This window comes from Tigheibacillus halophilus, from assembly GCF_042683165.1.
Lineage (GTDB): Bacteria > Bacillota > Bacilli > Bacillales > Amphibacillaceae > Tigheibacillus > Tigheibacillus halophilus.
In genome coordinates this window covers 57,672-115,342 of the sequence record NZ_JBHUIZ010000013.1, presented here as the reverse complement: position 1 = coordinate 115,342, position 57,671 = coordinate 57,672, and the positions used below count along the sequence as shown (strand labels likewise).

The following is a 57,671-nucleotide window of genomic DNA, read 5'->3' as shown; positions in this document are numbered from 1 at the left end:
TAAAGCACTTTCTTGCTGCATAAAGTGCCATGATGACAATCGCTTCTCTATAACGATTGTCCTACAGTTACCGAACGTCCAAACGAATTCTTACTGAAAACAACTGAGAGGAAGAGATAGCGTGAAACATCTAAGAGGTTTGACTGTGTTGCTTGTCCTTGCGTTAATCCTTGCAGGGTGCGGCAGCAAGATTGAAACCAATATGTCCAGAGATATTCAATCATTCAATTTTACTACACAAGATAATAAAACATTAAGCAATAAAGATCTTGAAGGAAAATGGTGGATCGCAGATATGGTCTTCACTAACTGCACGACCGTCTGCCTCCCGATGACCGCTAATATGATGCAATTGCAAAAGGAAGCCAAAAAAGAAAACCTTGATGTGCAGTTTGTTTCATTCACTGTCGATCCAAAGCATGATACGCCAAAAGTGCTCAAAGAATTTGCAGATCAATACGGCGTTGACTTCAGTAATTGGCATTTTTTAACTGGTTACGATTTTGATAAGATCAAGAAAATATCCATCAAAAGTTTCCAAGCCCCTGTTGTCGAACCTCCTGAAGGCTCTGATCAGTTCACGCACGGCACAGGTTTTTATCTTGTCAATCCCGATGGAGAGGTCATTAAAAAATACAGCGGTGCTCAGAAAGATGATTTGGAACAAATCATCGATGATTTAAAAACATTGCAAAAATGACAGTAATCAACCATTAGCCACCACCCGGCTAGCTATGAGTGGATCCGTACGACTGGGGAGGGATACATGATGAAGAAAAACGGCCTGTTTGTTATGCATACCCTGTTTGTTTTGATGCTGCTTTCTGCCTGCGGTGCCAGTAACAGTGAGAAAGCCAACGGTGAGATAGATCAGCTCGATGTTTTAAAGGCTTCCTTGCATGTGCCTGATCATGCTGATAAAGGTGAAAAAATCAAACTAAAAACGAATGTCACATATGGAGATGAAAAAGTCACCGATGCGGATGAAGTAAAATATGAAGTATGGGTCGACGGTGATAAAGAAAAAACAAGCCACATGATCGAAGCGAAAAACAATAAAGACGGCTCTTACAGTATCGAGACCACCTTTGACAAAGATGCTGTATACAGTGTCCAAGTCCATGTTGATGCTAAAACACAGCATACGATGCCAATGCAGCAGATCACGATTGGAAAGGTGAAGGAGAAAAAGAAACACACAGCTGCGAATAACCACCACCATGAAAAAATGGATAGTGGTCAAGGGAATGGTGTTTCCATACATTTTATGGCGCCTGATAAACCAAAAGCTGGAAAAGATGCGAACCTGATGGTACATATAAACCTCAACAAGCAGCCATTGCAAGATGCGAAGGTACGATTGGAAATCTGGAAAGGTAAGAGCAGCAACCATGAATTCATTGATGCCGAGCAAAAAAAAGACGCTTATACAGCAAAGCATGTTTTTACCAGCAGCGGAACATACCATGTAAAAATTCACATACAACATGGTGAGCTTCATGAACAGGAAGAACATACATTGAAAGTAAACTAGGCATCTGCACAGGCAGATGCCTTATTCTTATGTACATGTGACGTTTGTCTGCTTATTTTGCATAAAACGAACGTGAATTTCCCGGGCAATATCTATCTATTCCATTTCACGCAGCGGCTGTTTCTTTTATCACTTATATTTGTCATTATCTTTCAGCGATACCGATGATCCCGGCATAAACGTTTAATACTTATGCAAAACAGGAATGTGATGGACAAAGTATCTATTGATGATGGAGGGATTTAAAATGACAGAAAACCACTACTCAAAACTGCCAAACGAAAGAAAATCTTTTTGGCGCGAAATGGATGAACAATTGCATTTTCAGCAGCTGAATGAGGATACGGAAGTTGACGTGGCCATTGCAGGCGGCGGGATGGCAGGTATCGTTTCAGCATATATGCTTGCAAAGGATGGCAAAAAAATTGCCTTGCTGGAGGCTAGAGAAATGCTAAGCGGCACCACCGGTTATACAACTGCCAAATTGTCGGCCCAGCATAATTTAATTTACGATGAGCTGATCAACCGCTATGGTCAGGAAGTGGCCAAGCTTTTTTACCAGGCGAATATGCAAGGGCTCGCAATGATAAAAGAGATTGCCCAGGAAGAACAGATTGATTGCGGCTTGACTGAGCAAGACGCTTTCGTATATACACAGCAGCAAAATCTGGTTTCCAAATTTGAAAAAGAAGCAGAAGCATACAAAAAGCTAGGCATCCCAGGTAAGCTTATTCGGAAATTACCAGTGAATCTGGAAATTGCAGCTGCAGTGAAAATGGAAAAGCAAGCACAGTTTCACCCTGCTGCTTTTTTAAATGGTCTCCTGCGTGTGCTGGAAAAATGGGATGTGAAAATATTTGAGCACACGATGGTAACGGAAGCACTTCAAGACAATAAAATCACTTTACAAACAAACTTAGGAAAAACTGTCATGTGCAAGGATGTCATATTTGCCACTCACTTCCCAGCAATAGACCCTGATAATTTTTATACGAATATGCGCCCGGAAATGTCCTACGCACTAGCATTCAAAGCAGACCAGGAATACCCGGATGGCATGTATATCAACGCTGATACCCCAAGCCGCACCTTCCGTAAAATGACCAATGGCTCGGATGATTACCTTCTGGTTGGCGGACAAAGCCACACCATTGGGGACGAACATTCAGAAATGGAACGTTATGAAGACATCCGCCAGTTCGCAGAAAAAACTTTTGGTACCTCGGATGCCATTTTTCGCTGGTCATCTCATGATTTGATCACATCGGACAGGGTTCCATACATCGGCCAGCTGCATCCGCAAAAATCGAATATGTATACAGCTACAGGTTTTAGCAAATGGGGATTAGCAAACGCCGTAACAGGAGCACAATTGCTTAAAGACCTCATTGCTAATCAGGAAAATCCATATAGCGGTCTTTATTATCCCCGTCGTGACATTCCCGATATTAGGGAAAACGTGCCGGAACAGAAGAACATGGAGGAAGAACTTGCGGAAGCCCAAACAGCGGCGACTGTAGAAAATTTAACCCGACAGCAAGCCACGGTCATCGAAAAAGACGATAAAAAAATTGGAATCTATAAAGATGATGATGGTGCATTGCATCATTTGGATTTGGCTTGTACCCACCTGGGATGTGATCTAAATTGGAATGATGGCGATCAAACATGGGATTGCCCTTGCCATGGTTCCCGTTTTACCGCAACAGGTGAGGTATTGGAGGGACCTGCAAAAGAACCGCTCGCTAAAGCTAACCAAAAATAAACAGTAAAAGAGAGGCCCTAATTGGTCTCTTTTACTGTTTTCATATAAACCATGCCATTTACATCTTTCCAGATCGGATGATGGTCAGTACAAGTAATAGAAACATGAGGATCGCAATCACTGAACCGATTTCAATAACCGGCAGTTTCCATAAAACTGTTGTCTGCCCGGCAATTGCCGAACCGATAATCAACCCGACCATTAAAATACTGAAGGAGAGCAGAATAATACTGAAAGATATACGATTGCTGATTTTATCCAGCCGTTTTAAGAATGTCTGTAAATCACTGACATGAATATCGAATCGCAACCTGCCTTTTTTGATTGTCGTGGTCATATCCCGAATATTTTTGGGTAACTCCCCCACAATCTCCGCATTCTCTATCAGCTTATCCCAGGCAGTAGCTGCGATGGTTTTCGGGTTATAGCGCTTCTTAAGTATTTTCTTTCCGTATGGCTCAACAGCTTTCATAATACTGAACTCCGGGTCGACCTGATGCATGATATCTTCCAGTGTCAATATAGCCTTTGCCAGCATCGTAATATCATTAGGTATTTTGACACGATGCTTGTAGGCAATCATGAAAATTTCCAAAATCACTTGTCCGAGGCTGTATTGAATGAGTGAAACATCATAATACTTCGCAATCAGATTTTCCAAGTCCTTGTGCAGTGCGTGCATATCCGTATCATCTTCCAATATATCCATATCAGAAAACGTTTTGATGATTCCCTTAGGGCTGCCCCGCTGCAGATGAATCAGCAAAGCAGCAAAATAATGACGCATATCTTCACTCAAGCGTCCCATCATACCGAAATCAATGAGTGATACAACGTTGCCCGGCATGACGAAAATATTACCTGCATGCGGATCAGCATGAAAAAATCCATCATCCAGCACCTGTTGAAACATCGCATCTGCCAGTCGATTGGCAATAAGTTTCAAATCATAGCCCTTCTCTTTCAATAAATCGATTTTACTGATTTTAATACCGGTGATTCGTTCCATTGTCAGGATTTTTTTGGTCGAAAAGTCCCAATATATATGGGGGATATGGACACTATTTTGACGTTTGAATCGCTTGGCGATCCGCTCCGCATTACGCCCCTCCACCATATAATCCAGCTCGTCATGCAAGGAGTCTATAAACTCTCCGATTCGCTCGCGGATGTGGTACGTCTTGGCCCAGCTAATGCGTGCTTCCATCATTCTCGCAATTCCTTGGAGGATTTCCAGGTCCACTTCAATAGAACGCCGGATACCCGGACGCTGGATTTTTATCGCTACCTCTTCCCCGGTAAGTAAATGCGCCGTATGAACCTGGCCAATTGAGGCAGTTGCCAGTGGTTTCTCGGAAAATTCTACAAAAAGATTATTCAGATTGTCATCCAGCTCTTTTTCAATCAAGGCTTTTATTTCTTCGAAAGGGATGGAAACAGCTTCGTCTTGCAGCTTTTCCAGTTCCCTGGCGATTTCAGGAGGAATACTGTCACGGCGTGTGCTGGCAATCTGGCCCAATTTGATAAAAGTAGGACCAAGCTCTTGGAATGTATGACAAAGTTTTTTACCAATATCCTGCATATTCATATTTATCGCAGCATCTGTATGGCGTCCTGAAGACGCACTCCTGGTCAACCCAAGCCGGTAAAGAAAATGACTGAATCCATTTTTTAAAAAAACATTGATAATTTCCTGATAGCGCTTTGTATGCCGCAATCTTTTACCAAGCATTCACTCACCTCCACCTCAACGAACTTGCTATTATGCTTATTATTATAGGACAATCAAAGAGCCGATTGCCATTAAAAACCATTTTACGTGCCCTACCCTTCCGCTTGCCGACAGCCATCAGAGTTCCGTTCCTTATCAGACGAATCGTTTTCACTCGCCACACTGCGCTGAATGCAAAGCAATACATTTCCCAAACATTCAATCATCTCCTGGCCATTCTAATATAGGTGTGTCGTCTCCCGCGAATCGCGATGGAGTAGGCAATAATATTTTCTGGTGCAGCAACTCCCGTATATCCTCCATCTCCAATATGGTGGATATCGGCACCTATCATCTTGTTATACAATGCAATTTGACGGATGGTTTGCTCATCTGCACCTTCCTGACTTGTACCAATTGCCGACATGGCCAGGCATCCATTTTCTTTGATACGTTTTACCCAGCTTCCCGCCAGATTGGCATCCACTCCGGGTACTGTGCCGGGAGATGGGAATAAAATAATGTCAGCCCCTGCGATGGCGAATCCATCAATGACATTTTTGGTGAGAATTCCGGCATCCCCTTCCCCCGCAATACCTGATCCATGCATTTTTCCTGCTATAATCAAACAATCATCACCAAGAATACGTTTACCAGTTTTTATCGCCTCGCCAATTTTCTCATTCGTTACACCTGATTGCGGATTGCCGGTTAGGCAAACAAAATCCAATCCAGCCTGCTTCACCGCATGAAAAGTATCATCGGTTGCCAGACGCCCTTTCTCTACTTGAGCCAAGTCCTCCACTGCATCTGCATGATCATCCACCGGCTCCAAATTGACACCGAGTGGCCGACCAAGCATATGCTTGAATTCCTGCAGTCTATGAAATTCGTGTTCAGATTCCCACCCTAAAATGCGGGGGTGGAAAAGATCGATATGATTCAGCAATACTAAATCTGCTCCAAAGGCAACAGTCAATTCCGCATTACTTACTTCACCAAAAAGCGGCGCGGTTGTAGGAATCACTTCGGATAAAACAACTCTGCCTTCCGAAGCAGCAATCGCTTGTTTCAATTGTTTACCGTCCATCTTATCAAAATCGGATGCAGTGCAAGATAAGAGTCTTTTCATCTGTAGATACCTCCAAAAAATAAGTAGTGAACCAGGGTTCGCTTGTAACTGCATGTTTCCATTTCCCGAACCCGATTCCCTTTTTTATTCATCATGTTTGCCTTTCATTGGCAGCAAATTTTAAATGCCTGTTCATTTTCATTCCACCTTCACATTTTCATCATACCATCTGCACAATCAGATTTCAGGATATTTCCGCCATCTTTCCAAGTGTCACTGATCACTATGAGGCATCATGCAATTCTCTTTGAAAATAAGTGAAGTGTAAGTAAAGAATGACAATAACACCCTCCATTATCAAATTATTTTGTTCCTTCCTTGCAAAATCCTTACAAACTGGTAAAATAGCGAAACAAGTATCCATAAGATACTGATGATTACAGAGGAGCTGAGAAGAGAAATGACACAAGAGCAGAGCATAGTTGCTAAAGGGTTTTACGGTGAATTTGGCGGGAGTTTCGTACCCGATGATTTACAAGAAGTCTTGACATCATTAGCCGAAACGTTTGAATTATATAAGAATGATTCGAATTTCCAGGAGGAGTTCCGCTATTACCTCCAAGAATATGTCGGCCGCGAAAATCCGTTGACGTATGCCAAGAACCTTACTAAAAAGGTCGGCGGTGCGAAGATTTACTTAAAAAGAGAAGATTTAAATCACACAGGTGCCCATAAAATCAATAATGCTATCGGTCAAATCCTACTTGCCAGGCGAATGGGAGCCACACGTATCATCGCTGAAACTGGGGCTGGCCAGCATGGCGTTGCGACTGCTACAGCATGTGCCATGTTTAACATTCCTTGCACAGTTTATATGGGAAAAGTCGATACAGAAAGACAAGCTTTGAATGTATTTCGCATGGAATTGCTTGGAGCGGAAGTCATCCCGGTCGAGACCGGACAAGGCAGACTGAAGGACGCTGTCGATGCTGCTTTAGCTGATTTGATGGAAAACCATAGAAACACATTTTATTTGCTTGGGTCGGCGGTGGGGCCCTACCCGTATCCCGAAATAGTGAAATATTTCCAGTCAATTATCAGTGAAGAATCGAAGCACCAGATTTTGAAAAAAGAAGGAAAATTGCCAAACGCTGTCGTTGCATGTGTTGGGGGCGGAAGTAATGCAATTGGTGCGTTTGCTCATTATCTCAATGAGCCTGCTGTAAGGCTGATCGGTGCTGAACCAGCAGAAGCAGCCTCAATGACAGAAGGTACCCCTGCAGTGCTCCACGGGTTCAAATGTCTCACGCTATTGGATGAAAATGGCGACCCGAAGCCGACGTACTCCATTGCGGCAGGCTTGGACTATCCGGGGGCAGGACCGGAACATAGTTACTTGAAAACAACAGAACGCGCAGAATACGTGACAGTGACCGGTGAAGAAGCGCTGGAAGCATTCCAGCTGCTGTCTAAAACGGAAGGCATCATTCCAGCCTTGGAAAGCTCGCATGCAGTTGCTGGGGCTATCAAGCTTGCAAAAACGCTTGCGCCAGACGATGCCATTATCGTCAACCTATCTGGCAGAGGCGACAAGGATGTCAGTCAAGTATTCGAGATGTTGAAAAAGAAGGCTTTTTAGGATCTACGCGATGCTATAGAGAATACATGAGGATGAACCCGGTCATCCATGATAGGTGCCCGGGGTTTTTGGGCAAGATTGTCTAAGTACTTTTCGATAAACTGATTTTCTTTTGCTGCAACCAATGCTACAATGAAGTGATAAAGCGTTTGCAAAACAATAGAACCTACACCTACTTTTTTCTATTCCAATCAAAAGGAGCGGTTGCCTGTGCAAAAGATGACTTCGTCTATTCAAACAATCATTTCTGAAGCCGGAGGTACATGGGGGGTTGTTCTGAAAGACTTACAATCTGGCGATACGTGGGAGAATGAAGCGGAGTTGTCCTTCTACCCGGCCAGTATGATCAAACTTCCGGTGATGGCTGCCATCTTTTCAAGATTTGAAGATGAGGCAATTGACCCCGAGGACACCATTGCACTGCAGCAGGATGATATAGTTGGCGGTTCCGGCGTATTGCAGTATATGTCTCCTGGCACCGAAATCACTATTTCCGATCTGGTCATGCTGATGATCATTCAAAGTGACAACACTGCCACAAATATCCTGATCGACCTTGCCGGGATGGAACTGATAAATGAATTGATCGAGGAAATAGGTATGCACCAATCCAAAATCCATCACAAATTGATGTCTGATGTTATTGGTAGAAAGGCGGAAAACGTAACCACCGCAAAGGATATATCAATCTTTTTAGAGCAACTCTATGAAGGCCGCATCGTTTCTAATGAAGCATCTGCCCACATGATTGAAATAATGAAAAAACAACAAATCAGAGACTCCTTGCCTGGCAAACTGCAATATCGTTACCCGGAAGAAACGATCGACTGGCAGCTTGCCCATAAGACAGGCTGGGTCCCTGGTTACCGGCATGATGCCGGAATATTTTATGTGCAAAACCGCTCCTTTATCGCAGCTGTTTTTTCAAAAGGGAGCGATGATTTCACATCAATGACCGCTTTATCTGCTATTGGCCTGGAGATATTCGAACATTTGAATCATCGTTAATCTAAGAAGAGGGTGGGACAGAACTATCCAAAAACAGCTATAAAGTGCCATTTCACATCTAGTTGATTGGAGCGAAAGGCGGCTGACTCCTTGAAAAAGAAATTCGCTTTTTTGCGTGCGATGTGAATGCTGCCGAAGCGTTCCTTGTCCTGCGGGAACAATGGTTTTCGATGGGAAGCGTAATCGCAGTCCCAGCACGAGTCTGAAGACCCCGCAGGAAGTGAATTTCTTAGAAAGTACATGAGGGAAGGCAAGCTGCATACGGCCTTTGCGCCAACGCCTGCACACCCCTTGTCGGGGCGCCTGGCGTGCAAATCAACGAAATTACTAAGCCAGATAAAAAAAGTTGGGCGGTTCCATGTCAAGATGGTACCGTCCAACTTTTTTACATTTCCCAGGGTTTTGTCTCACCCTCTTTCCAGTTTATACAATGTCATGATTAAAATATGGCATATAAAACGACGGCTAAAAACAGGACTGCTGTCGGTACAGCTACACTTAGCGCGAATATCGGATTATAAGCTCGCTTATGTGATTCTCCGCAAATCGCCCGGACTGTCGTAACAACATAGCCATTATGCGGAAGCGAGTCAATGCCGCCCGATGCGAGAGAAGAGATCCTGTGCATAGCCCCAGGGTCCACGCCCTGGCTTAAATAAATCGGTGCTAAAATTGGCAACGCAATTCCCAACCCTCCTGAGGCTGATCCTGTAATACCACAAACAAGCGTTACCCCTATCGCCAATCCTAACAATGGCGGACCCGGAATGTTTACTAATGCATTCACTATATTATCAAAGGCAGACGCTTGTGCTGCGACACTCCCGAAACCAACTACGGCACAAGTATTGGCGATAGCCACCAGTGAATTTTGTGCGCCCTTGGCAAGCGTCTCCCAAAAAACTTTTAAATACTTGAACAACAGCAAACATATAGCAAGAATACCCAAAGATAAAGCAACTAATAGTGCTGCTGTCGGTTTCATGTAATTGGACAGAACGTTTAAACATACAATTACAATAACCAAAGGTATGACAGACAGAACAATGTTAGGCAAATTGCTCTGTCCGGTTACCCCCGGCTCCCCTTGTTTTTCCGCGGCCACTGCAGAAGCTGTTTCATGCTCAGCTTTTGAAACATATGGCAGCGAAAAGGTTTCCCCCTTTTCTACCGCTTTACGTACCATCCGCCCAAGCCACAGACCGCCAACAACCATAATCAAAAGTGCGCTGAATACACCAATTATCCCTCCTGCTGTCGGTTTGGTCCCAAAAAATTCTGTCGGTATGATATTTTGGATTTCCGGTGATCCCGGAGAAGTCATTGTAAAGGAAATTGAGCCGAACACAAGTGCAGCCGGAATGAAACGGTGTGGCAGATTTGCTGCCCTGAATAATGATACAGCAATCGGATAGACAGCGAAGCCGACAACGAACATGCTGACCCCGCCATATGTCATAATGGCCGAAGCTGCTACTACAGCAAACACCGCCCGCTTAGTACCTAATTTGTGTTTAATCCAATTGGCAATACTCTCTGCAGACTTGGTTTCCTGCATGAAATTCCCAAATATCGCTCCAAGCAGGAAAACAAGAAACCATGAAGCAAAATAACCGGTAAATCCTGTCATATAATTTTCCATCAATGCCGTACCAAGATTCAAGCCGCTTGTAACAGCAATGACTACTGAACTGATCAATGCTGCGATGATAATATTGATCCCTCTCATTGTTAAGAAAATCAGCAGCACCAGTGAGACTAGCAAACCAAGCAGTCCGATGACATTCATGAATCCTTCCCCCTTGTACCCTGCAATTATTTTATTTTACTTTCAGAGGTATAAGCATAGTCATAGCAAACACGATAAAGTTCCTCGATTTCTTCATGGGCCGGGACTCTTGGATTGTTTGCAGGGCTGCCGCTTGCAACCGCATCTTTCGCCATTTTGCCAATGGCATTCTCGAATTCCGTTCTGTCAATTCCCCATTCACGCAAATTTGGAATTTCTAATTTCATACAAAGCTCATTTACTGAGGAAACTGCCAGTCCAGCAGCTTCTTCATTGGCCATTTCCCGTTCATTCCTGGAAAAGATATTTCCCAGATCTGCCAATCTTTCAATTGCAGTTTCCTTGCTGAAATCCAGTACAGCCGGTAAAAGCATGGCATTCGAGTAGCCATGCGGGACGTGAAATAAGGCACCAATCGGGCGGGACATACCATGAACAAGACAGACGGAAGCATTTGAAAAAGCGATTCCTGCCTGTAAAGACCCCAAAGCCATTGCTTCTCTGGCAGCTATGTCCGCTCCATCTGCAAAAGCCGGAATGATATTTTCTGTTATCCTCTTCATCGCAGAAAGTGCCATCATATCCGTTAACGGGTGTGCAAGTTTGGAAATGTAAGCTTCAATTGCATGGCTCAATGCATCTACCCCTGTAGCTGCAGTTACATGCTGCGGCGAAGACATCGAAAGCAATGGATCCACCATTGCTACGGCTGGCATAAAAGCCGGCTGTTTGATCATCATTTTCACGTCATTGACGGTATTCGTGATCACTGTCGCATCCGTGGCCTCTGAGCCAGTCCCCGCAGTAGTTGGAATAGCTATATGTGCAATCGGTTCAGTCTCAGCTAATTTATTTCCTCCCATATAGTCACCGATATAGCCACCATTAGTTGCAAGTACGGAAACTGCCTTAGCGGTGTCAATGCAGCTGCCTCCCCCAATTGAAATAATCACATCACATTTTTCCTGTCTAAACAATGCCAATGCCTCCGCAACATATACATCCGTAGGTTCAGAAACGACGCCAAGGTATACAACATGGGACAGCCTCTCGTTTGTTAAATATTTTTGGAGAACGCTTACATTCCCTAGTTTGTTCATTACTCCGTCACTGATGATAAGTGCTCTTTTCCCTCTGAGCGCTGCCTCCACCCCTACTTCTTCAAAAGCCCTTGAGCCATAATGAATCGTTTTCGGCATACGTAAAACAGCATGTCCTTTCATTATATCCACCCCTTTATATTTACCTATGTATATTGCAAAAAGCATGCCAATATGAAAGAGGGATATGTCCGATTTCCACATACCGTAAAGTGGATAAAACAGATCAGGTTGTACAGAAAATGCAGACACCGATTAGACAGTGTATTTTACACTTGACAGGCAACATTAAAAACGCGGCATACGCCAAGATGATAGCGAATGCCGTTGCAGTAAATAATTTTCCTGCAAAAACTGAGAAACGAAAAAACAAGGTGTTTCACAGCTTTTGCTTACAAAGTAAAAAACTTTACAACCATTAACATTTAGGCAAATATTGTCAATCCGGGAAGTTCTGTCCATTCTCAAACAGCCTGGTAACCTGATGATAAATAGCTAATAATTCATATAGAATGATTAGCTCAGGCGGGAATTGAGTTGGATAGTTTTCATAGCCCCTCGTGATTTCTTCATTATCCTCCCAAAAAAGTTTTGTCAGCCTTTCCAACTGTGTTTGGTGCCTGGCAGCATGATAGCTGTCAGGGTTAGCAATGCTTACTGCCAATCCTTCTGCTGCCTTCAATACAATCCGGCGTTCTTGTTCGTTCCAGGAGAGCTTCCGTATTGGTGTGTTAACTAGATTCTCCAGATGGTAGTGAATAAGACGCAAATGGTGCAATCGTTTCTCCACATCTGTAAACACAGTCTTTTTCGTACCAAGTAAAGGATGAAAGCGCACTTCATCTTTTTCAAATTGGATCAATGTTTCTGTCTGTCTCAGTTTTTGATTCAGATTTTCTATATCCTGTATGTCTACTTGCACATTCTCACCTTGTCGTAATATGTATTGAAAAACATGTGAGATGGTATTAGCAGTGCTTTTACAATTTTTATCCGCTTGCTGGGAGATTTCTTTCATATAATCAGGTGGCAGGATAAACATATTCACCATAGTTGATACAAGCAAACCAGTTGTTGTCGTTCCAAGACGGATCAAAAAAGCAAGGAAATAATTGCTATGAATGACTTCCACCATAGCAACAGCCGTCAATGTGGCAACGAGCAGTCCAGCATGCAGCTTCAGTTTGAAGCAGGTTGCAATAGTAAGCACAGCAGCCAGCATGTATGTTAGCGGTGTACTGCCGAACAAAGAGATAAAAATGACCGCATAAGCTGACCCGATAGCAGATGCCGGAAAACGGATGATTCCCTTTTTGATCGAATCCGCAGCAGTTGGCTCAATTGTAACAATCGCCGTAATAACTGCAAATACAGGCGGCCAATGCAATAATTCGCAAATCCAAGCGGTCAGAAAAACCGCGATTCCCGTTTTGATTACCCGACTGCCAACGATATGTACCCGTTGCACTTTAAACGCCTCCATCACATCAACTATTCTTTATTTTTCCACTCTTAACATCTATTTGCAACCGAAATCTGTTCCTTCGTCCTCATGAAAAAAGGCGTCGTATATGCGACGCACTTTCGGATAACTGACTTTTTTTGGATACCTTACTTGCTTTCTCCTTCTGTTTGTTTTGCATCAAACGTCCACTTCAGCTGTAAAGTAGCATCTTGAAAGGCATTTTGGTCTTCTTCATTATCGACAAACTCAAATTGTACGTAGAGATTATTGATTTCTCCGGCTGCTAATCCATCTTCTGTCTTAAAAATTTTACTCGAATAACCCTGAACCGTATCCGGACTAGCATTTTTCAAGTTATACAATGTCTCATGATAGATCACATTATCATTAAAACCTGTTTCTTTATCAAAATTTTTCAGGAAATTGACTTGTATGTGTTTGCCAATATCTTCATCGCCTTTGACCCCTGACTGCGTATAATCAGTCAATAACAGTACTTTAGACATATCCAGTGATCCAATATTTTCCAGTTTAAATGTACGGTCCATCCAATCGCCTGGTTTCAAATTATCTATTTCAATAATTACCGGTTTATCCAATACTACATCCAACGTCCCTGCAGCTAACGTATTATTGGATGTTTCTGCAGAACTAAAATATGCAAAAGTCCCTCCCCCAATTAATGAAACTCCCAATACTGCAGCAGCAATGCTTGTCCCTAACTTTTTCTTCAACCCCATCTCATATCCCCCAATGTTTATGTTCACTTTTTTATTCCTCACCACACTTCTTCTATATCCCCCTTTCAATTGCTGACCTTTCTGGCCTGCTGTTCTATTCATTCTTATCTAAAGTTCATATTCAAAGTATGTTCTCAATGAAGAACAACATCACCATAACACGGTTCTTGTCCTTCGTCAATCATATTTATTGCAATCGCCAATTTCAGCTGGAGGAAGCTTAGAATTTTATAAAAAAACAGCCGCCAAACAGCTTTATTGCTGCAGCGACTGGCAGTTCATCTTTTTTCAATGATCAATTTAGACTTGAAAACAGTTTTATTTGTGTCGAGGTTGAACCCTTCGATATAGAGTTTGCTCTGCTCTGATGCCGAAGTGTCTGTTTGAAGTACTATGGTTTCATCTGGTAAAGCTTCATTCGTAAAATGTACTTCAATGGATTGGATGCGATAATTTCGATGCTCTGAAACGGAAAAACAGTCCAAAATATAATCTACATATTTTGAATTATTCAGATGGCCATTAAAGTCGATATCACTGTAACCGATCATTTTCCGATAAGATTCATCGAGAGGACCTTCCGCTTTCAATTTCTTCAGTTTTTCATCAATCGCTCTTTCCTTCAAGCTAGCTGGGTATTGTATTGGAACGGTCCCTTTTCTTGAGATTTTTCGTTGCCGAAGATCCATTAACACCCAAGAGGAAATTGCCCTGATCATAACCTCGCCTTGTTGGTTTCTGACGATATAATCTCTTCCATAATCTATTTTCCCCGGTTCAAGCGGCCATGTTTCAATCGAAATAGTGTCGCCGACTTTCGGATTTTTGAGGAGATCCACTCGTATTTTCATCAGTACCCATGCCACGCCATATTCTCTGTCCAGACTTTCGATGCCAAAACCTAATTTTTCCGAGGCTTCACTTGCAACATCCTGAAAGCAGCTGAAAAGCGTACTCAGTTTCAATTCTTTGTTTAAATCAATGTCTCCCCAATCCACATGATATTCTTTTTTGTGCAAGATATCGGATTTCAATTGACTCACTCCTATTCATTACCAAATTCATTTTAACACATATATCCGTCATGCCTTCAACCGATGTTTACAGTCAGAAAAAAGAGGATATGAGAAACGTACTGGAGGAGATAGCAATGACAGAACAAAATTCGAGATCTGCAATTTGGAAAACAGCGCCTGATAAGAAAACAGAAAGAAAACTTAATAAGCAAGAGGACCAGAAGTTCAATGATGATTTTCCTGTGGAAGAGTTGAATATAGCGATGAAACAAGAGAAAAACAAAACGAAGTCGCAAGAAGACTCGTCTACTGATAGGGACCCGAAGCACGAAAAGAATTAAAAACAGACTGACACTGCACCCTGCAGCAGGACGATTATTTCAAGAAAAATGCCGGTAACCAGGATAAGGAAAAAGCTGCCCGGTACCGGCTTGAGTTTTACGCATAAATATAAAATAAATATTCTTGCCCGTTCTTCACTGGATCCTTCGCAAATGTATATCCATGCTTGACGGCTTCTTCAGGCACGTTGCGAAAAGAAGACGGGCAGTCCGTAATTACTTGCAGTAACTCTCCCTCCCGCATCCCTTCCAGTGCTTCTAACGTATACATGACTGGATATGGACAGGATTCACCCCGCAAATCCAACGTGAAATCGGCTTTTTTCATCTCTTTAGCCTGCATGTCGCTTCACTCCTTTTTCCATTGTCATTTTATGGTGATAGTGCTTTTCCCATGCCACAGTCAGCGCGTATAACACAGCAAGCATGATCAATGTGGCAATAATCGCGCCAATTGGTCCGATAGATTCAAGCAGGTTGAATTTCGCACCACTTTTGACTAGTACATGATATATTCCCAAGTGATCCCAAGCGAAAGCCAGGAACGTCGCACCAATTATATTTCCGGCAAAGACAGATATATACAGTACCTGTCCTTCCATGAGACGGTACATCATCCCTGTTTCACAGCTGGAAGCCATGACGATCCCCAGGCCGAATAAAATTCCACCGAGCAATGTACTTGGTGCGGCAATTTGTGTAATCGGCACCATCCCGTAAACGCCTATAACAATCACAGTGATCGCTGAGCTTATTGCCATGCCGGCAATAATCGCCTTCGCCATCACGCTTCGTCCAACCAGCCACAAATCACGAAAAGCAGATGTGAAACAAATTTGACCGCGTTCAATCAATATTCCGAAGAAAGCACCGAACAGTGCCCCTAGTCCCAGCAGCGTTTTTCCTGTAGTAAAGAAATAGATGATCAAAGCAGCATATGCAATGGCAATAGCTCCGCCAACATAAGGCTGGATGACATATTTCTTCATTTTTGACGGGGCACTTGATCCACGACTAAGTGCCGGCTTACCTTTCCACCAGGGCGTTTTTGTCACTTTTGCACCAAGGTATGTGCCAATCCCTGTAGCTACGATGAAAATCCATGAGTGGATGGAAAACTGCGGCACACCTGTGAAAAATGCAGCCAAATTGCAACCCAGCGCAAGTCTTGCCCCAAACCCGGCGATAATACCACCGACAAGCCCCTGTACGTAACGACGCTTCTGGCGTGGAAAACGGATTTTAAAATTATTGCTCAGCAACACCATGACCAGTGCACCAATAAACATCCCCCAAACAATCCAGCCATCCGGTCGTGTCCAGGTAGTACCCTTCATATGCACCATATCAAAGTAAGTCCAGCTTGAAATGTCAACGCCAAACCATTGCAGTACATGTCCGCCAAGTCTGGTAAACTCCCCTGTCACTGCCCAAACCGTAGAGGTGAGTCCAAAATACACTGCACTTAAAATGCCGGCAAGCAGCAATGCGACATAGGGGCTCCAATAACGTTGAAAGACAGATTGCACTATTGCTTTCATATAAAAAGACTCCTCATATAGTTAATTAGTTAACTTATATATTTTACCAGATTGTCATGGTTTTTCAATATTTTTTACGTTCGTCTTGGTCGGGTTGCATGCACATGCCATCATAGAGAAATATGTATTGCATTTACAATTACGCGGTGCTGGCATTTCCGCTATTACACATGGTTGATCAGCCTGAAACCAATTCAATCATCTTCCCCCTCATGGGATTGAAAATCTGCACTTCCTCTGTCCGATGAACTGCTTGCAGTTTTGATTAACGCTTACACGATTTGGTCGAATGATCGCTTTTCACAGTCTTCATCACTTTCGTGTCCCTTCCTTCCCCAATAATTACGATATGGGCCATGTCTAAAAATAAGCCTGTTTCTACGACACCGACAACGCCATGTAATGACCGATTTAAATCATGGGGATTTTCCAGTAATCCAAAATCACAATCATAAATATAATTACCATTATCGGAAATGAATGGTTGGCCATTTCCCTGCCTTCGCAGACTAGTTTTAGCCCCAAGTGCTTGAATATAGCCGGCTGTTATCTCATGTCCAAATGGAAGAATTTCGACAGGAAGCGGAAAGCTTCCAAGCTTATCTACCATTTTTGAACTGCCTGCAATGACAATAAACCTTTTTGCATAAAAACCCACTATTTTTTCACGCACTAAGCAGCCGCCCCCGCCCTTGATCAATCGACATTCGGGGTCAATCTCATCAGCACCATCAATTGCTATATCTATTTCCACACCATCAGTAAGATCTGTCAGTGGAATTCCGAACTCTTTTGCCCACGCTGAAGTTTGTGTAGAAGTCGATACACCTTTGATGTCCAGCCCTTGCCTGACCTGTCTGCCAAGTTTCTGCAACATATAATATACAGTGCTTCCTGAACCTAATCCAACCGTCATTCCGGATTTGATGTAATCCACTGCTTTCTCTCCTGCTGCTTTTTTTGATTGATTCATTTTATGCGCACCTCTTTTTTATAGATATGTTTCATTGAAAGGTATCATTAATTATTTAATCTTATTGTAGCATAGATCAAGACGTGTACCGCGCTGCCGTCAGCTGCTCAATATATTGTTGGCTTTATGCTGCTGCACTCTGTTCCTTTATTAAGAAGGGTGCCCTATGTTATAACAATGAAACAAACGAGTCAAACCACTGCCATGCTATCAATCATACCGAAGTGGCTAGCACTAAAAAGACAGGCCCCTTCTCGCAAATGAACGAGAAAGTCCCTGCCTTGTGTACATAATGTTTCAAGCTGCTTTTTGTGCTGACGTACGATTGTATAACCATAAACCCGATACACCGAGCACTAAACATACTGCCCCGACGGTAAATACACCGAAGGGCGTTTCTGAAAACAATCCGGATACGAACGCTCCTGCGACAACGCCCAGTGAGAAAAAACCATAAAACAGACCATATGCTTTGCCGCGTTCTGAAGCATCTGCATTGCTTGCCACCAAAGCCGTCATCGAAGGGAATATCAGCGCAAAACCAACACCATAAAAACACATGATCACATACAATAACCCTTGCATGGTGGCAAACTCCAGCATGATCAATGCCATACTAAGAATCAGCAATCCTGCCATCATGGTCAAGGCAAATGAAAAACGATCATACAGCCGATTCGTCGGCAAAATAAAGATTAGCGTACTAGTAATCGCAAATGTACTCATCAATATGCCGCTTAAACTGCTGTCGAATCCAAGCCCCTCAACTCGAAGTGGCAAGGCGTAAGCGATAATGCCTTGGGAGAACATTAAAGAAAATGCGCCCACATAACTTAACACCAAGCCCGGACGTCTACATAATTCCCATATTACCCCTTTGGCGGCAGTTGATTGCTTTTTCTCTGCCACAACTTTCTTTTCCGGTAAAATGAAAAAAGCAAAAACCGCCGTGACAATCATTAAAATACCAATGGAAGTAAACACATATCCCGGACCGAATTTAGAGCTGATAATACCACCGTAAGCCGGACCGATAATCGATGCCAACCCGACGCCTGCACCTGATAGTGCCATGACTTTCCCCTTTTTCTCACCTGAGTCATTGTTGGCTAAATATGTGAATGCTGCCGGTACAAGCAGCCCGCCCGTTAAACCGTGGAAAAAGCGGACAATAAGCAATTGCCCCGGTGTCGACACATAGGCATACATAATCAAAACAATGCCAGTCAGAACCAAACCAATGCTTAAAATACCTTTTACACCTTTTCTATCGATATAATAGCCGGAAATCATGTTTCCTGCTATATTTGTAAAGGAATACATACCAATAATAATTCCAATCAATATCGCAGAAGCCCCCAGCCCCTGTGCAAAGGGGCTCATGATCGGCAACTGGGAAAACGTGTCAACAAAAGTGACTATAATTAGAAAATAAATGAAATAAACCATCGTACACCTCTTTCATGTCATCTGGATTACAGCTTCCTGTCACATGAGTGCTGTGTTCTACAAAGCTGTCTGTATTGCTAATCAAGCTGTTTCAGCGGTCTTCCTTTTCACTTGCATTGCCATTTCATAATATAATACTTTATTTCCAATGATGTAATCGTATCCTCCCATTTTGCTATGTGCTTTAGTGAACCAGTCACTTCTTAACCAGCCTTGAAAGTCCTCCTTCGAATCCCAAGTCGTATGCACATGCACTTCATCATGGCCTGGGATACGCTCTGCGATTAATAATTCAAAACGGATAAATCCTGGGTATTCCTCAATTCCTTTTCTTGTTTCAAATAACGCTATCAATTCATTGGCATACCCTTTTTTCACTGAAATAACATTTGTCACAACATACATGCTGCTCTCCCCTTTGTATATATTATTTGTCACGCATTGTTATCTTTTTTTCAATTTAGCATGAACGACGAGACGCCCCTTATCAGGATCAACACCGTAGTCACAAGTCGATAAGGTGATAATACTATCTTCTGCAGTCACTTCCGTGTCTGAATGAAAAAGTGATTTTTTCTCAATCTCATCAATATAATTTTGAAATGACGCTTCATTATCAAAGTCTGTTTCGATGTAATAAAAATCTGTGGACGTTTGATAAACGGAAAATATCTCCGCATCATAGCTATCATATAATGTATCCAAGTAAATTTCATGGTTTCGCTTGAAAAAGTCATCATTCAGCCACTTTTTCAGTTGCCCGAACATCGAGCCATCCTTCATGCGATGACCATATACAATCCAATTGCGGTTTGTTTCGCTTATGTCATTACGATAATCCAGAAAAATGCTGCCGGCAATAGAATCTTGCTTTTTATAATTTCGGTATAAATAGAAGGTATTGTCATCTGCTTGCAAGATGGGATAATTAATCATTGTTCCTTCCATTTCGATCCAGCCGACAATATCCGTGTTCAATTGTTGTAGTGGATCAAATGATGCCCTTTTTTCCTGCTTGGCCGTTTTCGTCTGGGCAATCGATGCTTCTGCAGGGGAAGGATGTTGTTTCTTATTCATTTGCTTGGCTTTGTCATAGACTTCTTGCGCTTCTGCCAATATCTGCCGGTTGTGATAATATTGCCATAAAGTGCTGCCAACATGGTAAGAAGCATATAGAAATACGGCGATACTTATGATGGTCAGTAATCGTTGTATGATACTGTTTTTTTTCTTATACTTTCTCATGCTGCTGCACCTCATGTCTGCCATTTGACAGGGTTCCTGTTGGCAACATGTACAATCCATGTGCAGTATCTTGTTTGATTGTCGCTTGAATATGATAAACTTCCTCCAGCATCGATGATGTGATTACCGATGCCGGTGTACCTTCATAGGCAACAACTCCTTTTTGCATTACCATCAGATAATCACTGTACTGAATGGCTTGATTGATATCATGTAATACCATGACTATCGTTAGACCAAACGTTTTGTTCAATTTCGCCAACAGGTTTAAAATATCGTATTGATAGTACAAATCCAAAAACGTCGTCGGTTCATCCAAAAATAGATATGGTGTATCCTGAGCCAATGCCATCGCGATCCAAGCGCGTTGTTTTTCTCCACCGGATAATGTAGAAATAGGCAAATTGCGTTTTTCTGTCAAATTGGTACATGCCAAAGCCCAGATAATTTTTTTTTCATCTTTTATTTGCTGATTTTTTAACACCGTACGATATGGCAGACGGCCATAAGCAACGAGCTTTTCAACCGTTAAATCTCCCGGTCCCTGATTATACTGGTGCACTACTGCGACATGTTGCGCATAACGCTTATAAGAATACTGCATGATATTTTTGCAGTGTAGTAAAATTTGGCCAGCCCCAACACGCTCATTTTTTGCTAATAAGCTAAGCAAGGTTGATTTTCCGCTTCCATTTGGTCCAATGATGGTCGTAATTTTCCCTGCTTGAATAGTCGTGCTAATATGTTTGATTTGATCATTTTTACGGTCGTAGGAAAAACTGACATCTTTAATTTCCAGCAACTTGCTCACTCCTTCTTAGCATAATGATGAGAAATGGACCGCCAATAAATACCATCAACACCGAGGCAGGAATTTCCATTGGTGCAAGCATTGTTCTTCCCAAGGTGTCCGCAAGCAATAATAACCATGCACCGAACAATGCGGAAAACGGTATAAGCAGTTTATAATCCGAACCAACGAGGGCACGCCCGATATGCGGCACAAGTAAGCCGATAAAGGAAATGACACCTGCAACCGATGTAGATACAGATGCTAGAAAAACTGCGATTACGGACACGATAATCCTGGCCAGCGTTACGTTCATTCCCAAATTCATTGCCGTTCTATCCTCCATTGAAAGTAAATTGCACCAAGAGATAACGAAAAAAGATAACAGCAGTCCGATAGCGCCATAAATCACCATCACTTCCACATTTCCCCAGGTCTGTTGTGTAAAGGTAGAAGTTGTAGCCGCGTTAAATTGTACCCCGGTGATGCCACCTAAAAATGGAAGTGATTCATTCAATGCGGTGAAGATGGCATGAACCGCTACACCAACCAAAATCAGGCGCAACGGTCTGTAACCTGACTGCCAAGCCAACGTAGCCACGATGAGCCATGCAATTCCACCACCAATAAAAGAAAAAAGTGGACCAAAGAAAAACACCATCGGAAACAAGCTGATCACCAATGTTTGTAAGAAGTTTGCTCCAGCTGCGATACCGATAATCCCGGCTTCAGCCAGTGGGTTACGCATAACCGCTTGCAATAAAGCCCCCGATACAGATAAACAAGCACCAGCCATCGTTGCGATCAAAATGCGGGGAAAACGCAAATCCTTTATTGCTGCAACATCTTCATTTCCCCCATTTAGCAATCCGGTTGTCAGATCGAATATTCCAATATGCAAGCTGCCAGAACGTAATGCATACACCATTGAGACAAACAGCAATAGGATTACTGCGATAAAGCTGATCATTTTTTTACCCATATTCATTCATCTTTTCCTTTATATAGAAGCTGAAATAAATGCTCTAATGCTTCATCCGCACGTATCGTACCGGTAGTTGGGAACAATATTTCTTCCAAGTCATATACCTTTCCTTCCTTCACCGCGGTAAAATGCTTCCAAATATCATTGTCTTTAAATTCCTTATTAAACATGGCAACTACCTCATCAGGCATCCCATGTGCCAAACGTAAAATGATATCTGGATCCGATTGGTACAGTGCTTCCGAATTGGAAGCCAGAAACTCTTCCTTGCTATCTGATTTCAGGAAACCATTTGCCACATTTTTTCCACCAACACGTTTAACGAGATCTCCTATGTAAGATTTTTCTGTTGCAACAAGGTAACTGCCAGGTATTCCTAATAAAATCAGCACATAAGGTGAGTCTTTTCCGGCTGTTTTTCCTTGGATTTCCTGCAATTTATCCTTAAAACGCTGATTGACCTTAGCAGCCTGCTCTTTGCGGTCATATTTTTCACCGAAGTGAGTGATTTCCTCCATCATCGCTTCCAGACTAGTTAAATCAACAAAATAACTTTGGAACTTCCCTTTATCCAACAATGGTTTGACATCATATTCGAGCGTAGTAAGCGATAGCACTTCCGTAGGTTTTAAGGATTGCATCAATTCCAAATCCGGGTTTTTAGCGTTGCCCAACTCTTTTGCATCTTTGTATCGATTTGGCAATTGTTTGTAGCTGGTTGGTATTCCAACTAAGTCAAGATCCAGTGCATCGAAAATTTCCGCAACCGCTACAGATAATGCGACAATGCGTTGGGGGGATGAATCAGTTTCTTTTTTGGGATTCTCCTTCGCAGCTGGAGCGGTTTCAGAATTCGAAGCGCATCCTGTCATGAATGCAGCCAGGATCATCACACAAAAAGATATTAATATTCTTCTATACTGTTTCATATCCTGCAACTCCCTTACAAAATAAGGAAGTATTCAGATATGCAAACTATTGCATATCTGAATACAAGCCATTAAAAAGTTCCTGCACGCCATTTACGAATAACGACAATCATGGAAGCTGCCATTAGTAAAATATAGACGCCGATGCCGGACAGATCACCCGTTTGTGGATTTGTCCCTGCACCACGATTCGTTGATCCCAATTGGTTATTATTGGTTTGCTTTGGTTTCAGCTGATCACCATTCCGATCATAGTTCAAATTGTTGTCATCGTCATCGGTTTTATTGATGTCATTGCTATTTCCGTTTTTCCCCTGATGATTGCTGTTTGGATCATTTTTTTGAATAGGAAGCTTGCCATTGTTATTTTGATTGTCCGGCTTCTCACCCAGTTTGCGAATACTGTCCTTATCAAATTGGAACTGTACATTGTACTTATTATGGTAGTTCAATGCGTCTATATCTACTTTGACTTTCCCATCCAATTTTTTAGATAAATCTTCTACAAAGAATGAGACAACACTTGTATCTTGCTTAGCGTTCATTTTCTCAACTTTCACATCTTTGTATTCGCCTTCCTGCATAACTTGCAGCATGGTGATCCATGAACTGTTTTTCAATGTCAAAAGTATTTGGCTATTTCCATCTTTTACATCCAATTCAGCTGGCGATACGATGTAATCCTGCATAACGGAAATCTCATTCGTGCCATCTTTCAACACTTTTACGTCGATATGATACCTGCCATCCTGCAATTCCTTATCGGATACCGGCGGCGTTTCCGGATTCGGTTTTTGCAGTTCCGGGTCATCCGGCTGTTTCACCTCTTCATCTGGGGTTTCTGGCTCAGGATCTGCTGGCTCCTCTTCGTCTGTTATCTTTTGTATAGAATCTGTTTTCGCTACAAGGCGCAAATCATAAGTATTTCCATAACTGCCTACTTGGACACCAACTTTTGCCTGCAGCGGCTTTGATAGTTCAGGGTAGGCAAATTGTACGGTTCTGGTATCTGCTTCCTCATCTGTACCAAGTACTTTTGCATCAATAAACGCCCCATTTTGTTCAACTTGGAAGCTTTTCATTTGGGATTGATTTTTGATTGTTAAAGTAATCAGCCTTCGATTTCCATCAACGTCTAATTGCACTGGTTTTGCGAGATACTTATCCATGGAGGAGAGTTTATCTTCCTCATTATGCCAAGCTTCCAGGTCCATCGAATAGGTGCCGTTTTCAAGGGAAATGGTTTGATCTTCACCTGGGGTTTCCACTTCTTCCTCAGGCGCCCCCTGGTCATCACCTGGGGTCTCCACTTCTTCTTCAGGTGCCCCCTGGTCGTCATCCGGGATGTCTTCTTCGGTTTCTTCTGCTTGCTCGTCAAGACTTATTACTTTCAGGCTGCTTATATCAAACTGCAATTGAATTGTGTAGTGATTATCGTATGTGCCACCCCCAGGAAACTCTTCCGGTGGAATATAAACATGGGTTTTAGCATTTATTTTTCCAGTCAGTGTTTCCACAGGGATTTCTACGACCCTAGTGTTGTTTGTATCATCTGTTGAAACAATGGACGAATCTCCGAAGGTGCCATTGTTTTCAACGGAAAATTCCTTGATCCAGGAACTATGTGTGAATGTGATATGCGCTTTGTAGTTGCCGCCTTTTACAAACAGTTTTACAGGCTTTTGCGTATAACCATCCATTACAGATGGATTACCTTTACCATCCTCCAAAACAGTTAAACCGATTTCATATTCCCCATCTTGCAATTCATTTTCTATTGCCGCACTAACACCTAGAGCAGGTGATACCATATAAAACATCATAAGTGCGATTACACACGATAAAAATACCTTTTTCATCGGTTTGCCCCCTTTAGGAATTCACTTTCTTCATTCTTAGCGCAATGATGGAAACGAGAGATAGTACCATAACGATCCCCATTGGGATAAGCATGCTCTTGTCAGCGGTTGGCGGGTTTGAAACTTTCCCGTTCTCTGTACCAGTATTTTTTGTCGCTGCTCCATCCAGCTTGTCAGCAGAAGTCTGCTGTTCCACCTTTTTCTCACCAGACTTACTTGGTGCTTTTTCTCTATCACCTTCCTGCGTGTTATTGTCACCGCTTGTATTGATTGCTTCTAAACTATTGCTGTCAAAATGCAAGTTGATCGTATAGTTATTATCATATACGCCGCCACCGGGGAATTCTTCAGCAGGTATGTATACATGTATCTTTGCTTCCACCGGCTGTGACAATTGGTCAGGATTGAGATTATACTGCACCATGCGTGTATTTGCTTTTGAATCAGATTGTATACTTTGTGCGTCTACAAAACTGCCATTATATTGCACCTTTAAATCTGTAATCCAACTGCTATGATTTAACGACATTTGTGCTGTGATTTTTCCGTCTTTCACCTGGAGTGTGACGGGCTTATCAAAATAGTCGTTAGCAATTGAAACAGAGCTGTTGTCTGCTGTGTAGACGTTGTAGTTAATCCGATATGTCCCATCCTCCAAACGTTTATCTGCCAATACAGCTTGCGATGCGGCCAAAAAGGCTAGTAAGCAAATAAATATGACAAAAAGTGTTTTTTTCACTTCATGCCCTCCTAAAAATATTTTAAATGATAATAATAATCATTCTCAATTGCGTTTAAAAAAAATAACCTTACTCCCCCTTCCTTATTGCACTTACAGTATTTGACAACTAATTGATAATGATTATCATTCGCATCTAACCACTATCTTAGCAGGTTATTGCTATTTGTCAAATAATTTTTAAAAATATCTTTATAAAAAAAATGACATATACCCAGAGAAAATTCTGGAGATAGATCCTGGAATATTATAAAAAGAGAAGGCTAGGAACACCTTCTCTTCCATACAAGCTTTTTGATCAACGACGCTATATTTTCCAATTCATAAAGTCCAAGCGATTCGGATAGGATGTTTGGGTTCCCCTTTTCGTGACACTCCAAGCTGCATAGGCTGAAGCCTGCTTAATGGATTCTTTGAGGTTTCCTGTTTGCACGTATTCGTGTGCAAAACAACCAATGAAAGCATCACCTGCCCCAGTTGTATCTACTGCGCCAACATCGTGGGCCTCTACATGACCCACTGTGCTTTCACTAGCCCACAAGACACCTTGGCGTCCCATTGTGACAATCACCTGCTTAACGCCCTTTTTCACTAAAAATAATGACGCTTCCCTTACTTCTTCTTTTGTAGTCACCGGCATGCCAGTTAAAATCTCCAATTCCGACTCATTTGGGATGAAAAAATCACATTTGCACACTGATTTGAAGTCAAGATCTTTTGTTGCAGGAGCGGGGTTCAACACCACTGGTATCCCGTGCTGCCTGCCGAAATCAATTGCATGATACACTGTCTCCAATGAAATCTCCAGTTGCAATACCATCAATTTGCATTGTTTGATCTTAGAAGCCGCCCGATCGATATCGGCTGGCAACAGATGCTGATTTGCACCTTTCACAATGAGAATGCGATTGTTCGAATCATGATCGACAAAAATCGGTGCTACACCGCTGGCAATGCCATTTACCTTTTCTACATATGTTGTATCGATTTCGTATTTCTTAAAATTGGCGATCGTATTGTCGCCAAACATATCCGCACCAACCTTGCTCAACATCAACACTTCAGAACCCATTTTTGCTGCGGCTACTGCTTGGTTGGCACCTTTGCCGCCGCACCCCATTTCAAAAGATGAAGCTTCCAATGTTTCACCTTCCTTTGGCATGCTATCCACATATGTAATGAGGTCGACCATATTCGAACCTATCACTGCAATGTCCATGATTACTAAGCCTCCTGAAAAAAGAAATTACCTCTTATACTAGCATCTATGAAAATAAGATATATTTCAAATACGTTTGTTTATTAGCATCGTGAAATCTTCATTATCGGTACGATTTTTGCCATTTCCCATTGATAAAAGGGCCAGAAGACAACTACCGGTTCCCCTGGCCCTACTTTCACTGAAACACTACACAAGGCATCCCCATCATTCCCCTTTTAAGTGCTCATTCATGAACGTTACAATTTTTGTATTCATGAAAATATGATTCTCCAAACGCTCTGTTTGATGCCCTTCATTTTCGAATATGAACAGTTCTGTCTCTTTTCCCTTTTCCTTCAAATCTTTATTTAATTGCTCCGCTTCTGTAACAGGTACCCTTGTGTCGTTTCTTCCGTGAAACATCATTAACGGGGCTGATATATTATCTGTATGGTTTAGCGGAGCGATTTTTTCAAAAAAGGTTGCATCTTTTTCTAAAGAACCATATTCGAATTCACGCAGCTTCCTGCGCCATTCTCCTGTATTTTCCAAGAAGGTCCGGAAATGGGAAATTCCCACAATGTCGACACCTGCCGACCATACATCCGGGTAATGTGTCATTGCTGCCAGAACCATGAACCCTCCATAGCTTCTCCCCATGATTCCAATCTTTCCCGGGTCAATGTGATGTGTTTCAATGAGATCCTTTGCCAACCAATTTAAATCCGCTACCGAATCCATGCGTTTACGCACATCATCCAGCTGCACGTATTCTCTTCCGTACCCCATGCTGCCGCGAACGTTCGGTGCAACTACCGCAAAACCGTTTGCCGCTAAATATTGGATTACCGGATTGTATTCACTGCGAATCTGGGATTCAGGTCCACCGTGTACATAGACCACTGCAGCTTTTGCTTCTCCTTGCTGATAAAGGAAATATGGGACTGTTAAGCCATCAAAAGATTGGTAGGTACAAAGTGCAGGCTCTACCCACTCTTTTTCAAGCATTTTATTTTCTCCAACAAATGTGAGACGCTCACTTTTCGCGTTACTTATATCAACCTTCCAAATATCCCCGGGGACCGCAGCTCCCTTCACAGCAATAATTAATTCCTCGGCATTCAGCCATGCAATTGAACGATATACTCCTTTGGGAACATCCGTTATTTCATTGGTTTGCTGATTTTCCAAATGAAAGCATCCTAACGTGGAAACACCACCCTTATTCACTGTGAAAGCAATTGATTTTTCGTCAGGAGCCAGCTTTATTTCCTCGATGTCGCATGAAGCATCTGTCATAAGCCTCTGGAATGGACCATCTTTTCGAAGGTTCTTTTGAAAAATGCCAAGTGTATCTTGTCCAATATCTGTCAATACGTACATCATGCCCCCATCGGCTGTCACCTGGGCGGATTGGTATCTTGCAGAACGCTCAAATGCTCCAGTTAGACAAGTCAATTTTTTCATCGTTAAGTCATAGACAAATAGATCATTGTCAATATTTGTCTTGGGGATGCTGAGAAGCAGTTGGCGGTCGTCATTTATCCAACAAATTGGCGCGCAATTTTTATCGATATCCAGCAACTTCGTAACCGATTTGGTAGTAACATCGGCTACATACAAATCAAAATATCCCGGATGTCTGCGATTACTGGAAAACACAATTTTTTTCTCATCGGAGGACCAACCGCCAAAACGATGGAAATGCTTTTTGGAGATGACCAATTCTTCTATGTCCCCATCCTGATTAATCAAGTATAATTGTTGCCTTTCATCTCCATGATTATCGACGCCTACCACCATTTTTTTTCCTGATGGGGAGTGGTGTACCGACAGCACACGATCATGAAAATCCTTTAATGCTTCTATTTTGCTGTGAACGCCGTCCCATTTGAATAATTGCGGAACTCCCCCGCGCTGGGCTAAAAATGTAAAGGCATTTTGCTTCGGAAGAATCTTAGGTTCGTATGCACCATGTACTTCTAAATAAGATAATAGTTTTTCACTCTCGTTCTGTTTAACCATTGCAAGACTCCTTTGGGATTATAATATTTTTCTAGTAATATAAGAATATGCCTGATATGGATATCAAAATAGAGGCTGATGCTACACTAGTTAACAATATGAATAATCTTTGCGCCAACAATTCTTTGAAATGCTGAAACTTTTCATCTTGTTTTATTTGCTCGTTTGCTCTATGTAATGCACGCGATCTGTTGATTGGCATAAAGAAACTTCCTAACGATCGAAAACCATCTGTAAACAGATGCAAAAACTTGGACTTCCATATGTAGATGCATACAGCAAAAAGGGTTGCTGCCAACCCGCACAAGAAGGAAAAATTGATCCAATCAATCAGCTGCAGATGTAAAAATATGATGCAGCAAGCCCAAATTCCCATGATCACCGTATGCATGAAGATGAATTTTTTCACGTTGGACACTCCCTCATGAAACGGAATAGACAAAGCCCCTTCAGAAGCTTTATCTATCCCGGACATATTCAAAAGCTTAGTTTGTTTTTTTTGCCCATTTCAAATATGGATAACGGTTGACGTAATACGCGATATCTTTAAAATCTGTGTTGGTCAAATAATTGTTCATATAGAAGTAGACTGGCATGAATGGCATTTCATCCATCAAACGCTCTTCAGCTTGATGCAGCAATTCATATCGCTTATCCTGGTCTTGCTCCACCTTTGATTTTTCCATTAAATCATCAAATTTCTTATCGACCCAGCCTGTCCGGTTGTTCGGACTGTCACCAAGGTAGTAATCAAGATTGACTACCGGATCTACAAAGACACCGATCCAGCCCATTCGAGCCATTTGATAGTTATGCTGCTTGGTCGTATCCAAGTATGTTCCCCACTCCTGGTTGTTCAACTTCACATCAACATCCAGATTTTTCTTCAGCATTTCTTGCACTGCCTCAGCAATTTTCTTATGCTCTTCCGAAGTGTTGTAAGTCAACGTTACCTGTGGGAGCTTGTCCCAACCTTCTTCTTTCATGCCTTCTTTTAATAATTTTTTGGCTTCTTCAGCATCTTCTTTAAAGTATTCTCCGCCTTCTTTACGGAAATCACCCTTCGGCGTTTTCACTCCGGATGGAACCATGCTATATGCTGGTGTCTCGCCGCCCATTGTGACATTTTTTGTTAAAGCATCTCGATCAATTCCCATTGCAAATGCTTGGCGCACTTTTTTGTTTGTGAATGGTTCTTTTTCCACATTGAACATATACATGTATGTGCCATAATATGGAACTTCTTTATATTCCTTGCTGTCTTTCTCCGACTGGATTACATCGGACGGAAGTGTCATGATCAGGTCCAAATCTCCTGTTTTAAACATTTGATAGTATGTCGTCGCCTCATTGACTAGTTTAAAGGTGACTTTTTTCAAGCTGACGGCCTTTTTATCATAGTATTCATCGTTCTTCTCTATAACCACCTTGCTGTCATGCTTCCATTCTGTCATTTTGAAAGGCCCGTTACTAACATAATCGTCCGCTTCGGCTGCCCAATTCTTATTATTCTCGACAAGTGATTTCTGAACCGGATAGAATGTCCACAACGTTAGCAAACTGTCAAAATATCCTATCGGTGCATTTAACTCTACTTGAAAAGTCTGCTTGTCCAATGCTTTAATTCCGACTTTATCGGCAGAGCCCTTCCCTTTATTATAGTCCTCCGCCCCTTTAATATAATACAAATAGAAGGCAAAAGCGCTTCCTGTATCAGGATTTAGCACACGTTTCCATGCATATTCGAAATCTTCCGCAGTAACTGGTGAACCATCAGACCATTTAGCATCCTCACGCAGCTTAAACGTATACGTTTTTCCATCATCAGATACGTCAGCTTTCTCAGCTGCGCCCAATACCGGTTCCCCATCTTTATCCCGTGTGTATAACCCTTCAAAAATATGATCCAGTACCCAGCCTGATGTCGTATCTGTTGCCATTGCAGGGTCAATAGCAGGTGGTTCTGTCATCGCGTTGACTGTGATCTCCTGCTTTACATTTTTGCTGTCCCCATTGCCCTTGTCACTAGCACCGCCTTGGTCAGCGTCACCGCCGCCATAGCAGCCAGCTAGTGCTGCTGATACGATTAGTATGGTTATGAATACGATAAACCACTTCTTCATGAATCCCACTCCCTTGTTGTCTTATCCGTTTCATTCTTTTATTCTTTTATTTTTATGCTTCATATAGATGACAGGCAGTCCAATGATTTGGCTCTACTTCTTTAAACATCGGTTCCACTTTGGCACAAACTTCCATTGCTAACGGACATCTTGTGCGAAAACGGCAGCCGCTAGGAGGATTCGTAGGACTTGGCGGGTCCCCTTGCAGCATAATCCGCTCTCTTTTGGCCATTCTCGGATTGGTTTTAGGAATGGCGGACAGCAAAGCCTGTGTATAGGGATGCAACGGATTTTCAAACATATCATCGCTTTCACTTAGTTCCATCATTTTCCCTAAATACATGACACCGATTCGATCACTGATATGTTTCACCATGCCGAGATCATGTGCAATAAATAAATAGGTGAGTCCCTCTGTTTTTGCCAAATCTTCCATTAAATTAACTACTTGTGCCTGAATGGAAACATCCAGTGCGGATATCGGTTCGTCTGCTACGATAAATTTAGGTTCGACAGCAAGTGCGCGGGCGATACCAATACGCTGTCTCTGTCCTCCGCTGAATTCATGCGGATATCGCTTCGCATGCTCCGGGCGCAACCCGACGCGCTCCAGTAATTCATAAATGCGACGCTCACGCTGTTTGCCTTTCAATAATTTATAAGCATCAATCCCTTCAGCGATAATGTCCCCTACACGCATCCTTGGATTCAAAGAGGCATGCGGATCCTGAAAAATGATTTGCATTTCTTTATTGGCAGCTTTTTGTTCTTCCTTATTAAGTTCTGCCACTTTCCTTCCATTGTAAATAATCTCGCCATCACTGGCATGGTGCAGTCCAACGATTGTTTTTCCAAGCGTGGATTTACCGCTGCCGCTTTCACCGACCAGACCAAACGTTTCTCCATTTCTAATGGTAAAAGAAATATTATCTACAGATTTAACTGTCACATCTTTTCCCTGCTGAAAATATTTTTTAAGTGCTTTGACCTCAACCAAGTTTTCCTGCATTTTCTGTCTCTCCTAACCTTGCGAACTCTTCCAGCTGCGGTGCCCTTTCATCATTCAGCCAGCACTTCGCTGTATGGTCATCGGAAATATCATAGTCACCGGGCATTTCCTCCAGGCAGATATCCATTGCATACTTGCATCGCGGTGCAAAGGGGCATCCTTTTGGCGGTGAAAACAAATCCGGCGGAGACCCTGTAATTGGAACAAGCCGGCTTTTTTCAGATGTATCCGTGTCTGGAATGGATTGGAGCAGCCCCCACGTGTAGGGATGGCGCGGATTATCGAATAAATCCATGACGGGTGCACTCTCTACCACGACACCGCCATACATGACAAGCACCCGCTGAGCCGTTTCCGCAACGACGCCAAGATCATGTGTGATCAGAATGATGGCTGTATTCATTTCCTTCTGTAATTCCTTCATCACTTCCAGAACCTGCGCTTGAATGGTAACATCCAGTGCTGTAGTTGGTTCGTCCGCGATGAGCAGGTCCGGGCTGCATGCAAGCGCAATGGCAATCATCGCCCTTTGACGCATGCCTCCACTGTACTCATGTGGATACTGCTCAGATCTCCCTTCCGGATTTGGGATCCCCACCAGTTTCAGCATCTCTACCGCTTTGTTTTTCGCGTCCGCTTTGGATAGATGCCGATGTGTGATAAGTGCTTCTGCGATTTGTTTACCAACTTTCATCGTTGGATTCAGAGAGGTCATCGGATCTTGAAAAATCATGCCGATTTTACTTCCCTTGATTTTTCGCATTTGGCGTTTCGATAGAGCGAGAAGGTTTTTTCCTTCAAAATGAATGCTCCCTCCCTTTATCATGCCAGGAGGCGTCGGTATAAGCCCCATGATCGACTGGACTGTAACGCTTTTGCCGCTGCCGCTCTCTCCAACAATCGCGACGATTTCTCCTTGATCAACATGAAAAGATACATCCCTTACGGCTTTGACTTCTCCCCCGTATGTTTTAAAATTCACTTTTAACTGATCTACCTTCAATAAATGTTCCACAAATCACACCTCCTATTTTCGACCTTGTGGATCTAGCGCATCCTGTAAGCCGTCTCCAAAGGCATTAAACGCAAACATCGTCAGTGAAATCATTAACCCAGGGAAGAACAGCCGCCACCATTGTCCGCTCAAAATAACACCTAAAGCATCATTGGCCATCGTTCCCCAGCTGGCATTCGGTGCTTGTACACCAAGGCCAAGAAAACTGAGGAATGCTTCGGCGAATATGGCCGTCGGAATGGTAAATGTTAAGTTAACAATGATGATTCCCATTGTATTCGGCAATAAATGGCGATAAATGATTTTCCAGTGTGATGTTCCCAATTTCTGTGCTGCGAGGACATACTCCTGCGACTTTAATTGGAGTATCTGGCCGCGTATAATCCTTGCCATGCCAACCCACCCGGTAATCGATAGTGCAAGTACAATCGTGGCGATACCTGGCTCCATGATGACCATGAGCAAAATGACCACTAATAAGTATGGAATGGCATATAGCACTTCGACAATCCGCATAAGGATATCATCGACCCTGTCGCCAGTCTTTCCTCTTCCGGCCATATATCCTGCAACACCGCCAACAGCAACACCAACAATCAAATCTATCAGTGCGGCTGCAAAGCCAATAATCAATGATACTCTTGCTCCCATCCACGTTCTGCTCCACATGTCACGTCCAAGATCATCCGTACCAAACCAGTGTTTTGCTGAAGGAGCTTTATTCGCATTCAGCAAATTTTGTTCTGAAGCACTGTAAGGAAGCATGTGTGGTCCAACCAAAGCAAGTAACACGATCACTGTCAGCAGAATGAGCCCCAACAACGCCAGCTTGTTTTTTAAAATATGGAGTAATGCTTCTTTCCAAGCGCTTAGGCTCGGTCGTGCTATCATTTCGGTCGGCATTTTTGTCTTATCGACAGGTCTGAATCTATTATCAGTCATTATCTTCTCCAACATTTAATCCCCCTTGCTCGTCAACTTAATTCTCGGATCAATGAAACGGTAAGAGATATCAATCAAGAATAAGGTGACGACTAAAATCACACTGAAAAACACGGTCGTTCCCATAATGACTGGATAATCACGGTTGAAAATACTATCAACAAAGTACTTTCCAATCCCCGGAATAGCGAAGATCTTTTCGATTACGAAGGTACCGGTAATCAATGAAACGAATAACGGTCCCATAAATGAAACAACGGGTAGAATGGCGTTTCTTATCCCGTGGTTAAAAACGATTTTAAAAGATGATAAACCTTTTGCATCGGCCGTCTTCATATAATTCTGATTCATCACTTCAATCATGCTGGAACGCATAAATCGTGCAATGACGGCCAGCGGGGTAGTGGCAAGCGCAAGGGAAGGCAGGACAGAATGCTGAAATGACCCCCACGATGCGACCGGCAACATCCCCCATTTCACTGCAAAGTAATTAATCAACAATGGGGCTAATATAAAGCTGGGTACGGAAATACCGACAATAGCAATCACCATGGATATGTAATCTAGCAGACGATTATGATATAAGGCGGCAATGATGCCCAGCAATAAACCAAATACCAGTGCGATGATGACTGCCTGAATTCCCAGCGTCGCCGAAGCAGGAAATCCGGATGCGATAATACTGTTTACGGAACGTGTTTCCGATTGGATGGATGGCCCTAAATCAAACATAACCAAACTTTTCAAGTACAGGACATACTGGACTGGAATCGGCTCGTCCAGATGATACTTGGCACGCATATTATCCAGTACATGTTCCGGTAATACATCAGCATCAGAAGCAAAAGGATCTCCGGGTATGAATTTCATAATGATAAAAGTCAATGAAGCGATCACCCAAATAGTGAGCAGCATAGTAATAAAACGTTTAACGATATACATATGTACAGGCACCTCTCTTCTCCATGATCGTTACGCGTTGACGCTGCCCATCACGCCGTTTGTTGCGGTGATAGCTATGATGACACAGCCCCACATCTGTTTATAACCAGTAATCATATCCTTACAAGTAAAATGAATTTTTTTAGGTGCGATTTGTTCAACTGTTGGCAGCGTCGTTGTCATTTTTGCTTGCTGGGAGCCTTTGAAGGTAATCTCAAAAGTCACCGGTCCTGGCATTACTGCAGTTTTAAAATCAGCTGCCTTTTCAACAGCTGTTTTGGCTCCTTCACGGATTGCGTGCCGTGCAATTTCCGGATGGATCAGTTCCGCAGCAAAACGGTCCACCCCTTTCTTTGTGATTGCCGACTCAATATCCGGAAATGTTTCCTTTACTTCTTTTACGTACGCCTCATCCCCACTGATAAATAGAGGTGGAACATCAAAGTCCCCGGCCACATATGCATTCATTTCGGTTTCCCCGACAACCTTTCCGTTTACTTTCATCTCCTCTACACAAACACCGGCGAGTGTATGGCTGATTACTGCTGTATCTGAACCTCCCTCACGACCGTGATGGCCGACAAACATGATGCCATCAAATGAATGATCCAGGCCCTCTAGTTGACACATCACCCGGTTATTACCTGATACAAGCCTTGCTCTTTGATCCAAACTCTCTATAAGGATATTCGACATATTTCCATGACCATCAGCAACAACTACCTCTGCAGCTCCCCCATCATAGGCCCCTGCTATAGCTGCATTAACATCTTCTGTCATCAGCCTGCGAAAACGCTCATACTCCTGAACTGTCTTTAATTGCTGGTTTGCAGCCACACCTGAAATACCTTCCATATCTGCGGAAATGAATATTTTCACTTTATTATCTCCTTTCAATTTTTAAATAATTATGAACAAAAATATCCTTTCTGCCCTACGCTTAAATGTATTCAAATGTATTTTTATACACTTCTAACTGAACGATAGAATGATATTCACACACTTCCGGGATTTTCCCAATCTCTTGCAAAACCGCAACGATCTCTTCTTGATCAGGGACAGCTATTTGGACCAGTATTGGATATTCGCCTGAAACCAATGTGATGTACCGAATTTTGTTAATCTCTTTCAGCCTTGTAATTACATTAGCAATTTTTGCAGGTGTTGCTTTTATGAAGATGATTGCCCCAGCCTTTAACCCTACAGCGATCGGGTTGATGACACCAACTACATTCAAAATTCCTCTTTCAATCAAATTACGGTATCTTGAACGGATCGTTTTCTCTGTTACTTGTAGTCTGTTTGCTATATCTGCAAATGTTCTTCTTCCATCCTTTGAAAGGAGATGAATAATCTGCCTGTCCAAATCATCTATCTCATATTCCATACAATTCCTCCTTACAATACCAAATTCGACTAAAAGTACTTAAAAAGGGCAATGCAATTGTAAATGCTTCTGTTTAACAACATTCAAAACCTTTTTTATTATCGAAATCAGATTATTAAAAGACATTATATAGCAGTTCTCGTATGAAATCAATATTTTTTGACAAATTATTAATATTCGACAAAAGCATCCATGCAAAACCTTCTGCTAACACATTTGAAAAAAGGCCGCCCTCCTGCTGTAAACAAGAGGACAGCCTGGTCTATGCTACTCCTTTTCTATTAAATAATCCGTGATCCATCTGATGGTATTTTCTTGTTCATCAGCAAAAATGCGGTGACTGCTGTTTTCTAATACGTGAAATTCGCTATCGGCAATTCGTTTGTGTATTTCTTCACTTTCGCTTACCGGTGTGATCCAATCATGTCTGCCAGCAAGGATCAAAGTACGTACAGAAATTTCCTCAAGTCTATCTCTCAAATCAAACTCCCTCATGAAACCACCGAAACCTTTATTCAACGGCTCGTAGGAGTGTTTTGTTTTCGGCCGCATCATAGCGTTTCCGGAGGCTGCTGCCGTGGAATAAAAGGGAGCCAATGCATGAAAATAGTTTCTAAGTTCTTCTTCTGACTGAAAAGACCCTTTCCATAATTTATCAGCATAATATTTTTGTTCCGAGTTCCCGTGCTTTTCAACATACGCTTTTGCTTTTTCCAAAAACTTGTAGGATGGCGAAGTTGCCAGGAGAAGAAGCCCCTGAAGGTTTTCTTGGTATTTTATCGCATAACTCATGGCAACCATACCTCCATAAGAATGTCCAAGAAGGTAAATCTTCTCCAGGCCAAGATAATGTCTTAGGCTTTCTATGTCTGCCGCATTTCGTTCCAATGTATAATTTTCTGGAAGGTCTTCATCGGAAAATCCGCACCCCCGCTGGTCTACATATACCAGTTGTGCATGCTCCGCCAACCCGTCAAAATATGGTTTAAAACCTAAATGAGATCCCCCGGGGCCGCCATGAATAATGAAAACGACGGGCTTACGTACGATTTCGCCATTCATTATTCTTACAGAAGAACCATCCACATCATAAAAAAGCTTTGTACCATTGATATTTGCATACATCTCCACTCTCTCCTTTTTCGCAATTGAACTGACCAATTGTTTTCTGGTCTTACTTGTTTTTATTGTAAATTCTCACTTGTTACGTTATTTTCTAAAAACATATGCAGCATATTCTACATTATTCTCGTATTATTATCAATAATCCAATAAATATTTTCCCGTATTATCTGTATTTTCCCATCTATTTGATAGAATTTGTAGACAAACCAAAAACATTTTAGTAATATAAGGAAAAATAAAGGAAAAATTCCTTAATTCATTTTTCTTCTTGACTATTATGCCATGGAGGTGAATACAATGCATATAAAAATTGGCGTTATTGGACCTTCGGAATCTGTTGCAAAGATCCTGAAAGTATCAAGGGATTTTGAGGGAGTGACGTTTATTCCATTTGTGTACGATGAGGTGAGCCAGATATCCACCATTATTGCAAACAACAGGCTGTTTGTGGACCAATGGCTGTTTTCGGGCATCATGAATTACTCTTATGCTATCGATCAACAGCTGATTAAAAAGGAAGACGGCAGTTTTCCGCCGCTTCACGGATCTAGTTTTTTTGGAAAGCTGTTGGAAGCACAACTGAATGAGGGACGGATTTTTAAAAGGATAAGTATGGATCATATTACTGACAAGGAAATTGCCAAAGTGCTCTCTTTTTACAATCTGGACTCCCTTGAATACTATACAATGCCCTTCAAGTCGCATGATGACTTGGAAAAACTGGTTGCTTTTCACAAAAAGTTGTATTCGGAAAATAAAACGCAAGTGGCTATTACAGCAATTAAAGCGACCTTTGATCAATTGAAAAGTGATGGAATACCAGTTTATCGTCTGACTCCTTCCTATTTATCTATCAAAATGACCATCCAGCTGCTGATTGAAAGAGCACAGGCAAACCATTATGAAAATCTGCAAATGGCGGTAATCGGCTTTAAGGTACAGAATATTGCAGAAATAATTGATCAGTACCAGCTCTTCAAGTGGAAACATCATGACCTGGACTTAAAAAAATCTCTCTTAGCTCTTACCGAATCGATGAGTGGTTCTTTCGTAGAAGTCGGAGATGGATTATACTTCATTTTTACAACGAAAGGAGAAATTGACAACAAATTTGAAAGCGCTTTATTTCAATTGATCGACGAATACCAAATAAGGAACCACATTTCCATTACAACTGCTATTGGATATGGAGAAACTGTGCTGCACGCTGAACAAAATGTTCGGTATGGGTTGAACCAATCTAAAATAGAGAAGCAGGCCGCTATTCTGGTTGTAGAAGGACAGCATGCTGTTACCGCAAAGTTTGCAAGTCATGCTAAGGATTCATTGAACACGGAAAAGCTGGAACAGGAACTGTTCGATAGATTTGGAAAAGGCTTGATCAGCCCAAGGGATGCGATGCGAATCGTTGTATATTCCCATAAATACAGCCAACAAGAATTCACAGCGGAAGATATTTCACGATGGCTGCAAAGCACCGAAAGAAACGGCAGAAGAATCCTGGCCGAACTGGAACAGGCCAATGTGATTGAAAAATGCGGAAAAGTACAATCCAATCAAAGAGGAAGACCGAAAAATATCTATCACTTTGTGGATAATGCGCTATTTTCTTCATGCGAAGAAAAAGCTTGGAAAAGAGGAGTCGCTAGTACTGGTAAGGGATCGGATCCAGAAAATGACTAAGAAATGGCCGCGTAATCCCGTCTTTGTACCTTGCCAGGATGGGACAGCCATCATCCGGGTGAATACACTGCAACCAAAACTCTGTCGAACGGGGCAAGTTCATAGAAAGATACTTTGCAAACAGAAACGGACACAGTGAGCAGGAAGAACAATCACCAAACCATCACTATTTGGAGGTTTTGTAATGAATGAATTTGTTAAAAATTACCTGAATGAAAATAAGGAATACTTTAAACAAGTTTCCGAGTTTATCTTTGAGCATCCGGAAACGAGATTTGAAGAATATGATTCTGCTTCTTTTCTCGCCTCAGCATGTGAGAAACAAGGATTCACTGTAAAAAAGCATGTTGCTGGCATGGAAACTGCTTTTACTGCCAGCTATGGTTCTGGAAAACCTGTAATTGGATTTTTAGGGGAATTCGATGCTCTATCCGGGCTCAGCCAGAAACCGCTTGAAACATCCTATAAACCTTTAGAAAATGATGTTGGCCACGGTTGTGGACATAATTTGCTTGGTACCGGTGCCTTTGCAGCGGCCTGTGCGACAAAAAGTTATCTGCAGGAGCACAAGCTTCCTGGTACAGTCATTTTCTTTGGATGTCCGGGCGAAGAAGGCGGTTCCGGCAAAACATTCATGGTCAGGGAAGGTGTGTTTGACAATGTTGATGCAGCGCTGACTTGGCATCCATCTCCATCTAACTCCATCATGTCCCGGCCGACACTGGCAAACTATCAAGTTTTTTTCCGGTTTAAGGGCACAGCAGCCCATGCTGCCAACTCACCTCACCTGGGACGAAGTGCCCTGGATGCAGTAGAGCTGATGAATGTCGGAGTCAATTATTTACGTGAGCATGTCGTACAGGATGCAAGAATCCATTATGCAGTAACCAATACCGGCGGGGTTTCTCCGAACGTAGTCCAAGCACGTGCAGAGGTCTTGTACTTGGTTCGCGCACCAAAAGTAGCACAGGCAAATGGTATTTTTCAACGAGTTTGCCAGATAGCAGAAGGAGCAGCCATGATGACTGGAACACAGTTATCTATCGAATTCGATAAAGCCTGTTCCAACTATGTGCCTAATCGCAGCTTGGAAAAAATATTACACAGGCATTTAGTTGCTATCGGAGCGGAGAAAGCTACCGAAGAAGAAAAACATTTTGCCAAGAAAATCTGGGAAACCTTCACGAAAGAAGAACAAGATTATCATGTGGAATTGATGAAAGGTTTTGGCTACGTCGGTGACGGCAAAGAGCTTGCAGGCAAGTATCTGGCAGACACTATTTCAGCATACGAGGAGTCCAAGGAAATATTCTATGGATCAACAGATGTTTCCGATGTCAGCTGGATTGTTCCGACAGCACAATTATCTGCCGCCACGTCAACGCTCGGCACTCCATTGCACACATGGCAGATGACGACACAAGGGCTCAGCAGTTTCGCAAACAAAGGGATGCTCCGGGCCGCCGGCAGCATGGCATTGACAGGCTTGGAACTACTGACCTCATCAGAAGCTCTGCATCAAGTCAAAAATGAATTCAACGCATTTTCCAAAGACAACCCATACACGTGTCCCATTCCTCAGGATGTCAAACCATCCAAAGTGAGCGGACACACAATCTGACAAAGAGGTGATATGATGGAGGAAAAAAAGAGTTTTTTCCAAAGATTCCTTGATATTGTTGAAAAAGTAGGCAACAAACTTCCTGATCCGTTCATGTTGTTTATTTGCCTGGCAGTTCTAATGATGATTGTTTCCTGGATTTTCAGCTTATTCGGTGCATCCGTCGTCCATCCAGGAACTGGTGATACGGTGCCGATTAAAAACCTGGTGTCCGGCGAAGGACTTGAATTTATATTAACGTCAATGATCGACAATTTCACAGGATTCGCTCCACTTGGATTAGTAATCGTCATGATGCTCGGTATCGGATTGGCTGAAAAAGTCGGTCTCCTCGACTACGCGGTTCGAAAAACGATTTTAAAATCGCCGCCATTTTTACTGACCTACACCGTCGTCTTTGTCGGAATCATGGGCAATATTGCATCAGATGCTGCTGTTGTATTGATTCCACCTTTGGCTGCACTTGTGTTTTATAAAGTCGGTCGCCATCCACTCGCAGGTCTGGCAGCAGGCTTTGCCGGTGCCGGTGCTGGTTTTACAGCGAATTTATTCATTGCCGGTACAGATGCGCTGCTAGCTGGCATCTCTACTGAGGCTGCGCATATCTTGGATAAATCCATCACTGTCACACCGCTCGATAACTGGTATTTCAACATTGTTTCAGTATTCGCTTTGACGATCGTGGGCGGGCTTGTCACAACGAAATTCATCGAGCCACGGCTTGGCCATTATGAGGGTGATGCGGTAGAAGAAGAAAAGTCAGATGCCCTCCCCCATGCGAAAAAAGGGTTCATTTTTGCCGTGCTCGCAGGTCTGATTTATATTCTGATCATTGCCATCACTCTGTTCCTGCCGAACAGTCCACTAGCCGGAAAAGATGGCAGTATCATTGAATCACCATTTATTGATGGGATCGTGCCAATCATTCTATTCTTCTTCATCATTATTGGCGTGACTTTCGGAATAACCGTAGGCAGAATCAAATCTGGAAAAGATATCAGCAACTATATGTCTGAATCAGTGAAGGATATGGCGAGTTATATTGTGCTTGTCTTTGCCATCGCACAATTTACAGCATTTTTCAATTGGTCCAACCTGGGTACATGGATTGCAGTCAATGGTGCAGATTTCCTGACAAGCGTCAACTTTACCGGCATGGGACTGATCCTAGGGTATATCATTTTCACATCTCTGTTGAATTTCTTGATTACGTCCGGTTCAGCAAAATGGGCAATTGAAGCACCGATTTTCATTCCGATGTTCATGCAGCTTGGCTATAGCCCTGCATTCACCCAGGCAGCGTATCGTATTGCGGATTCTTCAACTAATATTGTTACACCATTATTTCCGTATATGGTCATCATCCTTGCCTTTATGCAAAAATATGACAAGAAAGCAAGCATCGGTACCTATATCTCTTTGATGCTTCCATATACGATTACATTCCTGCTCACTTGGATCATCTTGATCCTCGTATTTTACTATACAGGCATACCATTTGGGCCAGGGATCCACCCGCATTTATAGATTGAAAGAAAAAACTGGAGGAATTTTTCATGAAAACAGCAGATTTAGAAAAACAGTTGATCACATGGCGCAGAGATTTGCACCAGCATCCGGAAACAGGTTTTTTGGAGATGAGAACAGCATCCATCGTGGCTGCAGTTCTGAATGGACTAGGCTATGAACTGCAATTAGGCAAAGCGGTGATGTCTGCAGAGGACTGCATGGGAAAACCAGATGAAGTTGAAACGAAAAAGCATTTGGATTGGGCATTATCAAACGGTGCAAAAAATCAATTTATCGATTACTTTTCACAAGGATATACAGGAATCGTAGCTACAATGGAAACACACCTGCCTGGCCCGACGATAGCCTATCGGTTTGATATGGATGCACTGCCAATTCACGAAACGGACGATGCAGATCACATTCCTCTCCAGGAAGGTTTCAGATCGCAGGTTCCAGGAAAAATGCACGCCTGTGGGCATGATACACATACCGCCATTGGCCTTGGACTGGCCACGCTAATTGCGGAAAATAAGCAACATCTCCGTGGCAACATTAAGCTCATTTTTCAACCTGCCGAGGAAGGAACCCGCGGTGCGAAATCTATGGCTAAAGCTGGTGTGGTCCAAGGTGTCGATTACTTCATTGCTTCCCATATCGGGACAGGGGTACCGCATCGCCATTTTGTAGCTGCCAATAATGGATTCATGGCTACTTCAAAACTGGATATCACTTTCAAAGGTACCGCTTCCCATGCTGGCAGTCATCCTGAGGAAGGTAAGAATGCTCTGTTGGCAGCGGCGTCAGCAACATTGAATATGTATGCTATCGCCCGACATTCCGGGGGCTCTTCCAGAATAAATATAGGAGAATTTCATGCTGGATCAGGCAGAAATATCATTGCAAACCAAGCAAAATTGATAGCAGAAACCCGCGGTGAGACATCAGCGGTGAACACGTATGTGAAAGACCAGGTAAACGCCATTGTCGCCGGTGCTGCGAAGATGTATCAGATCGATTATACTATCGAAGTTGTTGGAGAAGGATTGCACTGTGGTTGTTCCAAAGAACTAGCCGCTATGATGGAAGTTTGTGCAAAGGCGCACCCAGCGATTTCGGAGACCGTTCTCGAAAGCAATGACAGTGCCGGTTCCGAAGATGCCACCTATTTTATGGAGGAGGTGCAAAGAAACGGTGGTTTGGCGACATATTGTATTTTCGGGACCGAGCTGGCTGCCGGGCATCATAACGAGAACTTCGATGTGAATGAAGAATCGTTACTGCCAGCTGTGGAAATTCTCTATGAATCCGTCAAACGTCTTGGAAAAGAAGGCGGCGTTAAATAAAAGTCTAACAAAACTAAAACCTCGCGGAAACATTTGATTTTCGCGAGGTTTTCCATCGTACATTTTTCTTTTAGCAGTGTGTTTTCATAAACCTGCTTCGCTCAAATAATAAATTTATTCTGTCAGCAAATGTGTATGAAGGCCCTACAAGATATTTCTTGTGACCGTGTGGACCCCCTTTTTTTCGCCTATTTAAAAAGACGCGTTGCTTTCACTGCTTTTTTCCATCCCTGATAAAGTTTTTCAGCCTGCTGTTCTGCCATGTCGTTGTTGAACGTGTGATCGATTTGCCACTGCTTGGCAATCTCCTCTTTATCCTTCCAATAACCCACTGCAAGTCCCGCAAGATATGCTGCCCCCAGTGCGGTCGTTTCCTGTACAATCGGACGTTCCACAGGAACCCTGAGCATGTCGCTTTGGAATTGCATTAAAAAGTCATTTTTCACTGCACCACCGTCAACTCGCAGTGTTTTCAGATCGATACCAGAGTCAGCAATCATTGCATCAAGCACATCCTTTGTTTGATATGCAAGCGACTCCAATGTAGCGCGAATGAAATGTTCTTTCGTTGTACCACGCGTCAGTCCGAACACGGCACCGCGCGCATCACTATCCCAATAAGGAGTCCCTAGCCCAACAAATGCAGGGACCATATAAACACCATCCGTCGCATCAACTTTTGAGGCGAAGTCCTCACTTTCCGGTGCATTATCGATAATTTTCAATCCATCCCGCAACCACTGGATAGCAGAGCCCGCTACGAAAATACTTCCTTCCAAAGCATATTCCACTTTCCCATCGACACCCCACGCCAATGTGGTCAACAATCCGTTTTCAGAGATAACACCTTTTTCGCCGGTATTCATGAGCATGAAGCAGCCTGTTCCATATGTGTTTTTAGCCATCCCTTTTTCAAAACATGCCTGGCCAAAAAGCGCTGCCTGCTGATCACCGGCTATGCCGGCAATTGGCACCTCGTGTCCAAAGAAATGATAATCCACCGTATGCGCGTATACCTCGGAGGACTGACGAACTTCAGGAAGCATGCTTTTCGGGATATCCAATATGTCCAAAAGTTCATCATCCCATTTTAAATCATAAATATTGAACAGCAATGTGCGCGATGCGTTGGAATAATCCGTAATATGGGCCTTCCCGCCAGATAATTTATATACAAGCCATGTATCGATTGTTCCGAACAGCAAATCTCCATTTTCTGCCTGTTCCCGTGTTCCTGCTACATGATCCAATATCCATTTTATCTTTGTGCCAGAAAAGTAAGGATCGATCAATAGACCAGTCTTCTTGCGGAATAAATCGTTATACCCTTTGTCGCGCAATTCATTGCAAATATCTGCGGTCTGACGTGATTGCCAAACAAGCGCTTTATAGACCGGTTTCCCAGTATGTTTATTCCATACAACAGTCGTTTCCCTCTGATTGGTTATGCCAATTCCGGCAACTTGCTCCGGGCTGACATCTGCTTTTCTGAGCACACTGGCTACACAAGCCAATACAGACGTCCAAATTTCCTCTGCATCATGTTCCACCCAACCCGGATGGGCAAAAAATTGTTCAAACTCCTGTTGCGCTGTTTCAACAATTTCTCCATCGTGATTAAAGAGAATTGCTCGTGAACTTGTAGTTCCCTGATCTAGCGCCAAAATAAATTTTCCAGCCATACAATCGCTCCCTTTCAGTGTCGCTCCCTTAACCAGCTTTTTCCTGACCCTGTTCCGAAACTTCCGCACGTGCCTTTTTCAGCTCCATACTTGTTGCACCTACAACAGCCATCAAAACAACAACACTCATCATCCAGAAAAGAGCGGAATAAATTCCTTGAAAAATTGCCTTATAAAATACTGCTCCATAGATGCCGCCAAGAATTGGGCCCACTACCGGAATCCATGCATAACCCCAATCAGAATGTCCCTTTCCAGGAATTGGCAACAAGGCATGGGCAATCCTGGGGCCCAGGTCACGGGCCGGATTAATTGCATACCCTGTCGCTCCACCAAGGGAGACGCCTATTGCAACGATCAGAAGACCAACAATCAATGGGTTCAAACCATCGGTAAATTCGTTCGCACCAATGAACATTAATCCCATTAAAAGAACGAATGTACCAACCATCTCACTAAGCAGGTTAGAAAAGGGGCTCCTGACTGCTGGTGCTGTTGAAAATACTCCAAGTTTATCAGCTTCATTTTTGGTCTTATGCCAATGCGGAAGGTAATTCAGAAACACAATCGCCGCTCCAATGATCGCACCAATCATTTGTGCAGCAATGTACAGTGGCACTTTTTCCCATGGAAACTCGCCGACTACGGCAAAACTAAGTGTGACTGCCGGATTGATATGTGCACCAGATATATTGCCAACTGCATAGACGCCCATGGCAACTCCAAGCCCCCAGCCAACCGTGATTACAATCCACCCTGATCCTTCCGATTTCGTCTGTTTTAATACAACCCCGCCCACAACACCAGCACCAAGAATAATCAATATCATGGTGCCTATCAATTCACCAAGGAATTCAGACATCACTTACACCCCTTCGTTTCAAATTGTTTCGGTTTACAATTTTTCTTGGAGTAAGGTTACAGGACGCACCTATGCATGTCGATATCGCTGCTTTTCTAACAAACATGCCCACACTGTTAAACATACTTTGCTTCAAAGTAGTGTTGGAGTGTGGGCATGTTTTTGGTCTTACAATATTAGCCAGTTTTAGTTGAATACCGTATCAGATGCTTCCATTTTCATTCTTTTTCTGACTATATCATGCGGATCAATAACAAATTTTCTCGATATACCGCCATCAAACGCTTTATAACCGTCTGGCGCATCATCTATAGAAATTAAAGTAGCATTTACAGCTTTGGCAATTTGTGCGCGCCCGCTTAAAATAGCTTTCATTAAATCCCGGTTATATTTCATGACTGGCGTTTGCCCCGTGACAAAATGATGCGCCTTCGCAAAACCTAAACCGAATCGGATTTTTAGTGTTCCTTCTTGGGCATCTTTATCAGCTGCACCTGGATCTCCTGTCACATATAATCCCGGAATACCCAGCCTGCCGCCGGCTCTAGTGATATCCATAATCGAATTTAACACAGTGGCAGGTGCTTCTCCTCCATCTTTCCCATGACCGCTTGCTTCAAATCCAACTGCATCCACTGCACAGTCTACTTCAGGAATACCTAAAATTTGATCAATCTGCTCCCCAAGATTATCATGTTCTCTCAAGTTGACGGTCTCACACCCGAAGCTGCGTGCTTGTTCCAAGCGCTGTTCATTCAAATCACCTACAATAACGGTGGAAGCGCCCAACAGTTGTGCCGAATGTGCTGCAGCTAATCCGACTGGTCCAGCTCCGGCGACATAGACAGTGGAGCCCGTTTTAACTCCGGCGGAAACAGCACCATGATAGCCTGTCGGAAAAATATCCGACAACATTGTCAAATCAAGGATTTTGTCCAAAGCAGCTTCCTTATCAGGAAATTTCAGCAGCTGAAAGTCTGCATAAGGAATCATGACATACTCTGATTGGCCGCCGACCCAGCCTCCCATATCGACATAACCATAGGCAGAACCAGGACGATCCGGATTAACATTCAAGCAGATATGTGTATCCTGTTTACGGCAATTTTCACAACGTCCACATGCAATATTGAATGGGACCGATACGATATCACCTTTTTCGATGAATTCGACATCACTTCCGACTTCAATGACTTCCCCTGTTATTTCATGCCCGAGGATGAGCCCGCTTGGAGCGGTTGTCCTCCCACGGACCATGTGTTGATCACTGCCGCAAATATTTGTTGTAATCACCTTCAAAATAACACCATGGTTACATTTTCTGCCAACGTTTAATGGGTTGACCCCCGGCCCATCCCGTAAAACCAAATCTGGATACCCAATATCCTGAATTTCTACTTCTCCCGGCTTAACGTACGCCACTGCTTTGTTCGACACATGAATCACTCCTTCATATTATTGTGAAGCGGATGCAAATCATGTAAGCGTTGCCATTCTAAGCTTGACTATACCATAAAACACTTATTTTAACAATATTTAAAATAATAAATTATCAGGTGTAGGATTCATCATCCTTCTTCATAACGGCAACGGAAAGCTTAAACTTGCTAATCCATGGATGACCGTATACGCTTAAGGAAGAAAATAAGAAACTGTTCACTTTAAAGGAGCTTTCCATGGCTAAATATCAAACACCTAAAGATAAGCATTCGCTATATTTTAAAGTCAAAGACCCGATCCTGTTGCTCCCGTTTTTACTCGAGGTGATGCCGAATCGCGGACGCAACTCGGTAAAATCAATTCTAAAACGAGGGCAGGTCACAGTGGATGACCATATCGAAACGAAACATGATTACAGATTGCATCCCGGCCAAACCATAGCTATTTTAAAAAATAAAGCTGCGGCAAAAGAAAATATTCTTGTGGGCATGACAATTTTATATGAGGACCAAGATTTGATAGTCATCCATAAGGAGGCTGGATTGTTATCCATCGCAACATTGAAAGAAAAGAAAATGACGGCATATCATCAATTGATCGAGCATGTAAGAAGGGAACACCCTCAAAACAAAATTTTTGTTGTGCATCGCTTGGATAAGGACACATCCGGTGTCATGATGTTCGCTAAAAATGAACGCACGAAGCAAGCTTTGCAGCGTTCCTGGAGAGAAAGTGTCAAAAAACGGACATATGTGGCATTGGTGGAAGGAAAAGTGTCAACTAAGAATGGCTATATTTCTTCTTGGCTGAAGGAAACAAGCACCCATTTGATGTATTCCAGCCCGACAAATAATGGCGGGCAGCATGCCATCACCCATTATAAAGTTCTCCAATCAAATCAACATTTCTCATTATTGGAGGTCCAATTGGAAACCGGCCGAAAAAACCAAATTCGTGTGCACATGCAAGACTTGGGTCATCCGGTTGTCGGCGACAAAAAATACGGTTCCAAGCACAATCCGATCCGACGTCTCGGGTTGCATGCGAAGACACTTTCCTTTATCCATCCGACTAAAGGGAAGCAACTTACTTTCGAAGCAGAAGTACCAAAGACATTTTGGAAGGTGTCCAAAAAATAGAAGATGCCAGTAAGAAAATATTTACCAACCCTATCATGAAACAATTTATAATCCTATTATAGGTTGGAAAAGAAAGGATGGATGAACAGGGATTATACATACTGTCATCTATCTTTTTTTGAACACATATAACCCATTTACTACGGCGACATTTTTATAACAGCGAAATCACCTAAGCAGTTTTCTATAGTTATTTTCATTTTCTTTTTTTCATTTTTTCTAAATTCCCCGGTGTTTATACTACCTGCATTTTTGGGTAAAATACAGTTATAATCTCATGGAGAATACATAGATAATTTTGGGAGAGATTTCATATGAAACATTTTACAAAAGAAGAAAAAATCAAGATTTTATATGACATTATTGCGATTAAATCTATTAATGAAAACGAAATTGAAGTGGCAAATTACCTAAAAAGTTTATTTGCTGAATACGGCATTGCATCTAAAATTGTACCAGTTACAGACACCCGTGTGAACTTAGTGGCTGAAATTGGAAGCGGAAGTCCAGTAATTGGCGTTTCTGGTCATATGGATGTCGTTTCTCCCGGTGACGAAAGTGAGTGGACTTCAGATCCGTTCACACTGACAGAAAGAGACGGGAAATTATACGGACGTGGAGCAAATGATATGAAAGCCGGTTTAGTAAATCTTGCTTTAGTGATGATTGAGCTCAAAGAAAATAATGAACTAAAAAATGGAACTGTCCGTTTTATGGCAACGACTGGTGAGGAAGTCGGCGGTGCAGGTTCTAAAAAATTATACGAAGAAGGCTATATGGATGATGTAGATTATTTGTGGGTAGCTGAACCCTCACATGATACGATTATCTACTCCCACAAAGGATCACTTAACTTGCGTGTAACATCTGTAGGTGAAGCTGCACACAGTTCTATGCCCGAACAAGGTTATAACGCGATTAATCCATTGATGAAATATCTATTGGAATTAGATGAAAAATTGAATGGCAATGCTCGTAAAAATGAAGTCTTGGATAAGTTGGTTATGAGTACAACTATTTTTAATGCAGGGAACCAAGTAAATTCAATTCCAGCGAAAGCAGTAGCTGAAATAAATGTGCGTACCATTCCAGAGTTTGACAACGATGAAGTAATTGACTTATTCAACAAAACAGCTGACAAATACAATGAAAAGAGCGCTGATATTGAGGTGGAAGTGACAATGTCATTACCAAGTGTCTTCACTTCAGGAAAATCTGAAATGGTTGATCTTGCTAAGAAACTCGGTAAAAAATATTTGGGTCTGGATATTTCTGTTAAAGGTTCACCCGGTGTGACAGATGCATCAAACTTATTACGAGGCAAAGATGACAACTTCCCATTCATGATGTTTGGTCCAGGCGAGACAAAAATGGCACACAAAACAGATGAATATGTTTACAAAGATTACTATTTTGCATTCTTCGATATCTTTAAAGCGTTAGTGTTAGGATTATCGAAATAAAAATAGGTTTTTCGGACAATAAAGGTGGCTGTCTGCAGTTTTTGGTGGCCAACTCTTTTTGCTTTGGTTTTTATCTCGTTGACAGCTAATGAGGCCATGCTATAATACCTTGAAATAAACAAGTACATCGCTTTGTATAAGTGATGTACTTTAGGAAATATAATGTATAAACATTCAGAGCTGTAATTGATTAAAGAACCTAACCTTAACTGCCAAGACTTGTCTTTCGTTCTACTAAATATCTCTTGTTTGTTTTTCATTATTCATGTGAAGCCACTATTTCTGCCTCTCCGGTCAGTTTATATTCCCCGATCCCGTAAGGAAGCACAAAATGAACACCTTTTTTAAGCGGGTAGCGCTTGTCACCAACCATTATTTCTGCATTACCAGAAATTACACTGACTTGGAGAAAATTTGCTTCCATGTTCATGTTCGCTGTACCATTGAGCTGCCAGCGGTATACCGAAAAATAGTCTGTTGCAACGAGCTTCTCACTTGTCAACCCGCCATGAATCTCTGTTATATGATCACTGGAAGCTGGCTTGTGCGGTACTGTCGTTACTTCTTTGGCACGATCCAAATGCAGCTCACGCTTATTTCCTTCTACATTTACACGATCATAATCATATACGCGGTAGGTGATATCAGAGCTTTGCTGCGTCTCGAGAATCACGGTACCTTTGCCGATAGCATGAATCGTACCACTTGGAACATAGTAAAAATCGCCCGCTTTTACCGGCACACGTTGCAACAGCTTGCCCCACTTTCCGTTATCCATCATTGCTGCTAGTTCCTCACGGGTTTTCGCGCAATGTCCTAAAACTAGTTCTGCCCCCGGCTCTGCACTTAAAACATACCAGCACTCTGTTTTCCCGTATGGAACGTTTTCCACTTCACGGGCAAAGGTATCATCTGGATGTACCTGAACAGATAAATCATCATTGGCATCTAATATCTTTATTAGCAGCGGATAAGCTTCTTCGTTGTCCGATTGCTTATTGAAGAGTTCCCCATGTGTCTCCCACGCATCCTTCAACGTCTTTCCTGCCAATGAACCGTTTTCAATGATACTTGGTCCGTTCGGATGGGCGGATATGACCCATGCCTCACCTGTGTGTTCAAATGGGATGTTATACCCGTATTCCGTCTGTAATTTTTGTCCACCCCATATTCGTTCTTGAAATACAGGCTTAAGAAAAATAGGTTCCTTATACATGTTGTTCCCTCCGTAATTGTTTGAAAGTCTTCTGAAGCTACTCACCCGTTTTTTTGTTATTCATCGCATGACCCTAGTATCACTTACTTTGGACATGCTACAATTAGTCTACCATGAACTTCTAAATATATTCTATCATTCTGATAAAGCGAGGAACCATTCCTATGAAAAAACTACCTTTAATAATGCTTTACGACTTGCAAAATCTGACAGACTATCCACTGCCGGCAGGTTATCATTTTCGCTATTTCGACCACCATGATGATAAAAAAATATGTGCAGAAATCGTCATTGCCACAAATGAATTCCCTACTGAGCAAGCGGCTCTTCAGCGCTTTGACAGTGAATTTTCGCCTCATCTTCCAGAAGCGAAGCATCATTTTCATTACAACGACAGATAGAAAAACGATTGGTACTGCTACAGCATGGTTCGGCACATGGGAAACAAAAGAAATTGGCCGGCTTCACTGGGTGGAAATCATTCCTGCCTATCAAGGGAAAAAGCTCGGACGATCTTTGATAGCAAAAGCGATGAGCTGGCTGGCCGATTATCACGAAAGCGCATTTCTAAAAACCCAAACCTCCAGTCAGGCAGCCATCCACATCTATCAGAAACTGGGTTGGAAGCCCGCTATCACTTCACAAAAGATCGATACGCCTGGAATCAGTTGAATGATTCTTCCTTCAAAGCATAGTTATCCGTCCTGGCAAGGCAGAAAAAAACATAAATAAAAAGACGCTTCTCAAACATATACAAGCGTGTCCCCTTCATCCGCCCATATCTTCGCCATCAAGTCAAGCAGCTGTAATAGGTTCCCCCATGGAAGAGACATGCAATAGGTCCTCTCAGGAAGCCTATCCCTCCTTAGTCCTATCTTCAAAATCTTTATGGAACCCCAGCCGGTTTCATGAAAGTTTAACCCTGCATAATTTACAGTTAATTACAAAGAATAGCAAGAAGGCTATTCAAAACGGAGGGTTTTATGTGGAACAAGGAAAACAAATCAGACTAACCTCAGGCGAAATAACACAACTTTGCTTACAATACATGGAAGATAGTGCAAGTATATGTTCTTTAAGTTATTTTTTAGAAAAAGCAGAGGATAAAGAGATAAAGCCTATCATTGAACATGCTTTGAAATTATCCCAGGCCCATGTACAAAAAATCAATCACATATTTACGGAAGAGAAGTATAAGGTTCCTTATGGTTTTACCGTGGAAGAGGATGTCGATCTCTCCGCCCCGAGATTATATGCTGACAGTTTTGTATTAACGTTCATACACCAAATGGCTGCAATCGGTCTTACAACATATGCAACAAGTTTGTCCTTTGCTGTCAGATCGGATATTACTGTTTACTATAAAGAATGTCTCTCAGAAACAATCGAATTATACGAGATGTCAAAAGACTTACTGTTATCAAAAGGGTTGTATGTGAGAGCGCCATACTTACCAAATGCCGATGAAGTGGAATTTGTAAAGAAACAAGGGTTTTTATGGGATATTTTAGGTGAAAAAAGACCTCTGATAGGATCAGAGGTGACTAATCTCTATGCAAATATACAAAGAAATGCTTTAGGTTCCGCCACTTTGACCGGATTCAGCCAAGTTGCCCAATCAAAAGACGTAACTTCGTTCATACTAAGATGTATAGAAGTTGCCAAAAAGCATATTTCATTATTTGGAGAGAAATTAAAGGAAAGCAACATGCCCATACCGATGACATGGGACGCAGATATTAGCAAGAGTACAGAATACACGTTTTCTGATAAATTAATGATGTATTATACAGCCTCTCTGATTGCGATTAGTGTTGGCTTTTATGGAGCTAGTATTAGTCAAAGTCCTAGAGCAGACTTAGGCCTGATGTATAATAGATTATCTGTTGAGATACAGAAACTTTCAGAAGATGGAGCGAATATCATGATTAAAAATAAATGGTTGGAACAGCCCCCTATGGCTTTAAATCGCAAGGACTTAGCCAAAGAAAACCAAAAATAAGGCTGGCAAAATAATATATGATGCAAAGCAATCAGCTAAATTTTGTAACGCATTACCTGAAGCGGTTCTGGTTCTTTTTAAAGATGCAGGCGGAAAAACTTTTCGTTTTTACCGCTTGCTATAGGGGTTATCGTTCTGACTAGTCTGCCTTTATCTGGCAAATCTTTTTTATCTACTAATGCCAGACTGGTTTCCAGCTGTTTAAACAAGAGCTAATTTTTTCAAAAAACCTCCTGATCTATTGGTTTCATATTATTCCAGCCACTCCACAATGGTGGCATTGGCCATTCCGTGACCTTCACACATAGTTTGTAACCCGTACCGTCCACCTGTCCTTTCCAATTCATGCAGCATCGTTGTCATCAGCCGGCCGCCACTCGCACCAAGTGGATGACCCAGGGCGATCGCTCCGCCATTCGGATTCAATTTTGCTTGATCAGCTCCAGTTTCCGCGAGCCAGGCAAGCGGCACCGAAGCAAAAGCCTCGTTCACTTCAAAAATATCAATATCTGCGATCGAAAGTCCACATTTCCGCAATATCTTTTGCGTTGCAAGAATGGGGCCGGTCAGCATCAATGTCGGATCAGATCCGATAACTGTTCGTGCTGCAACACGAAATCTGGCCTTCACTCCAAGCTCATCTGCCTTTTCCCGGGACATGATTAAGATGGCGACAGCACCATCACTGATTTGACTGGAATTACCTGCCGTGATGCTTCCCGTTTCCCGGAATGCAGGTTTTAGTCCTTCCAGCTTCTCAAGACTTGTATCATCTCTTGGGCCTTGGTCCTCTTTTATCATTGTTTTTGTACCATCTGGAAGTGTTACCTGCAAAGGCATGATTTCCTTTGCAAAACGTCCTTCATTACGAGCTATAATCGCTTTCCTGTGGCTTTCCAATGAAAATTCATCCATTTGCTTTCGGCTGAAGCCCCACTTATCTGCAATACGTTCCGCAGATAATCCTTGGTTGATGATTTCATATTTGTCCGTTAATGCCTGGCTAAGTTTGACTCCCTGCATGTTGGAACCCATAGGCACACGCGACATGCTCTCAATCCCGCCTGCTACAACCACGTCCATATCCCCGCTAATAATTGCCTGGCAAGCAAAATGGACAGCCTGCTGGCTTGATCCACATTGACGGTCAATCGTTGTTCCAGGAACTTGTATCGGATAACCGGCAATCAATGCTGCTTGTCGGGCAATATCAAATGCCTGCTCCCCGACTTGGGACACACAGCCGAGAATAACATCTTCAACCAAATCAGATGAAACACCAGCTCTCCTTAAAACTTCTGCTAAAGGCTTCGCCGCCAATTCCTCCGCCCTGATTCCGCTTAGCGCCCCGTTACGTCTGCCAACCGGTGTCCTGACAGCCTCAATGATCACAGCTTCCTGCATTGTTATCTTCCTTTCTTTTTGCCATTAACTGTTTTTGTCCAGATTCAGGATAAGATGCTGGACTAAGAAATATTGCTCTTCAGCGATATCAGGCCTTCTTCTCCTCAAACTTTACTGCATGGGAATGCGCTTACACACATTATAATATTCTTGGAGTGAACTTTCTACGCAAAAATGAATTAACTTAATAATGCAAAACAACGACTCATATACACTGAGGATAATGAATTATCCTCAGTGTATTAGTTCCTAGCAATTAAGATCGATCTGTGTATTTTTTAGCCTATGTATTAGACAAGCATTTTATATCTGCCATGCGCTTCCATAGCACGAAACTTGCATGATATACTAGTCAAATAGACGAAAAGGAGGCTTTTTTTATGACAATTGATCATCAAACGAGACTATCCAAATTACAAGAACATTTGCGTCAGCAAAACATAGACATCGGAATGATCACCACACCGGCAAATGTTTTCTATTATACCGGATTCCATTCTGATCCCCATGAACGATTCATGGCACTTATCATTGATAATCAAAATGGTGAAACTACTTTATTTGTTCCAGCTCTGGACAAGGAGATTGCTGAAGACGCATCCGCAGTCAAGAATATCGTCACGGTCTCTGATGAGGAGGATCCCTATGCAAAACTGAAACAAAAAATCACAGGGAAAGTTTCTCTTTTTGCACTGGAAATGAAAACAGTAAGCATGTTCCAGCATCAGCAGTTGCAATCATTCTTCCCTGAATCTGAATATGAAGACTTACAGCCATTCATTAACAGCCAGCGTTTGAAAAAAACAAGGAGCGAACTGGCCTATACCCAAAAAGCTGTCGATATTATTGAACAAGTACTGGCCGAAGGAATCAAAAAAGTAAAAATCGGCATGACAGAACTGGAATTGACTGCTGAATTGGAATACTTGATGAAAAAATTCGGTGCAAACGGTCCATCGTTCTCCACTATTGTGTTGTCTGGGGAAAAAGCTGCATTGCCACACGGCACACCAGGAGATCGTGCTTTTAAAGAAGGAGATTTCCTATTGATCGATATGGGGGTCGTCATCTCAGAGGGCTACTGCTCAGATATCACAAGAACCTTCATCATTGGCGAAGCCTCGGATAAACAGAGAGAAATATATGATATTGTCCGCCAATCCACTCTAGCAGGTATTGATGCTGTGAAAGCAGGCGTCCCTTTGAAAACATTCGATATTGCGGCAAGAAATGTCATAAAAGAAAGTGGTTATGGGCAATTTTTCAATAACCGTGTTGGACATGGGCTTGGTATCGAGGTACATGAGGAACCTTCTGTTCATGAGAATAACGAACAGATAGCTGAAAGCGGATTGTTGTTTACCATAGAGCCTGGCATCTATATTCCTGGATATGGAGGCGTCCGGATTGAGGATAATGTCTACATCAATGAAAAAGGTAAAGCTGAAGTAGTTACTGCTTTCCCTAGAGAGCTGCAGATTCTGTAAAAGTCAAACAAACCCTCTGCCATGTAGGCAGAGGGTTTCAAATTATAACCAAATCGATGGCTGCTCAAAAACGGTTGGTATTAAATAAAAGATAAATCTACGACAGAATGCCTAACACAGCTGTAATCTTAATAACTTCCTTCTATTAAAGCCGCAAAGCATACACACCATTGTACGTATTGTGAAATTTCATCGTTTATTTCCCTATTTTTACGATTGAACTTAGAAAGCTATAAATCGCATCTCCTGCAATGATACCTGCTGCCATAATGGTCATATTTTGTTCTTGTTTTGGAGCGTATTTCAGCACAATTATCCTGATGATGATTCCAATCAGAACAGCCCAGCCTGCAAGGGCATTTGTTAATAGCAGCCCTGTACTGAACAATATTCCCAGTTGCTTACTTGAACCGCCGACAAGCTGTAATAATCCACCAGGTATTGCCCAAAGCATTAAGTGAACAGCAATGTCACTGGATACACCTGATTGTATCGTAGCTGCATATACATGGTTGATTGGCGGAACCAATCCTTGGGAAAAATAATGGTGAAAAGTGAACAAGACAATCACTGCAGCCACTGAAAAACCAACGATGGCCGCAAATAACTGGTGTCTTCTTCCCTCCTTCTCAAAATGCGGGTCCTTGCCATTCCCTCTTAACATAAACCCGGTTTTCAAGTCATACCCCATATCTGCAAAGGCTACTCCAGTACATGCGCTAAATCCTGCCAACATTGCCAAGGCCTCTATTGGAAATCCAATTAAAATGCCAATAATCAGTGTGATTAATGCCACAGCAAAAGCTGGAAACCAGCCAGCATGCATTGCTGCAATACCTACAATAAGTTCGTGGGCAAATGCTGCAATCGCGGCAAATAATATAAAGCCGATCATCATCACAGGAGACATATGGGTATACAGGCCTCCTGCCGCAGCCATGATAATCGAGATGGTGGCATACGCTACGAATCCGTATCCAAACCCTTGTCCAATTTCTTTTGTGCTTTTAACTTGGTAAACCTCTTCCTTCTTGCTGCTTTGCTTGTTTTTCTTAAAAATTAGAACCAATACCTGAACAAGCGCGACAACTCCTGCACCAATCATGAACCCATGCGGAACATAATAGTCATCTAAATTGAGACCAAAAACTGCTGGAGAGTATGAACTTACCAGCAAACCGATACCAAACATGGACAGCGCCCAAATGTTTCCGATAAAAGCAACACCAAAAGCAGACATCGGTATTTTAAATATCGAGCCTACAATACCAATCCCAATGCCTGAAAGGAGATATTTCGCCCTTTTTCCGCCTTCATCACCAGCTTTGATCGCTTCAGCCGTAGCTATTCCAGGAGGC

General features: G+C 42.5%; 51 protein-coding genes (1 of these 51 only partly in view). 16 read left to right on the top strand and 35 right to left on the bottom strand.

What is annotated here, in order from left to right; translation table 11 throughout:
* The first annotated feature begins 121 nt into the window (after window positions 1-121).
* From ACFSMW_RS13975 to ACFSMW_RS13965, 3 genes are all read left to right on the top strand, one after another.
* Window positions 122-700, top strand: coding sequence for an SCO family protein (locus ACFSMW_RS13975; protein WP_390356622.1), 579 nt, complete (start codon window positions 122-124; stop codon window positions 698-700).
* Between the two features lie 69 nt (window positions 701-769).
* Window positions 770-1,534, top strand: a complete 765-nt coding sequence (locus tag ACFSMW_RS13970) for a FixH family protein (protein ID WP_390356620.1) — start codon at window positions 770-772, stop codon at window positions 1,532-1,534.
* A 247-nt stretch (window positions 1,535-1,781) separates the two neighbouring features.
* A complete protein-coding gene (locus ACFSMW_RS13965; RefSeq protein WP_390356618.1) occupies window positions 1,782-3,299 on the top strand; it encodes an FAD-dependent oxidoreductase in 1,518 nt (505 codons plus the stop codon).
* 58 nt (window positions 3,300-3,357) lie between these two features.
* Here ACFSMW_RS13965 and ACFSMW_RS13960 read toward each other — a convergent pair whose 3' ends face one another.
* The gene (locus ACFSMW_RS13960) at window positions 3,358-5,031 is read right to left on the bottom strand and encodes an ABC1 kinase family protein (RefSeq protein WP_390356616.1); all 1,674 of its coding nucleotides are present in this window, start codon (window positions 5,029-5,031) and stop codon (window positions 3,358-3,360) included.
* A 202-nt stretch (window positions 5,032-5,233) separates the two neighbouring features.
* Entirely contained in the window at window positions 5,234-6,142 is a 909-nt protein-coding gene (locus tag ACFSMW_RS13955; protein WP_390356615.1) for a DUF7916 family protein, read from the bottom strand.
* 400 nt (window positions 6,143-6,542) lie between these two features.
* Here ACFSMW_RS13955 and trpB point away from each other — a divergent pair, with 400 nt between their 5' ends.
* Entirely contained in the window at window positions 6,543-7,721 is a 1,179-nt protein-coding gene (gene trpB / locus ACFSMW_RS13950) for a tryptophan synthase subunit beta (protein WP_390356613.1), read from the top strand.
* Between the two features lie 219 nt (window positions 7,722-7,940).
* Window positions 7,941-8,729, top strand: a complete 789-nt coding sequence (locus ACFSMW_RS13945; RefSeq protein WP_390356813.1) for a serine hydrolase — start codon at window positions 7,941-7,943, stop codon at window positions 8,727-8,729.
* 439 nt (window positions 8,730-9,168) lie between these two features.
* On the opposite strand, the gene ACFSMW_RS13940 is transcribed toward ACFSMW_RS13945, so the two are convergent.
* The 5 genes from ACFSMW_RS13940 to ACFSMW_RS13920 form a co-directional block, all read right to left on the bottom strand.
* The gene (locus ACFSMW_RS13940) at window positions 9,169-10,518 is read right to left on the bottom strand and encodes a GntP family permease (protein ID WP_390356612.1); all 1,350 of its coding nucleotides are present in this window, start codon (window positions 10,516-10,518) and stop codon (window positions 9,169-9,171) included.
* Between the two features lie 26 nt (window positions 10,519-10,544).
* Window positions 10,545-11,741, bottom strand: a complete 1,197-nt coding sequence (locus tag ACFSMW_RS13935; protein ID WP_390356610.1) for an iron-containing alcohol dehydrogenase — start codon at window positions 11,739-11,741, stop codon at window positions 10,545-10,547.
* 316 nt (window positions 11,742-12,057) lie between these two features.
* A complete protein-coding gene (locus ACFSMW_RS13930; protein WP_465331930.1) occupies window positions 12,058-13,086 on the bottom strand; it encodes an aromatic acid exporter family protein in 1,029 nt (342 codons plus the stop codon).
* A gap of 143 nt (window positions 13,087-13,229) precedes the next feature.
* Window positions 13,230-13,823, bottom strand: coding sequence for a TasA family protein (locus ACFSMW_RS13925; RefSeq protein ID WP_390356607.1), 594 nt, complete (start codon window positions 13,821-13,823; stop codon window positions 13,230-13,232).
* A 278-nt stretch (window positions 13,824-14,101) separates the two neighbouring features.
* Complete coding sequence (locus ACFSMW_RS13920) at window positions 14,102-14,857, bottom strand: acyl-[acyl-carrier-protein] thioesterase (protein ID WP_390356605.1); 756 nt, start codon at window positions 14,855-14,857, stop codon at window positions 14,102-14,104.
* A 116-nt stretch (window positions 14,858-14,973) separates the two neighbouring features.
* Here ACFSMW_RS13920 and ACFSMW_RS13915 point away from each other — a divergent pair, with 116 nt between their 5' ends.
* Window positions 14,974-15,180, top strand: coding sequence for a hypothetical protein (locus tag ACFSMW_RS13915; RefSeq protein ID WP_390356603.1), 207 nt, complete (start codon window positions 14,974-14,976; stop codon window positions 15,178-15,180).
* A 97-nt stretch (window positions 15,181-15,277) separates the two neighbouring features.
* Here the strand turns inward: ACFSMW_RS13915 and yedF are convergent, their stop codons facing one another.
* The 22 genes from yedF to ACFSMW_RS13805 form a co-directional block, all read right to left on the bottom strand.
* Window positions 15,278-15,523 carry a sulfurtransferase-like selenium metabolism protein YedF gene (yedF, locus tag ACFSMW_RS13910; RefSeq protein ID WP_390356602.1) on the bottom strand — a complete coding sequence of 82 codons (246 nt, stop codon included), beginning with the start codon at window positions 15,521-15,523 and terminating at the stop codon, window positions 15,278-15,280.
* Window positions 15,513-16,721 (bottom strand): selenium metabolism membrane protein YedE/FdhT, encoded by a 1,209-nt coding sequence (gene yedE / locus ACFSMW_RS13905; RefSeq protein ID WP_390356600.1) that lies wholly within the window; start codon window positions 16,719-16,721, stop codon window positions 15,513-15,515. Before yedE ends, yedF begins: the two co-directional genes overlap by 11 nt.
* Before the next feature lie 265 nt (window positions 16,722-16,986).
* A complete protein-coding gene (gene rpiA, locus ACFSMW_RS13900; protein WP_390356598.1) occupies window positions 16,987-17,694 on the bottom strand; it encodes a ribose-5-phosphate isomerase RpiA in 708 nt (235 codons plus the stop codon).
* A gap of 297 nt (window positions 17,695-17,991) precedes the next feature.
* Window positions 17,992-19,143: an MFS transporter gene (locus ACFSMW_RS13895; protein ID WP_390356596.1), complete on the bottom strand. Its 1,152-nt coding sequence runs from the start codon at window positions 19,141-19,143 to the stop codon at window positions 17,992-17,994.
* Window positions 19,144-19,224: 81 nt separating this feature from the next.
* Window positions 19,225-19,548 (bottom strand): antibiotic biosynthesis monooxygenase, encoded by a 324-nt coding sequence (locus ACFSMW_RS13890; RefSeq protein ID WP_390356594.1) that lies wholly within the window; start codon window positions 19,546-19,548, stop codon window positions 19,225-19,227.
* Between the two features lie 39 nt (window positions 19,549-19,587).
* Window positions 19,588-20,403, bottom strand: a complete 816-nt coding sequence (gene srtB / locus ACFSMW_RS13885; protein WP_417894594.1) for a class B sortase — start codon at window positions 20,401-20,403, stop codon at window positions 19,588-19,590.
* Complete coding sequence (locus ACFSMW_RS13880) at window positions 20,375-21,187, bottom strand: ABC transporter ATP-binding protein (protein WP_390356811.1); 813 nt, start codon at window positions 21,185-21,187, stop codon at window positions 20,375-20,377. Before ACFSMW_RS13880 ends, srtB begins: the two co-directional genes overlap by 29 nt.
* Window positions 21,177-22,160, bottom strand: coding sequence for a FecCD family ABC transporter permease (locus ACFSMW_RS13875; protein WP_390356590.1), 984 nt, complete (start codon window positions 22,158-22,160; stop codon window positions 21,177-21,179). Before ACFSMW_RS13875 ends, ACFSMW_RS13880 begins: the two co-directional genes overlap by 11 nt.
* Window positions 22,161-22,162: 2 nt before the next feature.
* A complete protein-coding gene (gene isdE, locus ACFSMW_RS13870) occupies window positions 22,163-23,092 on the bottom strand; it encodes a heme ABC transporter substrate-binding protein IsdE (RefSeq protein WP_390356588.1) in 930 nt (309 codons plus the stop codon).
* Window positions 23,093-23,163: 71 nt separating this feature from the next.
* Window positions 23,164-24,951, bottom strand: coding sequence for an NEAT domain-containing protein (locus tag ACFSMW_RS13865; RefSeq protein ID WP_390356586.1), 1,788 nt, complete (start codon window positions 24,949-24,951; stop codon window positions 23,164-23,166).
* Between the two features lie 13 nt (window positions 24,952-24,964).
* Window positions 24,965-25,690, bottom strand: coding sequence for a heme uptake protein IsdC (gene isdC / locus ACFSMW_RS13860; RefSeq protein ID WP_390356584.1), 726 nt, complete (start codon window positions 25,688-25,690; stop codon window positions 24,965-24,967).
* Window positions 25,691-25,997: 307 nt separating this feature from the next.
* A complete protein-coding gene (gene rbsK, locus ACFSMW_RS13855; protein ID WP_390356582.1) occupies window positions 25,998-26,909 on the bottom strand; it encodes a ribokinase in 912 nt (303 codons plus the stop codon).
* A 207-nt stretch (window positions 26,910-27,116) separates the two neighbouring features.
* Window positions 27,117-28,916, bottom strand: coding sequence for a S9 family peptidase (locus ACFSMW_RS13850; RefSeq protein WP_390356580.1), 1,800 nt, complete (start codon window positions 28,914-28,916; stop codon window positions 27,117-27,119).
* Window positions 28,917-28,947: 31 nt separating this feature from the next.
* Entirely contained in the window at window positions 28,948-29,325 is a 378-nt protein-coding gene (locus tag ACFSMW_RS13845; RefSeq protein WP_390356578.1) for a DUF3899 domain-containing protein, read from the bottom strand.
* Between the two features lie 76 nt (window positions 29,326-29,401).
* Window positions 29,402-31,039, bottom strand: a complete 1,638-nt coding sequence (locus ACFSMW_RS13840; protein WP_390356576.1) for a peptide ABC transporter substrate-binding protein — start codon at window positions 31,037-31,039, stop codon at window positions 29,402-29,404.
* 52 nt (window positions 31,040-31,091) lie between these two features.
* Window positions 31,092-32,048, bottom strand: a complete 957-nt coding sequence (locus tag ACFSMW_RS13835) for an ABC transporter ATP-binding protein (RefSeq protein ID WP_390356574.1) — start codon at window positions 32,046-32,048, stop codon at window positions 31,092-31,094.
* Window positions 32,029-33,063: an ABC transporter ATP-binding protein gene (locus ACFSMW_RS13830; RefSeq protein ID WP_390356572.1), complete on the bottom strand. Its 1,035-nt coding sequence runs from the start codon at window positions 33,061-33,063 to the stop codon at window positions 32,029-32,031. Before ACFSMW_RS13830 ends, ACFSMW_RS13835 begins: the two co-directional genes overlap by 20 nt.
* Before the next feature lie 12 nt (window positions 33,064-33,075).
* Complete coding sequence (locus ACFSMW_RS13825; protein ID WP_390356571.1) at window positions 33,076-34,020, bottom strand: ABC transporter permease; 945 nt, start codon at window positions 34,018-34,020, stop codon at window positions 33,076-33,078.
* Window positions 34,021-34,947: an ABC transporter permease gene (locus ACFSMW_RS13820; RefSeq protein WP_390356809.1), complete on the bottom strand. Its 927-nt coding sequence runs from the start codon at window positions 34,945-34,947 to the stop codon at window positions 34,021-34,023.
* 30 nt (window positions 34,948-34,977) lie between these two features.
* Complete coding sequence (locus ACFSMW_RS13815; protein ID WP_390356569.1) at window positions 34,978-35,826, bottom strand: M55 family metallopeptidase; 849 nt, start codon at window positions 35,824-35,826, stop codon at window positions 34,978-34,980.
* Between the two features lie 61 nt (window positions 35,827-35,887).
* Window positions 35,888-36,334 carry an Lrp/AsnC family transcriptional regulator gene (locus tag ACFSMW_RS13810; protein ID WP_390356567.1) on the bottom strand — a complete coding sequence of 149 codons (447 nt, stop codon included), beginning with the start codon at window positions 36,332-36,334 and terminating at the stop codon, window positions 35,888-35,890.
* A 267-nt stretch (window positions 36,335-36,601) separates the two neighbouring features.
* Window positions 36,602-37,459 carry an alpha/beta fold hydrolase gene (locus ACFSMW_RS13805; RefSeq protein ID WP_390356565.1) on the bottom strand — a complete coding sequence of 286 codons (858 nt, stop codon included), beginning with the start codon at window positions 37,457-37,459 and terminating at the stop codon, window positions 36,602-36,604.
* Between the two features lie 297 nt (window positions 37,460-37,756).
* On the opposite strand from ACFSMW_RS13805, the gene ACFSMW_RS13800 reads away from it, so the two are divergent.
* From ACFSMW_RS13800 to ACFSMW_RS13785, 4 genes are all read left to right on the top strand, one after another.
* Window positions 37,757-39,142: a hypothetical protein gene (locus ACFSMW_RS13800; RefSeq protein ID WP_390356563.1), complete on the top strand. Its 1,386-nt coding sequence runs from the start codon at window positions 37,757-37,759 to the stop codon at window positions 39,140-39,142.
* A 184-nt stretch (window positions 39,143-39,326) separates the two neighbouring features.
* Window positions 39,327-40,763 (top strand): M20 family metallopeptidase, encoded by a 1,437-nt coding sequence (locus ACFSMW_RS13795; protein ID WP_390356562.1) that lies wholly within the window; start codon window positions 39,327-39,329, stop codon window positions 40,761-40,763.
* A gap of 15 nt (window positions 40,764-40,778) precedes the next feature.
* Entirely contained in the window at window positions 40,779-42,290 is a 1,512-nt protein-coding gene (locus ACFSMW_RS13790) for an AbgT family transporter (RefSeq protein WP_390356560.1), read from the top strand.
* A 29-nt stretch (window positions 42,291-42,319) separates the two neighbouring features.
* Entirely contained in the window at window positions 42,320-43,618 is a 1,299-nt protein-coding gene (locus ACFSMW_RS13785; protein ID WP_390356559.1) for an amidohydrolase, read from the top strand.
* Window positions 43,619-43,806: 188 nt separating this feature from the next.
* Here ACFSMW_RS13785 and glpK read toward each other — a convergent pair whose 3' ends face one another.
* From glpK to fdhA, 3 genes are all read right to left on the bottom strand, one after another.
* Entirely contained in the window at window positions 43,807-45,300 is a 1,494-nt protein-coding gene (glpK, locus tag ACFSMW_RS13780) for a glycerol kinase GlpK (protein WP_390356557.1), read from the bottom strand.
* A 28-nt stretch (window positions 45,301-45,328) separates the two neighbouring features.
* Complete coding sequence (locus tag ACFSMW_RS13775; RefSeq protein WP_390356556.1) at window positions 45,329-46,162, bottom strand: MIP/aquaporin family protein; 834 nt, start codon at window positions 46,160-46,162, stop codon at window positions 45,329-45,331.
* 186 nt (window positions 46,163-46,348) lie between these two features.
* Window positions 46,349-47,599 carry a formaldehyde dehydrogenase, glutathione-independent gene (gene fdhA / locus ACFSMW_RS13770; RefSeq protein ID WP_390356553.1) on the bottom strand — a complete coding sequence of 417 codons (1,251 nt, stop codon included), beginning with the start codon at window positions 47,597-47,599 and terminating at the stop codon, window positions 46,349-46,351.
* Window positions 47,600-47,838: 239 nt separating this feature from the next.
* On the opposite strand from fdhA, the gene ACFSMW_RS13765 reads away from it, so the two are divergent.
* Together ACFSMW_RS13765 and ACFSMW_RS13760 are read left to right on the top strand one after the other, a co-directional pair.
* Window positions 47,839-48,741 carry an RluA family pseudouridine synthase gene (locus ACFSMW_RS13765; RefSeq protein ID WP_390356552.1) on the top strand — a complete coding sequence of 301 codons (903 nt, stop codon included), beginning with the start codon at window positions 47,839-47,841 and terminating at the stop codon, window positions 48,739-48,741.
* Window positions 48,742-49,055: 314 nt separating this feature from the next.
* Window positions 49,056-50,204 (top strand): ArgE/DapE family deacylase, encoded by a 1,149-nt coding sequence (locus tag ACFSMW_RS13760; RefSeq protein WP_390356549.1) that lies wholly within the window; start codon window positions 49,056-49,058, stop codon window positions 50,202-50,204.
* A gap of 259 nt (window positions 50,205-50,463) precedes the next feature.
* On the opposite strand, the gene manA is transcribed toward ACFSMW_RS13760, so the two are convergent.
* The gene (gene manA, locus ACFSMW_RS13755; protein ID WP_390356548.1) at window positions 50,464-51,420 is read right to left on the bottom strand and encodes a mannose-6-phosphate isomerase, class I; all 957 of its coding nucleotides are present in this window, start codon (window positions 51,418-51,420) and stop codon (window positions 50,464-50,466) included.
* A gap of 164 nt (window positions 51,421-51,584) precedes the next feature.
* Between manA and ACFSMW_RS13750 the strand changes: the two genes are divergently transcribed.
* From ACFSMW_RS13750 to ACFSMW_RS13740, 3 genes are all read left to right on the top strand, one after another.
* Window positions 51,585-51,821: a hypothetical protein gene (locus ACFSMW_RS13750; protein ID WP_390356546.1), complete on the top strand. Its 237-nt coding sequence runs from the start codon at window positions 51,585-51,587 to the stop codon at window positions 51,819-51,821.
* Window positions 51,763-52,092 carry a GNAT family N-acetyltransferase gene (locus tag ACFSMW_RS13745; protein WP_390356807.1) on the top strand — a complete coding sequence of 110 codons (330 nt, stop codon included), beginning with the start codon at window positions 51,763-51,765 and terminating at the stop codon, window positions 52,090-52,092. Before ACFSMW_RS13750 ends, ACFSMW_RS13745 begins: the two co-directional genes overlap by 59 nt.
* A 313-nt stretch (window positions 52,093-52,405) precedes the next feature.
* A complete protein-coding gene (locus ACFSMW_RS13740) occupies window positions 52,406-53,422 on the top strand; it encodes a DUF3231 family protein (RefSeq protein ID WP_390356544.1) in 1,017 nt (338 codons plus the stop codon).
* Window positions 53,423-53,674: 252 nt separating this feature from the next.
* Here the strand turns inward: ACFSMW_RS13740 and ACFSMW_RS13735 are convergent, their stop codons facing one another.
* The gene (locus ACFSMW_RS13735; RefSeq protein ID WP_390356542.1) at window positions 53,675-54,826 is read right to left on the bottom strand and encodes a thiolase family protein; all 1,152 of its coding nucleotides are present in this window, start codon (window positions 54,824-54,826) and stop codon (window positions 53,675-53,677) included.
* 380 nt (window positions 54,827-55,206) lie between these two features.
* Here ACFSMW_RS13735 and ACFSMW_RS13730 point away from each other — a divergent pair, with 380 nt between their 5' ends.
* Window positions 55,207-56,313, top strand: a complete 1,107-nt coding sequence (locus ACFSMW_RS13730; protein ID WP_390356540.1) for a M24 family metallopeptidase — start codon at window positions 55,207-55,209, stop codon at window positions 56,311-56,313.
* A gap of 196 nt (window positions 56,314-56,509) precedes the next feature.
* Here the strand turns inward: ACFSMW_RS13730 and ACFSMW_RS13725 are convergent, their stop codons facing one another.
* Window positions 56,510-57,671: the 3' portion of an OPT/YSL family transporter gene (locus ACFSMW_RS13725; protein WP_390356539.1), read on the bottom strand. It continues 440 nt past the right edge of the window; the window shows 1,162 of its 1,602 coding nt (coding positions 441-1,602); its start codon lies beyond the right edge, outside the window — the gene reads right to left on this strand; the stop codon is at window positions 56,510-56,512.

Coding starts and splice junctions, on each gene's coding strand:
- ACFSMW_RS13970 (WP_390356620.1), top strand. CDS start 770: ATGAAGAAAAACGGCCTGTTTGTTATGCATACCCTGTTTGTTTTGATG.
- ACFSMW_RS13965 (WP_390356618.1), top strand. CDS start 1,782: ATGACAGAAAACCACTACTCAAAACTGCCAAACGAAAGAAAATCTTTT.
- ACFSMW_RS13960 (WP_390356616.1), bottom strand. CDS start 5,031: ATGCTTGGTAAAAGATTGCGGCATACAAAGCGCTATCAGGAAATTATC.
- ACFSMW_RS13955 (WP_390356615.1), bottom strand. CDS start 6,142: ATGAAAAGACTCTTATCTTGCACTGCATCCGATTTTGATAAGATGGAC.
- trpB (WP_390356613.1), top strand. CDS start 6,543: ATGACACAAGAGCAGAGCATAGTTGCTAAAGGGTTTTACGGTGAATTT.
- ACFSMW_RS13945 (WP_390356813.1), top strand. CDS start 7,941: ATGACTTCGTCTATTCAAACAATCATTTCTGAAGCCGGAGGTACATGG.
- ACFSMW_RS13940 (WP_390356612.1), bottom strand. CDS start 10,518: ATGAATGTCATCGGACTGCTTGGTTTGCTAGTCTCACTGGTGCTGCTG.
- ACFSMW_RS13935 (WP_390356610.1), bottom strand. CDS start 11,741: ATGAAAGGACATGCTGTTTTACGTATGCCGAAAACGATTCATTATGGC.
- ACFSMW_RS13925 (WP_390356607.1), bottom strand. CDS start 13,823: ATGGGGTTGAAGAAAAAGTTAGGGACAAGCATTGCTGCTGCAGTATTG.
- ACFSMW_RS13915 (WP_390356603.1), top strand. CDS start 14,974: ATGACAGAACAAAATTCGAGATCTGCAATTTGGAAAACAGCGCCTGAT.
- yedF (WP_390356602.1), bottom strand. CDS start 15,523: ATGCAGGCTAAAGAGATGAAAAAAGCCGATTTCACGTTGGATTTGCGG.
- yedE (WP_390356600.1), bottom strand. CDS start 16,721: ATGAAAGCAATAGTGCAATCTGTCTTTCAACGTTATTGGAGCCCCTAT.
- rpiA (WP_390356598.1), bottom strand. CDS start 17,694: ATGAATCAATCAAAAAAAGCAGCAGGAGAGAAAGCAGTGGATTACATC.
- ACFSMW_RS13895 (WP_390356596.1), bottom strand. CDS start 19,143: ATGGTTTATTTCATTTATTTTCTAATTATAGTCACTTTTGTTGACACG.
- ACFSMW_RS13890 (WP_390356594.1), bottom strand. CDS start 19,548: ATGTATGTTGTGACAAATGTTATTTCAGTGAAAAAAGGGTATGCCAAT.
- srtB (WP_417894594.1), bottom strand. CDS start 20,403: ATGAGGTGCAGCAGCATGAGAAAGTATAAGAAAAAAAACAGTATCATA.
- ACFSMW_RS13875 (WP_390356590.1), bottom strand. CDS start 22,160: ATGGGTAAAAAAATGATCAGCTTTATCGCAGTAATCCTATTGCTGTTT.
- isdE (WP_390356588.1), bottom strand. CDS start 23,092: ATGAAACAGTATAGAAGAATATTAATATCTTTTTGTGTGATGATCCTG.
- ACFSMW_RS13865 (WP_390356586.1), bottom strand. CDS start 24,951: ATGAAAAAGGTATTTTTATCGTGTGTAATCGCACTTATGATGTTTTAT.
- rbsK (WP_390356582.1), bottom strand. CDS start 26,909: ATGGACATTGCAGTGATAGGTTCGAATATGGTCGACCTCATTACATAT.
- ACFSMW_RS13850 (WP_390356580.1), bottom strand. CDS start 28,916: ATGGTTAAACAGAACGAGAGTGAAAAACTATTATCTTATTTAGAAGTA.
- ACFSMW_RS13840 (WP_390356576.1), bottom strand. CDS start 31,039: ATGAAGAAGTGGTTTATCGTATTCATAACCATACTAATCGTATCAGCA.
- ACFSMW_RS13835 (WP_390356574.1), bottom strand. CDS start 32,048: ATGCAGGAAAACTTGGTTGAGGTCAAAGCACTTAAAAAATATTTTCAG.
- ACFSMW_RS13825 (WP_390356571.1), bottom strand. CDS start 34,020: ATGTTGGAGAAGATAATGACTGATAATAGATTCAGACCTGTCGATAAG.
- ACFSMW_RS13820 (WP_390356809.1), bottom strand. CDS start 34,947: ATGTATATCGTTAAACGTTTTATTACTATGCTGCTCACTATTTGGGTG.
- ACFSMW_RS13810 (WP_390356567.1), bottom strand. CDS start 36,334: ATGGAATATGAGATAGATGATTTGGACAGGCAGATTATTCATCTCCTT.
- ACFSMW_RS13805 (WP_390356565.1), bottom strand. CDS start 37,459: ATGTATGCAAATATCAATGGTACAAAGCTTTTTTATGATGTGGATGGT.
- ACFSMW_RS13800 (WP_390356563.1), top strand. CDS start 37,757: ATGCATATAAAAATTGGCGTTATTGGACCTTCGGAATCTGTTGCAAAG.
- ACFSMW_RS13795 (WP_390356562.1), top strand. CDS start 39,327: ATGAATGAATTTGTTAAAAATTACCTGAATGAAAATAAGGAATACTTT.
- ACFSMW_RS13790 (WP_390356560.1), top strand. CDS start 40,779: ATGGAGGAAAAAAAGAGTTTTTTCCAAAGATTCCTTGATATTGTTGAA.
- ACFSMW_RS13785 (WP_390356559.1), top strand. CDS start 42,320: ATGAAAACAGCAGATTTAGAAAAACAGTTGATCACATGGCGCAGAGAT.
- glpK (WP_390356557.1), bottom strand. CDS start 45,300: ATGGCTGGAAAATTTATTTTGGCGCTAGATCAGGGAACTACAAGTTCA.
- ACFSMW_RS13775 (WP_390356556.1), bottom strand. CDS start 46,162: ATGTCTGAATTCCTTGGTGAATTGATAGGCACCATGATATTGATTATT.
- ACFSMW_RS13765 (WP_390356552.1), top strand. CDS start 47,839: ATGGCTAAATATCAAACACCTAAAGATAAGCATTCGCTATATTTTAAA.
- ACFSMW_RS13760 (WP_390356549.1), top strand. CDS start 49,056: ATGAAACATTTTACAAAAGAAGAAAAAATCAAGATTTTATATGACATT.
- manA (WP_390356548.1), bottom strand. CDS start 51,420: ATGTATAAGGAACCTATTTTTCTTAAGCCTGTATTTCAAGAACGAATA.
- ACFSMW_RS13750 (WP_390356546.1), top strand. CDS start 51,585: ATGAAAAAACTACCTTTAATAATGCTTTACGACTTGCAAAATCTGACA.
- ACFSMW_RS13735 (WP_390356542.1), bottom strand. CDS start 54,826: ATGCAGGAAGCTGTGATCATTGAGGCTGTCAGGACACCGGTTGGCAGA.
- ACFSMW_RS13730 (WP_390356540.1), top strand. CDS start 55,207: ATGACAATTGATCATCAAACGAGACTATCCAAATTACAAGAACATTTG.